We start from the raw sequence: 56,167 nt of genomic DNA on the forward strand, positions 1-56,167 counted from the left end.
CGCTGACCCGTACCGCCGCGTTCCCGGTGGACGGCTGAGGGGGAGAGGAAAGCAATGGCACTGCGCGACCGGCTCGCCGCCGACGAGCGGCACGACGAGGACAACGACCTCGCCAAGGTGTACCGCGAGCGGCTGCTCGAGGAGATCGACGTCGACGAGCTCGCCCGGCTCTCGCCGGCCCAGCGGCGGGTGCGGCTGGAGCGGGTGCTGTCCCGGCTGCTTTCGGTGGACGGGCCCGTGCTGTCCGCGCGCGAGCGCGGCGCCCTGGTGCAGCGGATCACCGACGACGCGCTCGGCCTGGGCGTGCTGGAGCCGCTCCTGGCGGACGAGTCCATCACCGAGATCATGGTCAACGGCCCGGACGACGTGTTCGTGGAGCGCTACGGCAAGGTCGAGCGGGTGCCGGCCCGGTTCGCGTCGGCGGAGCAGCTCTACCAGACCATCGACCGGATCGTGTCGCAGGTGAACCGCCGCGTGGACGAGTCCTCGCCGATGGTCGACGCGCGCCTCCCGAGCGGCGAGCGCGTCAACGTGATCATCCCGCCGCTGGCCCTGGACGGGCCCACGCTGACCATCCGCCGGTTTCCGACGCCGTTCCGGATGGGCGAGCTGGTGGACAAGGGCACCCTGGACGTGACGACGGCGAGCCTGCTCGGCGCGTGCGTGCGGGCCCGGCTGAACATCGTGGTCTCGGGCGGCACCGGCTCCGGCAAGACGACGTTCCTCAACGCGCTGTCCGGCCTGATCCCCGACCACGAGCGCATCGTCACCATCGAGGACGCCGCCGAGCTCTCCCTGCAGCAGGGGCACGTGGTGCGGCTGGAGTCCCGGCCGGCGAACGTGGAGGGGCGCGGCGCCGTCGCCATCCGCGACCTGGTGCGCAACGCGCTGCGCATGCGGCCCGACCGGATCATCGTCGGCGAGGTCCGCGGCGGCGAGACGCTCGACATGCTCCAGGCGATGAACACGGGCCACGACGGCTCGGTGGCCACGGTCCACGCCAACACGGCGCGCGACGCGCTGGGCCGCCTGGAGACGCTGGCCTCGATGAGCGAGCTGGACCTGCCCTCGGCGACCCTGCGGGACCAGATCAACTCCGCGATCGACCTGGTGGTGCACCTGGAGCGCGCGCAGGACGGGTCCCGCCGCGTGCTCGAGGTGCAGGCCGTGACCTCCCAGCGGCGCGAGGAGTACGCGCTGACACCCCTGATGCGGTTCGTCTCCGAGCCGCTCGGCCCCGACCGCACCGTGGCCGGCCGGTTCGTGCCCGAGCCCGTGCCCGCCGACCTGCTGGAGCGGCTGCACCGGGCGGGCGAGACGGTGCTGACCGCGTCGGCTCCCGCCGAGCCGGCCCAGCCCGCCGCCACGGGAGGTGCGTCGTGACCGTCCTGCTGATCGCCGCGGGCCTGCTGCTGACCCTCCTCATGGCCGCCGCCACCGTCGCGACGCTCGTCAGCAACGCCGAGACCGAGCGGCGCATGGTCGAGACCGCCGACCTCGACCAGCTCGCCGGGGTCTCCGTGTTCACGCGGATCGACGAGCGGCTGGCCCGGCGGCGCTGGGGCCAGCGCCTCGTGGCGCTGCTCGCCGGCGCCGGTCTGCCGGCCTGGTCGCCGTCGCTGTTCCTGACGGCCGCCTGCGCCGGGGCCCTCCTGGCTGGCCTGGCCGTGCTGCCCCTGTTCGGCTGGGCCACGGCGGCGCTCGCGGTGCTGCTGGTCGCGATCGGCGCGCAGCGCTGGCTGGATCGGCGGCGCAAGCAGCGCGTGGACCGGTTCGTGGCGCAGCTCCCGGAGCTGGCGCGGCTGCTGGCGAACGGCGCCTCCGCGGGGCTGGCCGTGCGCCGCTCGCTGGAGATGGCGGCCGAGGAGATGTCCGAGCCGGCGGCGTCCGAGGTGGCCCAGGTCAGCGCCGAGATGGCGGTGGGCCGGTCCATGCGGGACGCGCTGTCGGGCCTGAGCGAGCGGCTGCCGTCCCGGGAGCTGTCGGTGCTGGTGCAGACGCTGACCATCCAGGGCCGCTCGGGCGGCGAGCTGGTCACCGCGCTCGGCGGCATCGGGCAGACGCTGGAGGAGCGCCGCCGCCTGCGCCGCGAGGTGGTGACGTCCACGATGGGCGCCCAGTTCTCGGGCTACACGGTGATTTTTCTGGCGTTCGGCGCGGTGGCGCTGATGAACGCGTTCAGCCCCGGCGTGGTGGACGTGATGATCACGAACCTGGCGGGCCAGGTGGTGCTCCTGGTGGCGACCGGCCTGTTCGTCGTCGGCTACCTGGTGGTCCGGCGGCTGTCGCGGGTGGAGGTGTGACGTGGAGGGGCTGATCGTCGCGGCGGGTGCCGCACTGGCGGCGGTGCTGGGGATGGTCGCGCTGCGGCTGCTGACCAGCACCGGCCTGGAGGAGGTCGAGGCCGAGTACGCACCCGAGGCCGAGGAGCGGCCGCGCGGGTTCGTGGCCGTGCTGGACCGGATCGGGGCACCGCTGCTGCCGCTGGCCGTGCGGCTGTACGGGCGGCAGCGCCTGCAGCGCCTCGACACGGTCATCCGGCGGGCGGGCCGGCCCGAGGGCGTGACCCTGACGATGTTCGTGCGGCGCGAGGCGGGCCTCGTGCTGCTCGGCGTCCTGTTCGGGCTGCTGTTCGTGGTCCAGGACCTGTGGACGGTCGGCGTGCCGATCGGCCTGGTGCTGTGCGCCTGGATGCGGATCTGGCTGTACACCGAGGCGGGCCGGCGCCGGCGGCAGATCGACACCGAGCTGCCCGACTTCCTCGACGTGCTGGCCGTGACCGTGACGGCGGGCCTCGGCTTCCGGCAGGCCCTGGAGCGGGTGTGCGAGTTCCACGGCGGCGCGCTGGCGGCCGAGATGCGCACGGCGCTGGAGGAGATGAACGTCGGCGCGTCCCGGCGGCAGACCTTCGTGGCGCTGCGCGAGCGCAGCAAGTCGCCCGCCGTCGGGTCGTTCGTGACAGCGCTGTTGCAGGCCGAGGAGCTGGGCGTGCCGCTGGCGGACGCGCTCACCGGCATCGCCTCGGACGTGCGCCGCGAGCACGCCGAGACCGTGCGGCAGCGCGCGGCCCGGGCGGCGCCGCTGGTGTCCCTGGCCGTGACGATGACGATCCTGCCGGGCGCGCTGATCCTCATCGTGTCGGCCGTGCTGGTCGCGAACGCGGGGGTGCTCGGTGAACTTTTCTGAGCGGCTGAGCCCGAGGCACGCCATGGACGCCCTGACCCAGCGCGCCATCGGCCCGGCGGTGCGCCTGCTGTGCCAGGTGCGGCTCGTGGTCCTGGCGTTCGCCCTGGTGCTCGCGCTGCTCGACGGCGCGGGCTGGCTCGGCGTGTTCCTGGTGGTGCTCGCCGCGCCCTTCTCGTTCGTGCCCGCGCTGAACTGGGACACCCGGGGCCGGTTCTACGCCCGCAACGGGATCCTGCTCGCGGGGGACACGGCCGTGGCCGTCGTGGCGCTGCTGCCGCTGGCGGGCTCGCCGCTCATGGCGGTCTACGCCGCGGCGACCGCCGCCCTGTGGGGCCTGTTCGCCGGGCTGCGGCTCGCGGTCGTGATGGCGGCGCCGCTGTGCCTCTACCAGCTCACCGCGTACGACGGCGGCTGGCGCGGCCTGGTCACGGGCGCCGCCGGCGCGGTCCTGACCATCATCATGACCTGGACCGGGACCCACCTCGGCCGGCGGCTACGGCGGCAGGCGGTACAGGCGGCCGAGCTGGCCGCCGTCCGCGCCGACCAGGCGGCCCTGGCCGAGCGGCTGAGCCTGGCCCGCGACCTGCACGACACGGTGGCCGGCGACCTCGCCGGCCTCGCCCTGGCCGCGCGCGGCCTGGCCGACCGGCTCGACCGCGAGGGCGCGGCGGCGGACACGGTCGGCGTCGCGCGCGAGCTGGGCGCCGCCGTCCGCACGGCGCACGAGCACACCCGGCGCGCGCTCGGCGAGCTGCGTGACGACCCCGACGGCCTCGCGGCGCTGCTCACCGAGACGGTCGGGCGCTGGACCGAGCGCACCGGCACGCCCGCGGCCGCCGACGTCGACCCCGGGGTCGACGCCGCCGCCGGGCCGGGCCGCGCGCGGCACGTCCGGGCCGTGGTGACCGAGCTGCTGGAGAACGTGCGCAAGCACGCGGGCGCGTCCCACGTGGCGGTCACCGTGGCCGTGACGGACGGCGCGGTCCGCGTGGTGGTGTCCGACGACGGCGCCGGGCTGGGCGCCGCGGGACCACCCGGCGGCGGCTCGGCGCTCGACACGGGCGGCTCGCACGGCGGGCACTACGGCATGCGCGGCGTCCGCGAGCGGGCCCAGCTCTGCGGCGGCGACGCGACCTGGGAAGCCGGACCGGAGGGCGGCACCGTGGTCACGGTGGTGCTGCCCGCCGAACCGGCCCGAGCACTGGTGGAGGCAGCCTGATGCGCATACTCGCGGTGGACGACAACCCCATCATCCGGATGGGCCTGCGGACACTCCTGGACGGGACCCCGGGCGTGACGTCCGTGGCCGACACGGGCGACCCCTACGAGGCGATCGCGTACGTCCGGGCCGGCCAGGTCGACGTCGTGCTGCTGGACGTGCGGATGCCCCGGATGAGCGGGCTGGAGCTGCTGCCCCAGCTCACCACCGGGGCGACCGTGGTCATGCTGACCCACACGGACGACCCGGAGACGGTCGCCGAGGCCATCGCCGCGGGCGCCGCCGGGTACCTGGTGCACGGCGCGCTGGAGCCCGAGGCGATGGTCGCCGCCGTGCGGCTCTGCCGGAGCGGGAGCCAGGTGGTCTCCGGGGTGGCCCCGCCGTCCGCCGCGCCGTCCCGCGCGCCCGCGGTGCGCGACCTGCTGTCCCGGCGCGAGGCCGAGGTGATGGACCTGGTCGCCGACGGCCTGGCCAACGGCGAGGTGGCGGCCCGGCTGTTCATCTCCGAGAAGACCGTCAAGAACCACGTGAACAGCCTGTTCGCGAAGCTCGGTGTGACCACGCGCAGCCAGGCGATCGTGCGCTGGCTGCAGCGGGGCCCGGAGCCGGGTAGTGCCGTGGGCCCAGGCAGAACAGGCCCCCGACCAGGCCCGCACACCCTGGGGCCGCGGGCCGCCGCTCCGTAGGTTCTCTGGTGTGGCCGCGGTCCTTGAACCCGCGACCGGACACCGGACACCGAACGTGGAGGACACCATGAACAAGCTGATCGAGAAGGCCACCGCCGCCCGCATCGCGCTCGCGGCCGTCGCCGAGCGTGCGGCCCGCCGGGCCCGCGACGACGAGCGCGGCCAGGGCACCGTCGAGTACGTCGGCGCGGTCCTGCTGGTCGTGGCCGTCGTCGGTATCGTCATCGCCGCGGCGAGCGACGTCGGCGACGCGATCGTCACGCAGCTCACCGACGCCGTGAACGACATCGCGGGCGCGGGCGGCGGCGAGTAAGGCTCCACCGAACACAACGGAGGTACTGGATGCGTCAGGTCCACCGCGCGGCGCTCACCGTCGGACTCGTCGGCCTGCTGACAGGCTGCGGCCTGACCGGCCCCGACGACCGGGCCGACACGGTGACACCGCCACCCGACGCATCGGGAACCCCGACCTCGTCCGGGGGCGCCACCGCGCCTCCGGACGAGGTCGTCTCCGTGGAGCGGGAGCTGCACGAGGCGCGCGTGCGGTTCGACCTGCGCCCCGTCGAGGCCGACGGCGACCTGGCCGTGCTCCGCTACACGTACACCGCAGAGCCCGCCGGCGACGACTCCCTGGGCTCCGGCACCGTCCCGCTGAGCCTGGGCGGGCTGGGCAAGTCCGTCACCGACGGCCGCGGCGTCCGCCTCGTCGACACCGAGGCCCAGGTGGTGCACCCCGTGGCCCAGGCCGCCGACGGGACCCCCGCGGCGGAGCTCGACCAGGAGCGGGGCGACGACGACACGCTGACCGGCTCCGCCGTCGCCGTCTTCGCGGCCCCCGCCGGCGACTCGGTGGACGTGCTGCTGCCCGGGTACGGCGCCGTCACCGTGCCCGTCGTCGCCGCGGGCGACGACCTCGACGCCGCGCTCGAGCAGACCGGCGGCGCCGGGACCGGGGCGACCAAGGAGCTGCGCGCCTTCACCCAGGGCTACGACGCCGGGTCCGCGACCTCCGCCGAGGACGACGACGTCACGGTCACCCTGGCCTCCGACGTCCTGTTCGACTCCGACGAGGACACGCTGTCGCGGTCCGCGCGGGGCGTCGTCGAGCGGGCCGCCGCCTCGATCGTGGAGCAGGCCGACGCCGGGGACGTGCACGTGGTGGGGCACACCGACGACGTCGACACCGACGCCTACAACCAGGCCCTGTCCGAGCGGCGCGCCCGCTCCGTGGCCGAGCGCCTGCGCGCCGACCTGGGCGGCGACTTCACCGTGACCGAGGAGGGCCGCGGCGAGTCCGAGCCGGTCGCCGAGGGCCGGAGCGCCGAGGCGCGCGCCGCCAACCGGCGCGTCGAGATCCACTTCCAGGGCCACCTCGTGGTCGACACGACGGCCGAGAGCGAGGCGCCCGCGACCGACGCCCCGACCGCCCGGGACGCCGCCGTGACCATCGAGACGGGCAAGGGCGAGTACACGGTCGAGGTCGAGTCGGTCCAGCGGCGCCCCGGCGCTCTGGTCGGCACGCTCGTCGCCGAGCGGACCGACGGCACCGGGATCGACCCGGCCTGGTTCCTCCCGGCCCACCTGACGATGCTCGGCGACCGGAAGTTCGGCGCCCTGGCCGAGGTGGCCGGCCCCCACAACCTGTCGCTGCTCGGCGCCCGCGAGCGGGTGCTGCCCTACGACTACGTGGCCGAGGAGCGCACGGGCGGCTTCGTGCTGCGCCGGCTGCTCGGCGACGAGGAGGTCGGGACGCTGGACCAGGGCCAGCGTGCCACGATCGCCGTCTACTGGCCCGACACCGGCCAGGACACCGTGACCGTGGACGCCCCGGAGCGGTTCCGCATCACCGACGTGCCCGTGACCGACCCTGCCCCGTGACCCACCCATACCAGGAGTGACCATGCCCCGACGGACCGACGACCGTGAGCGCGGCTCGATGCACGTGATGACGATCCCCGTCGCCGTCGGGATGCTGACCGCAGCGGTGCTGGTGATCGCGATGTTCGGCTCGGCCACGAACGACCGCCGCGAGGCGGGCACCGCCGCCGACGCCGCGGCGCTCGCCGCCGCCCAGGAGTGGGACGACCGGCTGGGCCACCTGCCCGCGCTGCACCTCCTGGGCGGGGAGCGCTCGGCGTTCTGGGAGCTGCTCGAGGAGGCGCTGCTCGGCCCCGGCACCGAGGAGGAGATGTACGAGGCGGCGCGCCAGTACGCCGAGCGCAACGGCGCCGAGCTGGTCGACCTCGACGTCGACGTCGCGCGCCTGCGGGTCACCGCCGAGGTGCGGCACCACGAGGTGGTGCCCGGCACCGGGATCGCCTCGGAGGCGCGCGCGACGGCGGGGATCCGCCTGAGCGGCGGCCTGTGCCTGGACGGCGGCCTGGGCTGGCTGATCGACGGCGAGTGCGTCACCGAGGCGCCCCCGGAGGAGGACGAGGACGCGGGTGCCGGAGACGGCGGTGGCTCCGGCACCGGCGACGACTCGGGTGACGAGGACTCAGGCGACGCCGACTCCGGTGACGAGGAGGACGACTGGACCCCGCCCGAGGTGACGGCTTACGCGAGCGACGTCGTCCTGGTGGACTGACCAGGACTGGGTCCTGACCGGGGCGGGCACGTTTGCCCCGGGCACTCTCTTGACAGCGCTGTCGGGCGGGTGAAAACTTGCCGCGTCGAGACGGCCCCCAGACGGGCCGCGACGAGCTCCACACCACACCGCCGTGGAAGGGTGCGCAGCCATGACCGTCGTCCTCAGTCGTCCCCGGACGTCCCACCGGCAGCTCCCCGCTGTCGTCGCGGCCGCCGTCGCGCTCACGCTCGGCGCCGCCGGGCTCGCCGCGCCGCAGGCCGCGGGCGCGGTGGCCGGACCACCACCAGAGGCCACAGGAGCGCAGCACGTGCCGACACTCAGCTTCACCGACCCGGACACGCAGGCCCTGCTGGGCCCCGCCTACGCGGGCGCCCTCACCAACCTGCTGGAGACCAACACGGTGCCCTACGACCCGGACGTCTACGACGGCTCGGGCCTGATGGACCCGGAGGTCGGCACGTTCTTCCGCGCGGGCGGCGGGTACGAGCAGCCCTGGACCCGGGACGCCTCGGTGAACTCGTGGAACGCCGGGAGCCTGCTCGCCCCCGACGTCGCGCGCAACACCCTGTGGTCGGTCGTGACGCGGGAGGACGACGGCTCGCTCGTGGTCCAGCAGGACAACCAGTGGTGGGACCAGGTGGTCTGGGTCCCGGCCGCCTGGAACCACTACCTGCTCACGGGCGACCGCGCCTTCCTGCGCGACGCGTTCGACACGGCTGCCCGCACGATGGCGGTCCGCGAGGCACAGCAGTGGGATGCCGGCTACGGGCTGTTCAGGGGCCCGTCCTTCTTCAACGACGGGATCGCCGGGTACCCGGACGGGATGCTGGCGGCGACGGACGACGGCGAGTCGGACAGCAGCTTCGTGCTCGACTACGCGAACACCGCGACCCAGCTCGCCCTGAGCACCAACGCCGTCTACCACCAGGCCTACGTGAGCCTCGCCGCGATGGCCGACGAGCTCGGGCGGCCCGGCGGCGTCGCGCGCGGGTACGCCCGCGACGCCCACCGGCTCGCCGCGTCGATCAACGAGCACTTCTGGCAGCACGACCGCGGCTACTACGGGTACACGACCCCGACCGAGGGCCCCGCCGCCGGCGAGCTGCAGGACTACCAGGAGGGGACCGGCCTGGCCTTCACGATCCTCTTCGGCATCGCGGACCGGGCACAGGCCCGGTCGATCGCCCGGAACACCCACGTCTCGCCGTACGGGATCACCGACGTGTACCCGCGCTTCGACCGCTACGCCGCCGCCGGGTACGCGGGCCGGCACAACGACATCGTCTGGCCCGTCGTGCAGGGCTTCTGGGCCGACGCGATGGCCCGGTCCGGCCACCAGGCGGAATTCGCGGAAGAGGTGACGACCCTGGCCGGGCTGTACGGCCGCCAGGACAGCTTCTTCGAGATCTACGACGCCACCACGGGTGCCGTCGACGGCGGCTACCAGACCGGTCACGTGTGGGACTCCCAGCCGGAGCAGACATGGTCGGCCACCGCGTACCTGCGGATGATCCACGACGGCGTGTTCGGTCTGCGGCCGACGCCGGACGGCCTCGACCTCGCCCCGGTGCTCCCGGCCGGCTGGGGTGACGCGACGCTCAGCGGCCTCCGCTACCGGGACGCCGACCTGACGGTGCGGCTGCACGGGTCGGGCGACAGGGTCCGGTCGTTCGCGCTCGACGGGGTCCCGCAGCGTCTCGCGCACGGTGCGGCGCGCATCCCGGCGGACCTGACCGGTCCGCACACGCTCGACGTGGAGCTGACCGGCGGAGACCAGCCCGACTGACCGTCACGTTCCGTGCGCCCCGTCCGTCACACCGGTGAGGCACCACCCGACGGAAGGACGGACAGCGATGAGCACGCAGGCACTGGACGACGAGGCGGCGATCCGGAGCCGGCTCGACGGGATCGTCGAGGGGCTCCGGGCCAAGGACCTCGACCGGCTGCGGCAGGTCTACGCGGCCGACGTCGTCTCGTTCGACGTCGAGCCGCCGCTCCAGCACGTGGGCGTGGACGCGAAGCTGGCGAACTGGGCGCGGGTGTTCGCGGTCTTCGCCGAGGTCCGCTACGAGCTGCGCGACCTGGACCTCACGGTCGGCGACACCGTCGCGTTCGGGCACGGCTTCGGCCGGCTCAGCGGCACCCTCGCGGACGGCACCGCGACGGCCGGCATGTGGGTGCGGGCCACGTTCTGCCTCCGCAAGGACGGCGGCACCTGGCTGGTCGCCCACGACCAGGTCTCGGTGCCGCTCGACCTGCGCACCGGCAGGGGGCTGACCGACCTGGAGCCGTGACCGGCCGGGCCCCGGCGCCGGACCGCGGCCGCTGCCTCCTGGCGGCGGTCGCGGTTCCTCTCCGGCGTCACGCCATCTCTGGCACGTGGAGGTGCGCGAACGCGATCTCCATCTCCTCGAGACCGTCGACCGTGGCGCCCAGCTCACGGACCACGCGCTCGCGGATGTGGGCGGTGGCCTCCCGCGCGCGCACGACGGCCTCCATGCTGTCGAACGCGGTGGTGCCCACGGCCCGGCCCCGCTCGCGGTCGACCATCAGGCTGCCGCTGCAGAACCCGTCCATCTCCTGCAGCTGCGGCAGGATGACCATCCGGTAGAGGTCGATACAGCGGTCGACCATGTCCTGCCCGCCGCTCAGCCAGGTGAGGCGGGCACAGGCGCCGTCGGGCGTGGCATGGTCGCGGTGCACGACGGCGGCCTCCCACTGGTTGACGTCGCTGCCCCCGGTGCTGCCCAGCGCCTGGACGGCCCGCTCGCGCAGCGGGAGCACGGCGTCGGCGCTCGCCAGCATGGCGTCCATGGACTGCCACGCCGTCGTGGCGATGCACCGGCCGGACTCGCGGTCGACCAGCATGGACATCCCGACGCAGCCGTCCATCGCGGTGACGGCCGGGAACACGTCCTCGCGAACGATCCGCAGCCCGTCGTCGATCCCCCTGGGATCACCCTGGACCTCGGTAGTGCGTACGTACATGTCGGACTCTCCCTGTGTGCTCGGGGCAGCGTCCGGACGGCGCTGCCGTCGCTCTCCACACTCCGCCGCCGGGTGGCACAGGTCAAGGCCGGAGCCGCGGGATCTCAGCGCCGCAGCTCGACGGCGCTCAGCCCCGCGAGGCTCAGGATCACGCGGTCGCCCGTGTCGACGACGGTGGCGAGCACCCGGTCGCAGCTGGCGCACCTGGCCACGAGGCCGGGGGCGTCGGTCCAGACCATGGCCTCGGCGATGGGGGCGGTGCGGCCGCAGCCCCCGCACCGGCCGCGGGCGGCGGTGACGTCGGAGCGGAACACCTCCGAGAGCGCACCGGCGAGGACGTTGCCGTCGAGGTGGTGTGTCATCTAAAGACCTCCGAAGCGCTCGGTGTGGATGTCCGCCGCGGCGTGGCCCAGGTCCTGCAGCCAGCGGGCGACCGTCTCGACGAAGCCCGTCGAGCCGCAGACGTAGACGTGCGGGCGCTGCTCCGCGGCGACGGTGCGCGCGGCGAGGGCGTCCCTGGTGAGCCGCCCGACCGGGTCGGCCCAGCCGTCCGGCGCCGCCCGCGTGTAGACGAGGTCGAGCGCGAGCGTGGGCCCGGCGAGCGCAGCGAGCTCGTCGGCGAAGAAGACGTCGGCGGGCGTGCGGGCCGAGTACAGCAGCCGGAAGGGCACGGTGTCGGCGGCGGCGCCGTGCGCGGCGGCCATGGCGTACAGCGGCACGACGCCGGAGCCGCCCGCGACGAGCTGCACCGGGCGGGTGCTCCGCCCGGGCCGCCAGACGAAGAACGCGCCCAGCGGGCCGTGCAGCTCGACCTGGTCGCCGGGCCGCAGGTCGTGCACCAGGAACGGGGAGACCTCGCCCTCGGGCACCTCGTCGACCGCGAGCACCACCTGTCCGGCCGGCATGGCCGAGGCGACGGAGTAGGAGCGGCTCGCCTGGTAGCCGTCCGGGGCGGTGAGCCGCACGTCGAGGTGCGCGCCCGCCGGGCTCTCCGGCCACGTGGGCACGTCCAGCGTGATCCGGACGGCGGACGGCGTCTCGCGGCGCGTCTCGACCACGGTCCCGGTGTGCCAGGAGACGCGGGGCCGGGGCGGGCTCGCGACGTCCGCGGGCTGCGCGCTCACCAGTACCGCTCCTCCTTCCACGGGTCGCCGTAGAGGTGGTAGCCGTACTGCTCCCAGAAGCCCGGGTCGTTGTCGGGCATCATCGTCAGGCCGCGCAGCCACTTGGCGCTCTTCCAGAAGTACAGGTGCGGCACGAGCAGCCGGGCCGGGCCGCCGTGCTCGGGGTCCAGCGGGCCGCCGTCGGCCTCGGTGGCGATCCAGGCCTTGCCGTCCAGCAGGTCCTCCAGCGGCACGTTGGTCGTGTAGCCGCCGTAGGAGTGCGCCATCACGTACTCGTGCTCCGACTCCACGTTCTCGAAGACCTTGTCCAGGCTCACGCCGCGCCAGGCCATGTCGAGCCTGGACCAGTGGGTCACGCAGTGGATGTCGACCGTGACGTCCTCGACCCCGAGCGCGAGCAGCTCGTCCCAGCTCCACCGGTGGTCGGCGCCGGTCTCGTCGCGGATCGTGAACTCCCAGTCCGCGGTGTCGACCTGCGGGGTGGGTCCGGCGCTGAGCACCGGCCAGTCCTGGACCAGCGTCTGGCCCGGCGGGAGGCGCGGGTCCGCCTCGCGCCTGCGACCGGAGAAACCACGGGTGACGAAGGACATGCGCACTCTCCTCCCGGCGACCGTGCCGCGCACGGTTCGATGGTGGGTTCAGCGTAGGGCCGCGACCGGCCCGCGGCGCGCGAACCGGCCCGTACCGGAGGGTGAGATCGCGCAGTAGGGTCGCGCCATGACTGGTGCGCCTGGTGAGCCGTTGCGGCAGGACGAGCTCGAGGTCTTCGAGGGCCTTCGCGGACGGTTGGAGGCCATCGCGTACCGGCTGCTCGGCTCGGCGTCGGAGGCCGAGGACGCCGCGCAGGAGACGTTCCTGCGCTGGGAGGCGGCCGACCGGGCGCGGATCCAGGTGCCCGAGGCCTGGCTGACCCGGGTGCTGACCAACCTGTGCCTCACCCAGCTCAAGTCCGCGCGGGCCCGCCGCGAGGTCTACGTGGGCGAGTGGCTGCCGGAGCCGGTGCTGGGCGGCGACCCGATGCTCGGCCCGGCCGACACGGCGGAGCAGCGGGACTCCGTGTCCACCGCGGTGCTCGTGCTGATGGAGCGGCTCACGCCCACCGAGCGGGCGGTCTACGTGCTGCGCGAGGCGTTCGCGTTCTCGCACGCCGAGGTCGCGGACATGCTCGACCTCACCGAGGCGGGCAGCCAGCAGATCTTCCACCGGGCCAAGCAGCACCTGGCCGCGGAGCGCACCCGTGCGGCGGTGGACGCCGCGGTGGCCCGGCCGGTCGTGGAGGAGTTCCTGGCGGCGGCCACCAGCGGGCAGCTCGAACCCCTGGTCAAGCTGCTCACCGCCGACGTCGTGGGCGTGGGCGACGGCGGCGGCAAGGTGCCGGCGCGCGCGAAGGCGGTGCTCGGGGCTCAGGCCATGGCCAAGTTCCTGCGCGGCCTCTTCCGGCCGGCCGAGGCCAAGCGCGCCGCCCTGGGCGGCAGCCCGGACATCTACGCGTGGACGGCCAACGGCCTCCCGGCGCTGGTCGTCGTGGTCGGCGACCAGGTGGTCGGCGTGATGACGCTGGAGGCGACCGCCGACGGGATCACCGCGGTGCTCAGCCAGGTCAACCCGGACAAGCTCGGCCGGGCCACGCAGCAGTGGGCCGCCACGGAGCACGGGGAGCCGCTGATCAAGGGCTGGTGATCCGGGGCCTGTGACCGCCGTCACAGGTGCGATCTGTCAGGGTTCGGCGCGCTGTCCGGTTCAGGAGGCACAACCGTCCCGAACGACAGGAGCTGACGGATCATGAAGCACCGCATCGTCATTCTCGGAGCCGGGTATGCCGGAGCCTCCGCCGCCGGCCGCCTGGCCCGCCGGCTGCACCCGGACGACGTCGAGCTCACCCTGGTCAACGCCGAGCCCGACTTCGTCGAGCGGGTCCGCCTGCACCAGCTCGCCGCGGGGCAGGACCTGAAGGCCCGCCCGCTCGCCGACATGTTCGCCGGCACCGGGGTGACCCTGCGGGTCGCCCGCGTGACCGGCGTCGACGTCGACCGCCGGACGGTCGCCCTCGCGGGCGCGGACGGCGCCCCCGGCGCGGACGGACCCGCCGAGCTGGCCTACGACACGCTCGTGTACGCCCTGGGCAGCTCGGCCGACGACCACCAGGTGCCCGGCGTCGCCGAGCACGCCCACGAGCTCGCGGGCCGCGGCGGCGCGCTGCGCCTGCGCGACCGCCTGGCCGCGCTCGGACCCGGTGGGCGCGTCGTGGTGGTCGGCGGCGGGCTGACCGGCATCGAGGCGGTCACCGAGATCGCGGAGACCCGCCCGGACCTGGACGTCGCCCTCGCCGTCCGCGGCGACCTGGGCGCCTGGCTGTCCGACGCCGGGCGGCGGCACCTGCGCGGGGTGCTCGACCGGCTCGGCGTCACCGTCCACGAGCACACCGACGTCGCCCGGGTCACCGCCACCGCCGTCGAGACCGCCGCCGGCGGCACCGTCCCGGCGGACGCCGCCGTGTGGACCACCGGGTTCGCCGCCCACCCGATCGCCGCCGCGACGGCCCTGGAGCTCACCGACCGCGGCCGCATCGCCGTGGACGCGACCATGCGCTCGGTCTCCCACCCGGACGTCTACGCCGTGGGTGACGCGGCGCAGGCCGACGGCCCCCTGGGCAACCCGCTGCGCATGTCGTGCGCCTCGGGCATCCCGATGGCGTGGCTGGCCGCGGACAACGTCGCGGCGCGCCTGACCGGCGGCCGGGTCCCGCACACGCCGCTGGGCTACGTGCACCAGTGCATCAGCCTGGGCCGCGGCGACGCGATCATCCAGTTCGTCACGTCCGACGACCAGGCCCGCGCGGCGGCTCCCGGCGGCCGGCTCGCGGCCCGGTACAAGGAGATGGTCTGCGCCGGGGCCTACTGGACGGTCGCGCACCCGATCCAGTACCCCGTGCGCCGGCGCCGGCTGACGGCGGCGTCGGGTGAGGTTCCGGCGGGGAGCGCGGTAGGGGCGTGATCGGCGGGTCCGGGGCGCGGGACCACCGTCTACGCTGGGCGCCATGGACGACAGGCCAGTCATCCTGCTGGCAGGCGGCGAGCACGCCGACGTCGTCGAGCAGGAGTTCCGCGCCCGGTATGACCGCGACTACCGGATCGAGCTGACCGGCGGCGTGGCCGCGTGCCTCGACCGGGCCCGGGAGCTCGTCGGCGAGGGCGCGCAGGTCGCGATGGTCGCCGCCGAGCACCACCTGCCCGACGGCACGGCGATCGAGCTGCTGCACCAGCTCCCCGCGGTCGTCGCGACCTCCCGGCGGGTCTCGCTCGTCCCGTTCGAGTACTTCAACGACAGCCTGGACGAGCTGCGCGAGGCGATGACGCGCCGGGAGCTGGACACCTACGTCATCCTCCCGCGCGGGCCGCGCGACGAGGAGTTCCACACCGCGCTGATCGAGCTGCTCTCCGAGTGGGGCTGGTCGGTCGGCCGCCCCGTCGTCACGGTGACGGACCTGGTGGCGGGGCCGGGCGACCGGAATGCCGCGGCGATCCGGGACCTCCTGGAGCGCCTCGGCTTCCCCTACCGCTCCCTCGAGCCGGACGACGACGACGCGCAGGCGATCCTCGAGGCCGCCGGCCCGGGGGCCGAGCTGCCCGTGGTCAGCACGTTCCGGGGCCAGGCGCTGTCCGCGGCGACCCCGGCCGCCGTCACCGAGGCGATCTACGGCGGGTTCGACTCGATCCCCGAGGGCGTGATCGCGGACGTCGCGATCGTCGGCGCCGGGCCGGCGGGCCTGGCCACGGCGGTGTACGCGGCGTCCGAGGGGCTGGCCACGGTGGTGCTGGAGCGCGACGCGATCGGCGGCCAGGCCGGGTCGAGCTCGATGATCCGGAACTACCTCGGGTTCCCGCGCGGGATCTCGGGCATGCGGTTGGCGCAGCGGTCCCGCATCCAGGCCAGCCGGTTCGGCGCGCGGTTCTTCACGGGGCGCTCCACGGTCCGGATCGAGCCGGGCCCGCCGCACGAGCCCGAGCACCAGCACGTGCACGTCCGCGGCGCGCAGCTCTGCGCCCGCACCGTGGTGCTCGCGACGGGCGTGACCTACCGGCGGCTCGGTGTGCCGAGCGTCGAGGATCTCGTGGGCGCCGGGGTGTACTACGGCGCGGCCACCTCGATGGCGCGCGAGATGCAGGACCGCGACGTCTTCGTGGTGGGCGGCGGCAACTCCGCGGGGCAGGCCGCCGTGCACCTCGCCAAGTTCGCGGGCGCGGTGACCATCCTGGTGCGCCGCGCGAGCCTCGCCGAGACCATGTCCGACTACCTGGTGCGCGAGATCGAGGCGACGCCCACCATCCAGGTGCGCACCCGGACCGTCGTGGCCGACGGCGGCGGGGAGGGCTGGCTGCAGTGGCTGCGGCTGGAGGACCTGGACACGGGCGAGTCGGCCAAGACCTCCGCCGACGGCCTGTTCTGCCTGCTCGGGGCCGAGCCCGACTGCGCCTGGCTGCCCGAGGGCGTGGCGCTCGACGAGCGCGGCTTCGTGCTGACCGGCCGGGACGTGCCCCGCGAGGCCTGGGTCGACGGCCAGCCGCCGGCGAGCCTCGAGACCACGGTGCCGGGCGTCTTCGCGGTCGGCGACGTGCGCGCGGGGTCGATGAAGCGCGTCGCCTCGGCGAGCGGCGAGGGCGCCTCGGTGCTGCCGCTGGTCCACGCCCACCTGGCGCGCCTGCGGGCCCGCGAGTTCGGCGCCTGAGGCGGGGAGGCCGGCAGTTTGCCTCGCAGACTCGGCACTCGGCATTGAGATCGGTCCATCCCTGGACCGATCTCAATGCCAACTGCCGAGCTCAAGATGTGGCACCTCCTCGCGCGCTGAGACCGCTTGTCTCATAACGTGTCGAGCGTGAAGCGCACTGCAGGGGGCATGAGCGCGCTCGCGACGGCGGTTCTCGTCGCGATCGGCGCTGTCATTCCGGCGATGTCGGCCTCGGCGGAGACCACCGCCGGCTGGGCCGAGTGGGACCCGTTGTCCGGTTCGGCCGGGGACTGGTCCACGAGCGTGCGGCTCCCGGCGAAGGGCTTCCCGGAGGCGACGGTGACCTCCGACTCGCGCGGCGGCGTCGGCGTGATCTCGGGGGCGTCCTCCTGGCTCGCCGCGGCCACCCCGCCCGGCGAGGTCTACGGGTCGAGCCGCGACCAGCAGTACCTCAACCTGCGGCCGCAGGCCGACCGGCCCTCCTCGCCGTCGACCACCACCTACACCTTCGAGCGCGCCACGCCGCCCGGCGGCTGGGCGTTCGTGCTCGGCGACATCGACGCGGACCGCGCGGTGGTGACCGCGCTCGGCGTGGACGGCCGGGAGCTCGCGGGCGCGGAGCTCGGCTTCCAGGGCGGCTTCAACTACTGCTCGGGCGCGGGGTCGCCGTCGTGCACGGGGGACCCGGCGGACGTGCCCGCCTGGGACCCGGCCACCGGCGAGCTGCTCGGCAACCCGGACGCGAACGACACCTCGGGCGCCGCGGGCTGGTTCCAGCCGACGACGCCGATCAAGTCGCTCACCGTCCAGTTCTTCCAGCGCAGCGGGTTCCCCGTCTACCAGACGTGGTTCGCCTCGCTGGCGCGCGACATCTCCGGGACCGTGAACCTCGTCGACGGGGCCGGCGCCCCGCAGGGCGTGCTGCCGGGCGCGAAGCTCACGCTGTTCGGCCCGGACGGCGCCCAGCTCGCCACGACCACGTCGGACGAGAGCGGCCAGTACGCCTTCCCCGGCTACACCGCCGCGGACGGGTACGCCGTGGAGCTGACCACCCTGCCCGAGGCCGACGACGACCACCCGTACGGTCTCGTCCCGTACGGTGAGCGGACGGTCGAGGACGTCGACCTCGGCGACGCCGACGCCACCGGCGTCGACCTCGCGGCGCGCGACGTCGCCCCCGTGGCCGTGAGCGGTACGGTCCTGACCGACGACGGCGAGCCCGTGCGCGGGGCGACCGTGACCCTCACCCCGGTCGGCGGCGGCGTGCCGCTCACGGCCGTGACCAGCTCGACCGGCGAGTACCTGATCGACCACGTGGCCTGGGACGCCGAGAACGACCGCCCGCAGGAGTACACCTTCTCGCTGAGCGACCTGCCCGAGGGCTTCGCCGTCGGCTCGTCGCCGGACCCCGTCACGGTGCGGGTGGGCCAGGAGGAGGCCAGTACCGGCAACGACTTCGTCGTCCGGGCGCCCGCGTCGCTCTCCGGCACGGTGACCGTGGGCGGGGAGCCCGTCGCCGGCGTCGTCGTCACGCGCGAGGGGCCGGGCGGGAGCGTCAGCACCACGACCGACGCCGACGGCACCTACCGGTTCGACGAGGTGCCCGCCGGCGACCACGCGGTCCGGATCACCGTGCCCGACGGCTACCGCGCCGACGGCCCCGCCACGCGGGACGTCACGGTCGGCGCGGACGACGTGACCGACGTCGACTTCGGCCTGTCGCACCCCGGGGCGATCGGCGGCACCGTGGCCGACGACGCGGGGGAGCCCGTGGCCGGCACGACCGTCACGGTGACCGGCCCGGACGGCCCGGTCACGCTCGTCACCGACGACGTGGGCGGGTACTTCGTGGGCGACCTGCCGCCGGGCGACTACACGATCGTCGTCACGCTGCCCGAGGGGTACACGGCCGAGGTCGTCGAGCGGTCCGTCACCGTCACCAGCGCCGGCGAGGACCTGCTGCAGGAGGACTTCGCCCTGGTCAACGGCCCCGTCGAGCCCCAGGGGCAGCCGGCCGGCGGCACGGTCACCCACGCCGGGGGCGCGCCCGTGCCCGGCACCCGGGTGACGGTCACGGATGCCGACGGCACGCCGGTCGCCGCCACGAAGGCGGACGACGACGGCGCCTGGCGCACCCGGCTGCCCGCCGGCACGTACACCGCCGTCGTGCACCCCGGGGAGGGGTACGTCGTGGACGGCGAGGGGCGTATCACCTTCGAGGTGGCCGACGCCGAGGTGACCGGCCTCGACTTCGTGCTCGCCAACGCCGCGCAGGCCCCGAACCCCGGACCGGGCACCGACCCGTCGGCCGGCCCCGAGCCGGACCCGGCGGAGCCCGGCGACCTGGCCGCCACGGGCGCGACCGTCGGCTCGGTGACGCTGGCGGCCGGCGTGCTCGTGGCCGCGGGCGTCGCGATGGTCCGGGGGTCACGCCGCCGGAGCTGAGCCTTGCGGGGACCCGAGAACTCCCTCTAGTGTGCACATGTCATACATGTTCCCTCGCTGAGTCGGTGCTGCCGTCCGGGCGACGGGGAGCACGACACACGACGAGGGAGTCTCTCGATGACGAGAAGGATCCATCCGGTGACAAGGCTGCGCGCGGTGGCCGTCACCCTGGCACTCACGGTGGGCGCGGCGCTCGGTGCGGGCGCTCCCGCGTCGGCGCTGCCGGCGGCCCCGGGGCACGGGCGGCTGGTGGTGTACGTCTCGGCGTCCGACGGCGACGACGCGAACCCGGGCACCCGGGGCGCCCCGTTCAAGACGATCGCCGCGGCCCGCGACGCGCTCGCGGGCCGTACCTCCGCCCAGCACCGGGGCACGGTCTGGGTGCGGGGCGGCGAGTACGTGCTCGACGACACGGTCGCCCTGTCGGGCCCCGAGAACTCGTGGGTCACGTACGCCGCCTTCCGCGACGAGCAGGTGACCATCACGGGCACGCACGAGCTGCCCGCCGGCGGGTGGCAGCGGCTGACCGACCTGGGCGCCGACGAGCTCGCCCAGCCGCAGTACGCGGCGAACAGCCGGCTGGACAGCCCGGAGCTGCGCGACGGCGTCTGGGTCTACGACCTGGGTGCGCAGGGCATCGACCCGGGCACGCTGTACAAGAACGGCTTCAACTGGGTGCAGCAGCCGTTCGCCCCGGAGCTGGTGGTCGACGGCGCCACCCAGACGCTCGCCGAGTACCCGAACGGGAACGCCTGCGAGACCAAGGACACCGCGTGCCACCTGTGGGGCACCGGAGCCAAGTGGGGCGCCGCCGGGCCGCAGGACCTGATGAACGTGGACCTGCTCGGCCGGTTCGGGCCCCAGGGCGCCTGGGAGCGCAGCGGGACCACGCCGCGCGGCCAGTTCGAGGACAAGAAGCAGACGCTGGCCGACCCGGACGAGCGCGGCTCGTGGACGCCCGAGCAGATGCGCACCATGACGCCGTCGATCTTCACGGTGGGCGGGCGCGCGGCCGAGGGCGACCGCTACCAGCGCTGGGCGCCGCAGGCCGAGCCCGTCGTGGACGACCTGGGCGGGCGCGGCCTCGCGGAGTACTCCGACGTGCCGGTGCAGCTCGATCCGCGGTGGATCGAGGACATCGACAGCACGCGGTACGAGACCGAGGCCTGGCTGTCCGGCTACCTCGGCAACAACTACGCCAACGACATGGTGCGGCTGCTGTCGTGGGACGAGGACCGGCTCTACGCCAAGTACCCCTCGATGTACATCCCGCAGGACGAGTGGACCAAGGTCAAGGTCGTCAACGTGCTGTCCGAGATGGACGCGGCCGGCGAGTACTACATCGATCGGTACGACGGCCACGACGTGCTCTACTACCTGCCCGAGGGCGGCTCGGTCGAGGGCAAGGACATCTCGCTGATGGCCTTCGACAAGAACTTCTTCCACCTGGAGGGCACCACCGGCGTCACCCTGCGGGGGCTCGGCATGACCGGCTCGCTCGTCAGCGGCGTGCAGCTCCTCGACGCCGTCGACACCCTGATCGACGACGTCGAGATCTCGAACGTGAGCATGGACGCCGTCCGGATCGGGCGGCCCGCCGACACCATCACGGCGATGCCCGACTACCAGACCTTCCAGGGCGGGCACGGCAACGTGGTGCGGAACTCGTACCTGCACGACCTGGGCGGGGGCGGCGTGCTGCTCGGCGGCGGCGACCGCGCCACGCTGGAGCGCGGCGACAACGTGGCGCGGTACAACGAGATCGCGCGGTTCTCGAAGCTCGCGACGTACACGCCCGCCGGGTACCTGTACGGCGTCGGCAACACGTTCGAGCACAACTACGTGCACGACGCCCCGCACATGGCGGTCCAGATCATGGGCAACGACATGAGGGTGAACCACAACCACTTCTACGACCTGGTGAAGAACGCGGGCGACCAGGGCGTGGTCTACACGGGCCGCGACTACACGTTCCTCGGCAACGAGGTGGCCTACAACCACTTCGAGAAGATCGGCGGCTCGAACGACGCGTTCTACATGGACGACGGCGCCTCGGGCATGCGGTTCCACCACAACGTGGTGCAGGGCGCGCACTCCGGCGTGTTCTTCCAGTCGGGGCACAGCAACACGGCCAACGACAACGTCTTCGTCGACGTCGACCGTACCGGCCACGACATGATGTACCACCAGAAGGGCGAGAAGTCCCTGCCGGTGTCGAACGCCTGGGTGGTGCACAGCCGGTTCAACACGTTCCTCGACGTGCGGCCGGGCGAGAAGTACAGCGCGACGCCGCAGACCGTGGCGACCTGGCACGACCACTACACGAGCGGGGAGCACACCTACTCCGACGGCACCCCGATCGTGTACCCGGAGATCGCCGACTGGTACGTGCCCCGGGTCACCGCGACCGGGCTGGCCTGCACGACCGCGGACTACGCGACCGACGCCACCAACGGGTGCAGCCGGGCCACGGTGTGGAACAGCGCCGACTCGCTGTACGCGCCGTCGCGCATCGAGATCGACCACTCGGTGGTGATCGGCGGCGGGGACTACGCGGCCGGCTCGGCCACGTTCTCGGCCCCGGCCGAGACCTACGGCCTGGCGCGGTGGAGCGACAAGGTGGGCACGAACGTCGTCCGCCCGGCGTCCCTGGCCGAGGCGGGCCTGGACGAGGAGACGCTCCAGTTCTCGACGACCGGGACGGTCGCGGAAGCGTTCGGCCAGGCGTGGGTCGAGGAGTGGAACCGCCTCCAGGCCGCCCCCTGACCCGGTGGGTGCCGGATGTTCGCCCTGCTCGCTCGCGGGACGGGGCGGACGTCCGGCGCTCGGGTCACTCCGCCGGGCGGCGGCGGGCCCAGCTGCCCGTGATGTGGTCGCGCATCGCGGCCGACGCCGCCTCCGCGTCGCCCGCGAGCAGCGCCGCCAGGATGTGGGTGTGCTGCTCGTGCGTCAGCTCGAGGTCCTCGCGCGTGGGGTGCCCGCTGTACTGCGGTGTGTGCAGGGCCTTGCCCTGGATGTTCGAGACGATCGCCCGGCCGAACGCGTCCTGCGAGGCGCGGTGGATCAGCTCGTGGAACTCGACGTCGGCCGCCGCGTAGGCGGTCGGGTCGTCCATCAGCCCGGCGAGCTCCTCGGCCTTGGCCGTCAGCGCCGCGCGCTGCGGCGCGTCCAGCAGGCCGGCCGCGCGCTCCGCCATGGCGCACTCCAGCGTGGCGCGGACCTGGACGAGGTTGTCGAGGTAGACCAGCCGGTCCTCGCGCTGGAACAGCGCGTCCAGCACCAGGGGGTCCAGGAGGCTCCACTGGTCCTGGTCCAGCACCACGGTGCCCCAGCCCTGGCGCGTCGCGACGAGCCCCTTCTCGGCCAGGGTGGTCGTGGCCTCACGGATCACCGTGCGGCTCACCTCGTACTGCTCGCACAGCACGCCGGCCGGCGGCAGTGCCGACCCGGGCGCGTAGTCGCCGACGACGATGGCCGTGACCAGGCTCTTGACGACAGCCGCGGCGAGCGGGGGACGGTGCCGCTGCGGGCGGGGTACTGCGGCACCGGCCGCGGGCGTCGAGTTCATCAGACCGAGGGTAGTCGAGTGTTGTACTATCGTCACTCGTATCATAAGTTATGAATGACATGCTGGCGGAGCGTCGCGAGCGTGCTGTCTCGACGACGATGTGGAGCACGATGCGAATCACCGGGTACCGGAGCCTGACGACGATTCACCGCTGGGGTCGTCCCGTGGGCGATGTGAACGGCGTGGTGGCCGGTGGCGTGACCGAGGTGCCGATCGTCCTGGTCGAGACCGACGGCGGGCTGACCGGCGTCGGCCTCGGGGCCCACGGCGACATCGCGCGGGTGTTCCCCGCCCTGGACGGGCAGGACCCGCGGGCCGTGACCGCGCTGTACGACCGGATGCTCGCGTTCGTGTTCAAGTCCGGGCACAACGGCGCCACGTTCGGCACCATCGGCGCGCTCGACATGGCCCTGTGGGACCTCAAGGCCAAGATGGCCGACGAGCCGCTGTGGCAGACCCTCGGCGCCGACGACCGGTTCGTGCGCGGGTACGCCTCGGGCCTGGAGTACGGGCTCGGCGACGACGAGCTGGTCGGCCTCTACGAGCAGTGGGCCGAGCGCGGCTACACGGGCGCCAAGGTCAAGGGCGGCCTCGACGTGAACCGCGACGCCAAGCGGCTGGCCGCGGTACGCGACGTGCTGCGCGTCAACAGCGACCAGCCCGCCATGATGTACGACGTGAACGAGTCCTGGGGCCGGCACCAGGCGGTCCGGCTCGCGCGCCAGGTCGAGGAACAGGTGGACCTGACCTGGATCGAGGAGCCCGTGCGGCGCTGGGACGTGCCGGGGCACCGTGCGGTCGTGGCGGGCGTGCAGGCCGCCGTCGCCACCGGCGAGAACCTCACCGGCCTGGAGCAGTACCGGCAGCTCCTCGACCAGGACGCCGTGACCGTGGTGCAGGCCGGCAGCGTCTGGGGCATCACCCACTTCCTGCGGGTGTCCGTGCTGGCCCTGGGCAAGGACCTGCCCGTGAGCCCGGTGGCGTACGACGCCAACCCGGTGGCGCACGCGGCCGCTGCCGTGCCGAACCACCTCGTCACCGAGGTCCAGGACCTCGAGGCGCCGGTGGGGCTGATCGTGGACCAGGAGTTCACCGACGGCGGGATACTTCTCGGCAGGTCGCCGGGGCTGGGCATCGAGGTCGACGAGGCGCTCATCGCCGCGCAGCGGGAGTCGGGGGCGTGGTCCGCCCCCGCCGGGCCGCACGTGCGCCCCGCCGACGCCGGCCTGCGGCTCGCCCCGCGCCGTCCCTGACCATTCCTGCCCCCGGTCCAGCCAAGGAGGATGACCACCCCATGACCCAGCGCCCCCGCGCGGTCCTCGCCTTCGGGCCGCCGTCCCTCGTGGGCCAGATCTTCACGCCGGACGCCCTCGCCCGGATCACCGCCGTGCTCGACGTCGACGTCGAGCAGGTGGTCACCGAGACCGGGTCCGAGGCCGCGCGCCGGCTGCTCGCCGACGCCGAGGTGCTGCTCGCGGGCTGGGGCGCGCCCCGGATCGGCGTCGAGGACGCCCCGAACCTGCGCGCCGTCGTCTACGCCGGGGGCGTCGCGAGCACCTGCCTCGACGACCCCGCGGCGCACGCCGCCCGGGGCCTGGTCGCCGCGAACGCGCGCGCCGTCAACGCCGTGCCCGTGGCCGAGTACACGCTCGCGGCGATCCTGCTGGCCAACAAGCGCGCCTGGGCCGCCGAGCGGTCCTACCGCGCGACCCGGCGGCTGCCCGACCGCGCCGACGAGCGGGCCGACCTCGGCAACTACCGCCGCACCGTCGGCATCGTGGGCGCCTCCCAGGTCGGGCGCCGCGTGATCGAGCTGCTGCGCCCGTTCGACCTCGACGTCCTGGTGTACAGCCCGGAGCTGGACGAGACCAGCGCGGCCGCGCTGGGCGCCCGGTACGGCACCCTGGACGAGGTCGCGGCGCGGAGCGACGTGCTGTCGCTGCACCAGCCGGTGCTCCCGGAGACGGTCGGCCAGATCGATGCCCGCGTCCTGGCCCTGCTGCCTGACGGCGCGACGCTGGTCAACACCGCGCGCGGCGCCGTCGTCGACGAGGCCGCGCTGCTGGCCGAGCTGCGCACCGGCCGGATCGACGCGGTGCTCGACGTGACCGAGCCCGAGCCCCCGGCCGCCGACAGCGAGCTCTGGGACCTGCCGAACGTGGTGCTCACGCCGCACATCGCCGGGTCGGCGGGCGGCGAGCTGCACCGCATGGGCGACCACCTCGCGGCCGAGGCCGAGCGGTACGCCGCCGGGCTGCCGTTCGCCCACCCGGAGATCCTGCCGACGGGAGCACCACATGCGTGAGCACACCCTGCGCACCGGCACGCGGCTGACCGAGCTCGGCTTCGGCGCCGCGCAGCTCGGCAACCTCTACCGCGAGACCACCGACCAGGAGGCGCGCGACGCCGTCGACGCCGCCTGGGCCGCCGGCGTCCGCTACTTCGACACCGCCCCGCACTACGGCCTCGGCCTGTCCGAGCGGCGGCTGGGCGCCGCGCTCGCGGGCCGCCCGCGCGACGAGTACGTCGTCTCGACCAAGGTGGGGCGGGCCCTCGTGCCCACGCCGGAGCGTGCGCACCTCACGGACGACGGCGGGTTCGCCGTCCCGGCCGCGTACCGGCGGGAGTGGGACTTCTCGCGCGACGGCGTGCTGCGCTCGCTCGAGGGCAGCCTGGACCGCCTCGGGCTGGACCGGGTCGACGTCGTCTACCTGCACGATCCCGACGACCACTGGGAGCAGGCGTCCACGGGCGGCGTCCAGGCCCTCGTGGAGCTGCGCGACCAGGGCGTGGTCTCCGCGGTCGGCGCGGGCATGAACCAGTCGGCGATGCTCGCGCGGTTCGTCCGCGAGACCGACGTCGACGTCGTCATGTGCGCCGGGCGGTTCACCCTCGTGGACCACACGGCCGTGGCCGACCTGCTGCCCGCCGCCGTCGGGCGCGGGGTGTCCGTGGTCGCGGCCGCCGTCTACAACTCGGGGCTGCTGGCGAACCCGCGCCCGCGGCCCGGCGCGCGGTTCGACTACGCGGAGGCGCCCGGCGACCTCGTCGCCCGGGTGCACCGCATCGCGGACGTCGCCGAACGGTACGGCGTCACGGTCCCCGACCTGGCGGCCCGGTTCGCGCTGCGGCACTCCGCCGTGGCGTCGGTGGTCCTGGGCATGCGTACCGCCGAGCACGTGACGACGTCCGCCGAGCGGATCGCCCGCGACGTGCCGGCCGGGCTCTGGGACGAGCTCGACCGCCTCGGCCTGGTGCCGCACCTCTCATCACCCACAGGACGGAGCACGTCATGACCACCCATCACGCCGCGGGGCCCGCGACGGCACCGAAGGTGACCGCGCTCGCCCGCTGGATGCGCACCTGGGTGGGCGCGGAGGGCCAGATCAGGGGCTTCCACAACCACAGCGTGTGGGGCACCAACCCGGCCACGTTCATCGACTTCACCAGCGGGCACCAGGCGTTCTCGGCACCCGCGACGGCGGCGTTCGCCGAGGCGCTGGCCAGGCACCCCGACGAGCGCGGGCTCGACCTGTGGCGCCGGATGATGCTCTTCCAGGCCCGCACCGTCCAGGACGACGGGCAGTTCAAGCACATCGGCTTCCAGGTGGGGGAGTCGGCCACCGCCGGACTCATCCACAACATGGCGGGCTGCATCGGGCTGCTGGAGGGCCTGCGGCACGCCGGGCACCTGCTGGAGCCCGCCGAGGTCGCGGAGGTGCTGCGCGCCGTGGCGGCCAACCTGGAGGCGTGCCGCGTCTACGGCGGCGGCCGGCCCACGCCCGAGGGCACCGTGAACCAGGAGTACGCCCGGGTCTGGGCCAAGCTCCGGTACACGGAGCTGTCCGGCGACGACCGCTACGCGGACGAGCTCGAGGAGGACCTCGACACCCTGGTGCGGCTCAGCGCCGCGCCCGGCGTGCCCGACGAGGAGAGCTCCGGCGCGTACCGGCAGCCCACCGACCGGGCGGGCGGCGGCATCCTGGAGCCGGCCGAGTACTACGGGCTGATGATGGTGCCGCTCGTGCTCGGGTCGCGGCGGTTCGGCCGCCGCGACCTGCTCGACGAGGCGGTCCGCCTCGGCCTGCACGTGGCGCGGTCGGCGTGGGTGGACGAGCGCGGCTGCACCCGCTACCACCGCTACTGGTACGTCCGCGGGGACACGGTGCTGCGCACCACCACGCCCATGCTGATCGCGGGCATGGGGCTGAGCCTCTACGGGATCGACGAGATCCTCGCCGAGGTGAGCAACCCCGAGCTCGGCCGGTTCGTCGACGCGTGCCTGGCCACCTACGCGCACTACCAGACGCCGGCCGGCTACTTCGCGTCGGCCACGGGCTGGCACAACGAGGCCGACGTCGCGCCGAGCACGGCGTGGCACGCCCACGACCTGATGTTCCTGGTGCGGCACGTGAGCACGCACGACTCGTTCTGGGCCGAGGTGTTCGCCGATCCCGACCGGCGGTCCGTGCTGCTCTCCGACCGGGCCTACTGGGTCGAGGACGGCGCCCACTGGGCGATCCTGAGCCCCGAGACCGCGGGCGACCTCAGCATCTTCGGGCGCAAGGACCGGGACACCTTCGGGCGCTCGTTCTTCGCCTGGACCGACAAGGAGCCGCTCCCGCAGGAGCTGGAGCTGGCCGAGGCGCCGCACTTCTTCGTGGCGGACGACGGCATCTACCGGCTCGACGACTCGACCCGGGAGACCGACGTGTCGGTGCTCGGCGAGCTGCCGTACCGGGGCCACGTGCGCGGCGCGTGAACCCGTCACGTGCACCCTTGCACGTGACTTTGCACATGTAGTATGTATTACAACTAGCCAAGCCCGAGACCGGGTACGGCTCGGACCCCCAAGGTAGGGAGACAAAGATGTCAACTACGTTCCTGCGCCGCGCGCGCGGTGCCGTGGTGCTCGGCATGACCCCGGTCCTCGCGCTCGCGGCCTGCGGCTCGGAGGGCGGCAGCGGCGACGCGGCCGGCGACGGCTCGATCCGCATGCTCGTGAACATCACGGACAACCTCACGCAGGCCAAGTGGGAGGAGCTCGTCAAGCCGTTCGAGGACGAGAGTGGGATCGACGTCAAGATCGAGGGCCCCAGCGGCCAGTCGGTCGCCGAGTCCTTCCCCTCGCTGCTCGCGGCGGGCACCGCCCCCGACGTCATCGAGTCGATCGTGCCCGGTCCCGACACGGCCCCCGAGGTGCTCGACCTGACCGAGTACGACTGGGCCTCCGGCACCCCGATGGCCGACCTGTACTCGACGGACGGCACGATCAACGTGGTCGGCGTCGGCATGCAGGCGCAGTCGCTCATGTACTACAACGCGGACCTCTTCGCGGAGGCCGGCATCACCGAGCCGCCGACCACCTGGGACGAGCTCGACGACGCCCTCGCCGCCCTGGCCGCGAAGGACGTGGCCACCCCCATCGCCTTCGCCTCGGACTGGGCCACCGGCGTCCAGGTCCAGGAGATCTGGCACCCGCAGCAGAACGTCACCACGCCGGGCTGGCAGCAGAGCGTGGCGGACGGCTCGTCCACCCTCGGCGACCAGTTCCAGCCGGTGTTCGAGCACGTCACCGACTGGATCGACGCGGGATACACGACCGCCGACGACGTCGCGACCGACAGCGGCACGCAGGAGGCCAACTTCATCGCGGGCGACGTGGGCATCTACCCGATGGGCTCCTGGTTCAGCACCACGCTCGCGGCCTCCCCGCCCGACTTCGAGGTGGGCGTGTTCGCCCCGCCGGTCGACGACGCCGCTGACGCGCCCGGACCCATGGGCGCCACCCTGGCCTTCCCGTACATGGTGTGGAAGGGCACGGCCAACCCGGACGGCGCCACCGCGCTGGTCGAGTACCTGACCACGGACGAGGCCGCCATCGCCGCCCAGGCCGAGATGGACAGCTTCAGCCGCGAGGGCCTGGAGCCCAGCAGCAACGAGTACGCGGGCATGGTGCAGGAGCTGTCCGACGCCGCGCCGTCGTACGTCGTGCCGGGCAACCAGACCGTCGGTGACTACGCGCTGCCGGTGGCCGGGTTCAACCCCAAGTTCACCGAGCTCGTCCAGGGCCTGTGGCAGGGCCGTTCCCCGGCCGACGTCGCCGGCGACCTGACCGCCTGGTACGAGGCGGAGAAGCTCGGCTGACATGGCTCGCACCACGACCACCCGGCGAGGGCTCCTCAGCGGTCTCGCGAACGGGCTGATGACCCTCCCGGCCGCCGTCGTCTACACCGGGCTGACGGTGGTGCCGGTCGGGTACGCCGTCTACTACTCCTTCACGCAGTACAACGGCATCCCGAGCCAGGCGCCCACCTGGGTGGGCTGGGAGAACTACGCGCGGATCATCGCCGACCCCATCGGCGACCTGCGCCCGGCGGCGTGGGTGACGCTCGTGATCGCCGTGGTCGGCGCCTTCCTCGTGAACGGCGCCGCCCTCGGTATCGCGATGCTGCTGCGCCGCACGACGGCGTTCAACACCTTCGCGCGCGCCGTGATGTTCTACCCGCACGTGCTGTCCGCCCTGATCGTGGGGTTCCTCTGGCAGGCGATCCTGGGCCCGCAGGGCGCCGTGAACAACCTGCTGGAGAACGCCGGGCAGTCCACGCTGCCGTTCCTGGCGGACCCGGACTGGGCGCTGGTGACCCTCGTCGGCGTGATCGTGTGGGCGCAGTTCGGCGTCCAGCTCGTGCTGTACCTGGCGGGCCTGCAGGCCGTCTCCCCGGAGCTCCAGGAGGCCGCGCGGCTCGACGGCGCGAACGGCCCCCAGGTGTTCCGGCACGTCACCTGGCCGGCGCTCGCGCCGACCGTGACGGTCACGATCGTCACGTCGATCCTGTCGCTGCTCAAGGTCTACGACGTGGTGCTGGGCCTGACCAACGGCGGGCCCGGCGACGCCACGCAGACCTGGGCGTACGAGATCCTCGCGGTCTCGTTCGCCAACAACAAGGTGGGCCTCGCGTGCGCGCAGGCCGTCCTGCTGGTCGTCGTGGCCGGAATCCTGTCTTTCACGATCATCGCGCTCCGCAGGCGGGCCGAAGAAGGAGCGGAGGCCGTCGGATGACGCGCACCACACCGATCCGCACGGCGTTCCGCGTCGGCCTCGTCGCCGTGCTCTCGATCGCCATGCTCGTGCCGATGTACATCATGGTGGTCAACGCCTTCAAGCCGCAGCAGGAGATCCTGCTGTCCCCGCTCGGGTTCGACCTGGCCACCCTGACCACCGACCACATCGCGGCCGCGTGGCAGAACACGAGCTTCCCGGTGGTCGAGGGCTATGCCGTCACGCTGTTCCTGGTGCTGGCCTGCAACGTGGTGGCGATCGGGGCGTCCGTCCCGGCCGCGTACACGATCGCCCGCACGCCCACGCCGCTGTTCCGGTTCCTGCTGTTCTTCTTCGTCGCGGGCATGTTCGTGCCGGCGCAGATCATCCTGGTCCCGGCCATCTTCGTGCTCAAGGCCCTCGGGCTGATGGGCACGCTGCCGGGCCTGGTGCTGTTCATGTCGTCCACGATGATCCCGTTCACGCTGTTCATCTTCAGCGGGTACATCCGGATGCTGCCCCGCTCGCTCGACGAGGCCGCCTCGATCGACGGCGCGGGCCGCCAGCGCATCCTGTGGACCATCGTGTTCCCGCTCATGCGGCCCATCGTGGCCACCGCGTTCATCCTCAACGCGCTGAGCGCCTGGAACGACTTCGTGAGCCCGCAGCTCATCCTCGGGCCCGGCTCGCAGTTCCGGACCATCACCACCGGTGTGTACGCCGCGGTGTCCACCTACACGACCAACTACGAGATCGTCTTCCCCACCCTGCTGCTCGCCGTGGTGCCCATCCTGCTGATCTTCGTGCTCATGCAGCGGCACATCATGGGCGGCCTCTCGGCCGGCGCCGTCAAGGGCTGAGCGTCCCGCCCCCGCACACCCGAGCACCCGCGCACCACCCGTACCAAGGAGACCCGAATGACCGTCGACTTCACCGACTCCAAGCAGGTCGCCCAGGCGATCCAGTACACGAACGTCAACCCGGACCTCACCCGGGCCGACCTCGTCAAGCACGTCGAGACCTGCGCCGAGTACGGCTTCGACGCCGCGATGATCGCGCCCTACTGGGTCTCGCTCGCCAAGGACGTGCTGGCCGGCACGGGCGTGCGCGTGGCCTCCACGCTCAACTTCCCGATGGCCAACGACACCCTGAAGATGCGCCTGGCCGCCCTGCGCTCCCTGGTCGCCGAGGGCGTCGACGAGTTCGACTTCCCGCCGCACCCCGGGCTGCTGATCGGCGGCGACGAGGACCTGTACGCCCAGGACATCACGGAGATCGTGGCCGTGGCCCACGCCGAGGGCGTCAAGGTCAAGGCGATGCTGGAGTTCGGCTTCCTGGAGACCGACGAGCTCAAGGTGAAGGCCACCCGGATCGCGTACGAGGCGGGCGTGGACTGGGTCAAGCAGTCGTCGGGCTGGGGCAAGGGCGGCCTGGTGGCCACCGAGCACGACGTGCGCCTGCTCGCCGAGAACATCGAGCCGCCGTGCCGGGTCAAGGTGTCCGGCAAGGTCAACACGCTGGAGAAGATGCGGTCGCTGTTCGAGGCCGGCGCCGAGCTGGTCGGCACCAGCTCGGGCCCGGCGATCGTCGACGGCCTCGTGGGGGACCCGGATGCCTACTGAGGCCCGCGTCGCCGTCGTCGGCAGCTACGCCAAGGCGCTGGTGATGACGGCGGACCGCATCCCGGCGCCCGGCGAGACCCTGATGGGCCGCGACTTCCGCGGGACGTTCGGCGGCAAGGGCTCCGACATGGCGGTCCAGGCCGCCCGGCTGGGCGCCGCGGTGTCCTACCTCGGCGTCGTCGGCGACGACGTCTACGGGGTCGAGTTCCGCGAGCTCCTCGCGCAGGAGGGCGTCGACCCGGTCGGGCTGCGCGTCGCGCCGGGGGAGTCGACCGGCGTCGGCTTCATCGTCAAGGACACGGCGGGCCGCAACGTCATCGTCGTCGACCCGGGGGCGAACGACAGCTTCTCCCCGGCCGACGTCGACGCGGCCGCCGGGGCGCTGGGCGGCGCCCACGTCGCGCTCGCCCAGCTCGAGATCCCGCCGGCCACCGCCCTGCACGCGCTCGCCGTGGCGCGCGCGGCCGGGGTCACCACGATCCTGAACCCCGCACCCGCGGTCGACCTGCGCGGGACCGACCTGACCTGCGTGGACGTGCTGACGCCGAACGAGCACGAGGCCAAGGCGACCCTCGGTCTCGCGCCCGACGACGCCACGCCGCCCGCCGAGCTGGGCCGGCGCCTGCTGGCCCTCGGCCCGCGCGCCGTGGTGGTCACGCTCGGTGAGGCCGGCGCGCTGGTCGTCACCGCCGACGGCACCGTCGAGGTGCCGCCGGTGCGCGTCGACGTCGTCGACTCGAACGGCGCGGGCGACAGCTTCAACGCAGCCCTGGCCGTGGCCCTCGGCGAGGGCCGCGACCTGCCCGCCGCCGCGGGCTTCGCCGGTACGGTCGCCGCACTGTGCTGCGAGCACTGGGAGACCGTCCCGTCCTACCGGGACCGGGCCACGGTCGAGGCATTCCTGACCACTACCGAGACGACCACGGAGGCGCGACGATGAGAGCTGGACGGATCCTGCACCCGGAGCTGGCCCGGGGCCTGGCCACGCTGGGGCACACCGACGTGGTGCTGGTCACCGACGCGGGCTTCCCCATCCCCGCCGGGGCCAACCGGGTCGACCTCGCGCTGACCCGCGGGCAGCTCGACGTGCAGTCGGTGCTGCGGGCGCTGCTGGACTCGACGTTCTTCGAGGAGGCGCACTTCGCCACCGAGCTCAAGACGCACCACCCACGCCTGTACGGCGAGGTGCAGGACATCTTCACCGGCTCCGGGGCCACGTTCCACGGCACCACGCACGAGGCGCTCATCGAGCAGTGGGCCCCGCGCGCCAAGGTCGTGGTGCGCTCGGGCTCGTTCGAGCCCTGGGCCAACTTCGCGCTCGTCGCCTCGACGGCCCCGTTCGAGTGGTTCGACGACGACGAGGTGACGATCCTGCCCGCGTACGTCGAGCGGCGCCGCCTCATCTCCGAGGCCGTCCGCCCCGACCTGGGCTGAGCCATGACGCAGAGGATCGACGCGCACCACCACCTGTGGGTGCGCTCGCGGACGCCGCAGGACTGGATCGACCCGGTGGGCATGGCGGCCATCGACGCCGACTTCACGCCGGACGACCTGGCCGCGGCGCTGGCCGGCCAGGGCGTGACGGGCACCGTCGTGGTCCAGTCGGTGCAGGTCGAGGCCGAGACCGTCGACCTGCTGGCCCTCGCGGCCCGCACCCCGGTGGTGCAGGGCGTCGTGGGCTGGGTGGACCTGACGGCCCCCGACGTCGCCGGAGCCCTGGCCCGGCTGCGGTCCGGGCCGGGCGGCGCGCACCTGGTGGGCGTCCGGTCGATGGTCCAGGCGGAGCACGACCCCGCCTACCTGGACGGCGCCGACCTGCGCCGGGGCATGCGGGCGGTGGCCGCCGCCGGTCTGGCGCTCGACCTGGTGACCCGGCACGACCAGCTCCCCGCCGTCGCGCGGCTGGTCCGCGAGCTGCCCGAGGTGCCGTTCGTGCTGGACCACCTGGGCAAGCCGCCGCTCGCCGGCGACGACCCCACCACCGGCGGCGACCTCGCCGGCTGGGCCGCGGCGATCGACGCCGTCGCGGCCTCGCCGAACGTGACGGCCAAGCTGTCCGGCCTGGTTACCGAGGCGTCCTGGACCGGGTGGTCCGCGGAGGGCCTGCGGCCCGCCGTCGAGCACGCGCTCGCCGCCTTCGGTCCGGACCGGCTCATGTTCGGCTCCGACTGGCCGGTCAGCCTGCTGGCCGCCCGCTACGACACGTGGGTCGAGTCGCTGTCCGGCCTCCTGGCCGGCCTGGCGCCGGCCGAGCAGGAGGCGATCTGGCACGGCACGGCGCGGCGCGCGTACGGCCTGCCCGCCTCCGCCACCGAAGAACCCCGGCAAGAAGAGGAGCAAGGATGAAGTTCGCCCGGATCGGAACCCCCGGCCAGGAGCGTCCCGTGGTGCACGACGGCGACGGCTGGCGGGACCTGAGCCCGCTCACGGCGGACCTCGACGGCGCCTTCCTCGCCGCCGACGGCGTGGCGCGCACCCGCGCTGCCCTGGCGGCCGGGACGCTGGCCGAGGTCGACGTGGACGGCGTGCGGTTCGGCGCCCCCGTGGCCCGGCCGTCCGCCGTCGTCTGCGTGGGCATGAACTACGCGGCGCACGCCGCGGAGTCCGGCTCCGCCCCGCCGGAGCGCCCGGTGATCTTCCTCAAGACGCCGAACACCGTGGCCGGGCCGGACGACGCCGTCACCATCCCGCGGGGCAGCCGCAAGACGGACTGGGAGGTGGAGCTCGCGGTGGTGATCGGCCGCCGCGCGAGCTACCTCGACTCGCCCGAGCAGGCGCGCGACGTGATCGCCGGGTACACCGTGGCCAACGACCTGTCCGAGCGCGCGTGGCAGATCGAGGAGTCCGGCGGCCAGTGGTCCAAGGGCAAGAACGCCCCCGGCTTCACGCCGCTCGGCCCGTGGCTGGTCACGCCCGACGAGGTGGACGGCGCCGGCACCGGGCTGCGGCTGCGCTCCTTCGTCAACGGCGAGCCGCGCCAGGACTCGTCCACGGCCGACCTGATCTTCGGCGTCGACGTGCTGGTGCACACCCTCAGCCAGTACCTGGCCCTGGAGCCCGGCGACGTGCTGCTGACCGGCACGCCCGAGGGCGTCGCGCTGTCGGGCCGGTTCCCGTACCTGAGCCCGGGCGACGTCGTGTCGCTCGAGATCGAGGGCCTGGGCCGCCAGCGCCAGGAGTACGTCGCGTGGGAGCCGGAGGTGCGCGCATGACCGCCTTCGACGGCCTCGTCGCCGTGGTCACGGGCGGGTCCTCCGGCATCGGCGCCGCGATCGTGCGCCGGCTGCGCGCGGGCGGGGCCCGGGTCGCGGTGTTCGACGTCGACCCCGAAGCGGCCGACGCCGACCTCGCCCTGCCGGTCGACGTGACCGACGCCGCCTCCGTCGAGGCCGCGACGGCCGCCGTCGAGAAGGAGTTCGGCCGGCTCGACGTGCTGGTCAACAACGCGGGCATCGGCGCGCAGGGCACCGTGGCCGACAACCCCGACGAGGAGTGGCTGCGGGTGCTCGACCTGAACGTGGTGGGCATCGCGCGCACCACCCGGGCCGCGCTGCCGCTGCTGCGGCGCTCGCCGTCCGCCGCGATCGTCAACACGTGCTCGATCGCCGCGACGGCCGGGCTGCCCCAGCGCGCGCTGTACAGCGCCAGCAAGGGCGCCGTGCTGGCGCTGACCCAGGCCATGGCCGCGGACCACGTGCGCGAGGGCATCCGGGTCAACGCCGTGAACCCCGGCACCGTGGACACCCCCTGGGTGGGGCGCCTCCTGGCGCGCGCCGACGACCCCGCGGCCGAGCGCGCGGCCCTGGAGGCGCGGCAGCCGCACGGCCGCCTCGTCTCCGCGGACGAGGTCGCCGAGGCGGTCGCGTACCTGGCGAGCCCGCAGGCGGCGTCGACCACGGGCACGACGATCGCGGTGGACGGCGGGATGCACTCGCTGCGGGTCCGGCCCGCGTGACGTCTCGCGTGACGTCTCGGCGGCCGGTCCCCGGCGCTGCGCCGGGGACCACGCGGGTTAGCGTGGCCGGATGAGCACCATCACCACTGACGTGGTCGTCGTCGGGCTGGGCGGGTTCGGGAGCGCCGCGCTCTGGCGGCTCGCCGAGCGCGGCGTCTCCGTGGCCGGGATCGACCGCTTCGACATCGGGCACAACCTCGGGTCCTCGCACGGCGCGACGCGGCTGTTCCGGGTCGCCTGCATGGAGCACCCCGGTCTCGCCGCGGTGGCCCGCAAGTCGCTGGACCTGTGGACCGGGCTGGGGGAGCGGTACGGCGAGAGCTACGTGGAGCAGACCGGCTGCCTGAGCGTCGGGAGCCCGGCGTCGCTGCCGGTCCGGGGCACGACGGCGGCGGCCGAGGCGGCCGGCGTCGAGGTGCACCACCTGGCGCACGACGAGCTGGTGCGCCGGTTCCCGCAGTACGCCGGCCTGGACGAGCGGACGGTCGGCGTGTTCGACCCCGAGGGCGGGTTGTGCTTCCCCGAGCGGAACGTCCGAGCCCAGGTCCGGGCCGCGGCCGAGGCGGGCGCCCAGGTGTACCCGGGCACGCGCGTGACGTCGGTGGAGCTCGTGGACGGCGGCGTGCGCGTGACCACGCCGACCGTCGTCTTCGAGGCCGCGCAGGCGGTCGTCACGGCCGGGGCCTGGAACGCCAAGCTGCTGCCCGACCTGCCGCTGCGGCCCCGCCGCACCCCGCTGTACTGGTTCGCGCCCAAGGAAGGCGCCACGCAGCCGTTCGACCTGGCGGCCTTCCCGTCGTTCATCTACGAGCTCGCCGACGGGCGCGGCCTGTGGGGCCACGGGAGCGGTGACGGCTTCCACATCAAGATCGGGCTCAGCGACCACGGGCACGACGACACCGACCCCGACGAGCTGGACCGGTACATCCACCCGCGGCGCGACGTCGACCGCCTGGCCGAGACGGTCGCTGCGGCGTTCCCGCAGGTGGACCCGGTCCCGGTCAAGGCGATCCCGTGCATGATCACCAACTCGCCGGACGAGCTGTTCCTCGTGGGCCGCCCCGGCGGCGACCCGCGCCTGGTCATGGCCGGCGGGGACAGCGGGCACGGGTTCAAGCACGTCGCGGGCGTGGGCGAGCTGCTGGCGCAGATCGCCGTCGGCGAGCAGACCTACGGCGACGTGAGCTTCATGGACCCGGACCGGTTCGCGTGAAGAATGGCACCGAGCACCCCCTGACATGCGGAAAGATGCGCGCATGAGGTTCGAGTATTTTGCGGCCCCCGACGACGAGACGGCGGCCCTGACGATCGACGGCGGAGAGATCGACGGAGCCGTGGGATCCCACGTGGTCGACCCCGCCTCCGTGCTGGGCCAGCTGGAGCGGCTGCTCGGCGGCCCCCGGGGTGACGACGGCCTGCGCAGCGCCCAGCTCGTGGCCGAGAGCCCGGACGGCGCCCGGCTGCTGATCCGGCTTTCCAACCACCTGGTCACCTTGTTCGGCATGGTGCGACCCACCACGCTGGATGACGTCGTCAAGCACTGGTCCCTCTCGCGGCGCTTCCGCCGGGCTGAGCCCGAGGACCTGCACGCCTTCGCCACCGGCCTGCACGAGCTGTGCAAGGGCAGCGGCAAGCGCGTGTACTGCCGCGCGACCGCGGACGAGAGCGAGCTGGCCGCGGCGATGGCCCCGGCCGGGTCGGCCCCTGCGGGAGAAGCCGGGGCGGACGGGGCGGACCCGGCCGAGCCCAAGCCCCTGCCCCGGCGGCGCTGATAGGGGTTTTTACCTACTGACAGGTTAGTAAGTGGCTCGGTAGGGTGAGGCGCCGCCGCGACGACGCGGCGCCAGACCCTGCCGGAGGCTGCCATGTCACGTGTTCGGAAGGTGGTCGGCGCACTGAGCGCCGTCCTGCTCGCCGGTCTGCTGGGGGTGGTCGCGTCACCCGGCGCGACCGCCGCCTCCACCGGAACGATCGTCGGCTCGGCCAGCGGCCGGTGCCTCGACGTGACCGAGGGATCGACCGCCAACGGCAACCGGCCCCAGATCTGGGACTGCACGTCGAACAACGCCAACCAGACCTGGACCTTCGCGGACGACGGCTCCGTGCGCGGGCTCGGCAAGTGCCTCGACGTCGCCGACGGCTCGACGGCGAACGGCGCCGTCGTCCACCTCTGGGACTGCTACTCCTCGCTCGCGAGCCAGAAGTGGTCCTTGACCGCGGCCGGCGACCTGGTCAACCAGGCCGCGAACAAGTGCCTGGACGTCACGGGCGGCGCGACGGCGAACGGGACCAAGGTGCAGCTCTGGACCTGCACCGGAGCCGCCAACCAGAAGTGGACGCACAACGGAGGGTCCGGGCCCGGTCCCGACCCGGACGCCGTGCTCCCGGACCCGGCCAACCCCGACCTCGGCCCGAACGTGGCGGTCTTCGACACCTCCATGTCCGACGCCGCGGTCCAGGCCAAGCTGAACAGCGTCTTCGACGCCCAGGAGACCAACCAGTTCGGCCCGCAGCGCCACGCCATGCTGTTCTACCCGGGCTCCTACGACGTCGACGCCAACGTCGGCTTCTTCACCCAGGTCGCGGGCCTGGGCCTGGTGCCCGACGACGTGAACATCAACGGCCACGTGCACGTCGAGGCCGACTGGTGGCCGGACGGCTCGCAGAACGCCACGCAGAACTTCTGGCGCTCCGCCGAGGGGCTGTCCGTCACGCCCGGCGACGGCAACGACCGGTGGTCCGTGTCCCAGGCCGCGCCCTACCGGCGCATGCACCTGCGCGGCGGTCTCGCCCTGTCCGACGGCGGCTGGTCGTCCGGCGGGTTCATCGCCGACTCGAAGATCGACGGCCAGATCAACTCCGGCACCCAGCAGCAGTTCCTGACCCGCAACTCCGCGATGGGCAGCTGGACCGGGTCCAACTGGAACCAGGTGTTCGTGGGCAGCACGGGGGCGCCGTCGAACAGCTTCCCGAACCCGCCCTACACGACCATCGCCGCGACCCCGAAGGTCGCGGAGAAGCCGTACCTCTACGTCGACGACAACGGCTCCTACCGGGTGTTCGTCCCGGCCGTGCGGTCCGGCTCGGTCGGCACCACCTGGGCCAACGGCGACCCGGCCGGGCGGTCGCTGCCGATCGCCGACTTCCAGGTGGTGCGGCCCGGCGACTCCGCGGCCAGCATGAACGCGGCCCTCGCCGCCGGCAAGAACCTGCTGGTCACCCCCGGCACCTACCCGATCAACCAGACGCTCCAGGTCAACCGCGCCGACACCGTGGTGCTGGGGCTGGGCCTGGCGACCTTCGTGCCGCAGGGCGGCATCGACGCCATGCGGGTGGCCGACGTCGACGGCGTGCGCCTGGCCGGCATCATGTTCGACGCCGGGACCGGCGGCTCGAACGTGCTGCTGCAGGTGGGCCCGGCCGGCTCGTCCGCGGACCACGCGGCCAACCCGACGGTGCTGTCCGACGTGTTCATCCGGGTCGGCGGCTCGGTCGCCGGCAAGGCCGTGGTGAGCATGGAGGTCAACAGCGACGACGTGATCGGCGACCACGCCTGGATCTGGCGCGCCGACCACGGCAACGGTGGCACGGTGGGCTGGAACATCAACACCGGTCGCAACGGCCTGATCGTCAACGGCGACGACGTGACGATGTACGGCCTGTTCGTCGAGCACTACCAGCAGTACCAGACCATCTGGAACGGCGAGCGCGGGCGCACGTACTTCTACCAGAACGAGATGCCGTACGACCCGCCGAACCAGGCCGCGTACATGAACGGCTCCACCGAGGGCTGGGCCGCGTACAAGGTGGGCGACGCCGTGACCGACCACCAGGCCTGGGGGCTCGGCAGCTACGCGTTCTTCAACGTGAACCCGGCGGTGGCGAACGCGCGGGCCTTCGAGGTGCCGGTCCGGTCGGGCGTGCGGTTCCACAACATGGTGACCGTGTCGCTGGGCGGGGTGGGCACCATCCGGCGGGTCATCAACAACACGGGGGAGACGGTGAACTCCGGTCGGCAGGTGACGTACCTGACGACGGGGCCGTGACCCGGACCGGTGCGGGGCCGGGGACCGGGTCCCGCTGACGGCTTCCCCTTTGAGGCCTAAGTTTCTTCGCTTTGAGCCCGCTCAAAGCGAAGAAACTTAGGCCTCAAACGCGTCTGCGGACGGGGCTTCGAGGGCGGCGCGGCCGCGAGGGGCAAGTTTTGGACTTGTGGGTCCAATTTATGAGGTTCACAGTGGACCGCACAGTCCAGTCAAGGAGAGAAGCCCACATGTCCAGCAGCACCGGCACCGCCACCGGCACCACCACCGGAACGGAGCGGGAGGCGCGCAACGGCGCCCTCGTGCGTGATTTCGTCGCCGCCTTCGAGAAGCAGGACGCCGCCCTGCTCGGGTCCTGGTTCGCGGACGACATCGTCTTCGAGAACTACGGCGACCCCGTCGTCCGCGGCCGCGCCGACCTCGTCGCGATGTGGGCGGGGGTGTTCCGCAGCTTCGCCGACGTCCGGTTCGAGACGCTGCACCAGGCGGTCGACGGCGACGTCGTCATCGCCGAGCAGGTGCACGGCCTGGCCCTGGCGGGCGGGCCGCTCGCGCCGATCAAGAACCTCGCGGTCTACGAGATCCGCGACGGGAAGATCGCCGCCTGGCGCGACTACACCAACCCGCTGGAGGCCAAGCGCCTCCTGGGCCTCTGACCGGCGTGCGGAAGGGAAGACCCATGAGAGACCTGGAGACCCTGAACGCGATCGAGGACATCCGCCGCGTCGAGGCGCGCTACGCCCGGTACGCCGACCAGAAGCGCTGGCGGGACCTTGCCGGCCTGTTCGCCGACGACGGCTGGTTCCGCTCCCTCGACGTGGACGGCGACGAGATCGTGCACATGGTGGGTCCCGCCGAGATCGCGGAGCAGCTCGGCGCCCACAACTCCGGCGACGTGCAGCCCCTGCACCAGCTGTTCACGCACGAGATCGACGTCGAGTCCGCCGACACCGCGTCCGCGGTCTGGGCGATGTCCGACCTGATCTTCCGGGGCGACAGCGCGATCCCCACGCCCGCCCCGGGCGACGCCCTGCCGCCGTTCCGCACCATGCGCGGCTGGGGCCACTACCACGTCACCTACCGCAGGGTCGACGGCGAGTGGCGCATCGCCACCCGCACCCAGACCCGCACCCGGCTGGAGTTCGCATGACGAGCTCGCCGGCACCCGACCCCCGAAGGAGCAGCACCGTGTCTGACGCCCAGAAGACCGACACCGTGAAGACCGACCTCGAGCAGCACCGGTTCACCGTCTCGATCCCCCAGGAGACGATCGACGACCTCAAGGACCGCCTGCGCAACACCCGCTGGCCCGCCGACATCGACGAGAACGACGGCTACTACGGCACCAGCCAGGCCTACATGAAGGAGCTCGTCGCCTACTGGCTCGACGAGTTCGACTGGCGCAAGGCCGAGCGCGCGCTGAACGAGGCGAACCAGTACCGCGTCACGGTCGACGGCACGCCGATCCACTTCGTGAAGCAGGACGGCGTGGGGCCGGCCCCGATCCCGCTGGTCATGAGCCACGGCTGGCCCTGGAGCTACCGCGAGTGGTCCAAGGTGATCGGGCCGCTCACCGACCCCGCGGCGCACGGCGGCGACCCGGCCGACGCGTTCGACGTCATCGTGCCCTCGCTGGCGGGCTTCGGGTTCTCGACCCCGGCGGGTCGCCCGGACATGAACTTCTGGAAGATGGCGGAGCTCTGGCACAAGCTGATGACCGAGCACCTCGGCCACGAGAAGTACGCCGCCGCCGGGGCCGACTACGGTGCCCTGGTCACGAGCCAGCTCGGCCACGAGTACGCGAAGGACCTGTACGGCATCTGGCTGGGCCACGCCATCCACCTGGACCTCTTCCAGGGTGAGCGGCCGTGGGACCTGACCGGCGGCGCGACGGTGCCGCCCGGCGCGTCCGACGAGATCAGGGACGGCATCCTCACCTTCCAGGACCGGTACGCGTCGCACGTCGCGGTGCACATCCTCGACAACCAGAACCTCGCCTACGGGCTCGCGGACTCACCGGTGGGGATGCTGTCCTGGATCCTGCGCCGGTGGACCAAGTGGAGCGAGTCGAACGGCGACGTCGAGAGCGTCTTCCCGCGGGAGCACCTGATCACGAACGCGACGATCTGGTGGGTCACGAACTCGATCACCAGCTCGATCCGGTCCTACGTCAACGCGAACCGGTACCCGTGGACGCCGTCGCACGACCGCACCCCGATCATCGAGGCGCCCACCGGGCTCACCTTCCTCGGCAACGAGAACCCGCCCGGGGTGAGCACCGAGCAGCGGGTCCAGGCGTTCCTCGACGACCCCGCCGAGAAGCCCTGGTACAACCCGACCTACCTCAAGGCGCACGAGCACGGCGGGCACTTCACGCCGTGGGAGAACCCCGAGGCGGTCGTCGAGGACATCCGCGCGACGTTCCGCCCGCTCCGGTGAGCACGGACGCCACGGTCCGCCGCCCGGCGGGGCTGGACCGTGGCGTCCAGTCGTCCCTGATCCCACTAGCCTGAGGACATGACCATGCGGACGACGGCGCGGGGCGCCGCCACGAGGCAGCGGCTGGTGTCGGGGGCGGCGCTGCTGATGCGCGAGCAGGGCGCGGCGGAGACCAACCTCGACCAGGTGCTGCGGGCGACGTCGACGAGCAAGAGCCAGCTCTTCCACTACTTCCCGGACGGCCGCGCCGGGCTGCTGGTCGCGGTGACCAGCTACGAGGCGGAACAGGTCATCGACGCGCAGCGCCCCTACCTCGACGACCTGTCGACGGCGGCGAGCTGGAGCGAGTGGCGTGGCGCCGTCCTGCGGCACTACGTCGAGCTCGGCGAGCGGTGTCCCATGGGGTCGCTGACCTCCGAGCTGGGCATGTCCTCCCCGGAGGCCCGCAACATCGTCAACGACCTCTACGACCGCTGGGAGGGGGCGCTGATGGCCGGCGTGCAGGCCATGATCGTGAACGGGGCCGTACGGCCCGACCTGCCGGTGCGCGACACGGCCCGGAGCATCCTCACCGCCGTCCAGGGCGGGGTCGTGCTGCTGCGCGCCACCGGGCGCCTCTCCTACCTGGAGACCACGCTGGACACGACGCTCGAGCCGCTGCTCGGCGCCCCGGCGGACGCCGCGTGAGCGCGCCGCGTCCCGCTCCGGACGGCCGGAGGGTCCTCGTCGTGGGCGCAGGCGTCGCCGGCCTCGCCGTCGCGCGGGCCCTGCGCGGGTCGGGCGCGGAGGTCGAGGTGGTGGAGCGGGCCGCCGCCCCGGCCGTGGGCGGAGCGGGCATCTTCCTACCGGCCAACGCCGTCCGCGGGCTGCGCCTGCTGGGCCTCGAGGACGCCGTCCTGGGCTCGGCCGTGCCGATCGCCCGCCAGGAGGTGGCGGACCACCGCGGCCGGCTGCTCTACCAGGTGGGCACGGACAGCGTGTGGCAGGGCATCGCGCCGACCGTCGCCACCCACCGCGCGGCGCTCCACGCCGCCCTGCTCGACGGCGCCGGGCACATCGGGATCCGCTGGGGCACCGGCCCGGCGTCGATCGTGCCGGACGGGCCGGAGGCCGACGTCACCCTCGACGACGGCACCTCGGGCCGCTACGACCTGGTCGTCGGTGCCGACGGCGCGCACTCGACGGTGCGCCGCCTCGTGTTCGGGGACGCCGGGCTGCGGCCCTCGGGGCTGCACGCGTGGCGGTTCCTCGCCCCGCGCGGGGACACCGAGGCCGTGTGGTCGTGCCGGCTCGGCCGCGGGGTCACGTTCCTGACCTTCCCGATCGGCCCGGACCTGGTCTACCACTACCTGGACGCGAGCGCGGACGACGCCGGCGCGGGCCTGGACGGGCTCGTCGCCCGGTTCGGCGCGCCCGTCGCGGAGCTGGTCGCCGCGGCCACCGTGGCGCACAGCGGGCCGATCGAGGAGGTGTCGCTCGCGCCGTGGAGCAGGGGGCCGGTGCTGCTGGTCGGCGACGCGGCGCACGCCACGACGCCGAGCATGGCGCAGGGCGCGGCGATGGCCTTCGAGGACGCCCTGGTGCTCGCCGACGTCCTGGGCCGCACGGCCTCGGTCCCCGACGCCCTGCGGGAGTACGAGGAGCGCCGGCGGCCGCGCGTCGAGCGGGTCCAGGAGCAGACCCGCCGCCGCGACCGGACGCGCGGCCTGCACCCGGCCGCGCGCAACGGGCTGCTGCGCGTGGCGGGCGAGCGGCTGTTCCGCGCGAACTACCGGGGCCTGCATCCGGCCCCCTGACCCGCGGGCCTAGCGCTGTGCCGCCGGGCGGACGACGATCTCGTTCACGTCGACGTCCGCGGGCTGGGCCATGGCGAACGAGATCGCCCGGGCGATCGTGTCCGCCGGGATGAGGTTGCGGCGGAACGACCGCATGTACGTCTGCGCGTCCGGGTCGGAGATGTGCTCGGCGAGCTCGCTCTCGACCGTCCCGGGCGTGATCGTGGTGGCGCGGATGCTCGGGTCGGACTCCATGCGCAGCCCCTCGGTGATCGCCCAGGCCGCGAACTTCGTGGCCGAGTACACCGCCGAGGTCGGGTACACCTCGTGCGCCCCGATCGACGCGACGGTCACCACGTGCCCGCCGCCCTGCCGCCGGAAGTGCGGGAGCACCGCGGCGATGCCGTGCAGCAGCCCGCGCACGTTGACGTCGATCATGCGGTCCCACTCGTCCAGCAGGAGCGCGTCGAGCCGGGACAGCGGCATGACGCCGGCGTTGTTCACGATGACGTCGATGCGGCCGTGCTCGCGCACCACGGCGTCGACGGCGGTGCGCACGGCGTCGGCGTCGGTCACGTCCAGGGGCAGGGCGCTCGCTCGTCCGCCGTCGGCCCGGATGCGCTCGGTGACCGCCGTCAGGCGGTCCGTGCGGCGGGCGCCGAGCACCACGACGTGGCCCTCCGCGGCGAGCCGGACGGCGGTGGCCTCGCCGATACCGCTGCTCGCGCCGGTCACCAGGACGATCTTGGGGGTGTCTGTGTGTGTCATGGCCCCAGGTTCGTCCGCCGCCCGGCGGCCAGGAAGGCCGCCGTCCACCTGGGTGCGGCACACCCTGGATAGGGGACCGCGTGCGTCGTACGGTCGGGGCATGACCTCCTCCCCGCTCGGTGACTACCTGCGCGGCCGGCGCGACCGGCTCGCACCCGAGGCGCTCGGGCTGCCGGTCCACGGCCGGCGCCGCGTTGCCGGGCTGCGCCGCGAGGAGGTGGCCATGCTGACCGGGGTGAGCGTGGACTACTACGTGCGCCTGGAGCAGGGGCGCGAGACGAGCCCGTCGCCGCAGGTGCTCGACTCCCTGGGCGAGGTGCTCCGCCTCGACGACGACGGCCGGCAGCACCTCTACCGCCTCGCCGGCCTGAGCCCCCGGCCGGTGCCGCCCGCGCCGGTCGAGGAGGCGGACGACGCCCTCCTGGAGGTCATGCTCTCGTGGACCGGCAGCCCCGCGCTCGTGTTCGGGCGCGCCTTCGACGTGCTGGCGGCCAACCCGCTCGCCGAGGCGCTCTTCGGCGGTTTCCCGTTCTCGCGGAACCTGACCCGGGCGACCTTCCTGGACCCCCGCGCGCGGACCTTCTACCCGGACTGGCACCTCGTCGCGGAGAACACCGTGGCCGGGCTCCGGCTCGCCGACGGGCTCACGCCGGGGGACCCGCGGATCCGGGCGGTCGTCGACGAGCTGCGGGTCAAGAGCCCCGACTTCGCGGAGCTGTGGGACCGCAACGACGCGCGCGGCAAGCGGCTGGACAGGAAGCGGTTCGCGCACCCCGAGGTGGGCCACCTGGAGCTGCGGGTGCACGTCTTCGACGTGCGCGGCGCGGCGGGCCAGGAGCTGGTCGTCTACCACGCGACGGCCGGGTCGCCGTCGGCGGAGGGGCTGGCGCTGCTCGGCACCCTGGCCGCGACCCGGGCGATCGGCTGACGCCGTCGGCGTCTTCTATCCTTGACCCGTGGCAGACCGGATCCCTACGGGAGTACCCACCCGACCAGGACCCAGGCCTCGGGTCGACATCCCGTATCCACGTCTCTCCCCAGGGCTGCGCAGCTACTTCGCGACCGAGGGCGGGGGCGCGACGCTGCTGCTCGCGGCGTCGGCGATCGCGCTGGTCTGGGCGAACGTCGCAGGCGGCTCCTACGAGGCCGTGTGGGACACGCCGATCAACCTGACGGTGGGTACCTGGGAGCTGCACCTGTCGCTGCACCACTGGGTCAACGACTTCCTCATGGCCGTGTTCTTCCTGGTGGTCGGCGTGGAGGTCAACCGGGAGCTGACGGTCGGCGAGCTGCGCAGCTTCCGCGCCGCGTCCGTGCCGCTGTTCGGGGCCATCGGCGGGCTGGCCGTGCCGATCGGCATGTACCTGCTGATCAACCCGTCGGGGCCGGACGCCGCGGGCTGGGGCCTGCCGATGTCCACGGACACGGCGTTCGTGATCGGCGTGCTCGCGCTGGTCGGGCCGCGCTGCCCGGACCAGCTGCGCATCTTCCTGCTGACGCTGGCGATCTTCGACGACATCGGCGCCATCGCCCTGCTCGGCATCTTCTACTCCGACGCGCTCATGGTCGGGGCGCTGGTGCTCGCGGCGTTCCTGGCGGTCGTGCTGTTCGCGATGCGCTGGATCGGCATCTGGCAGATCGCGCCCTACCTGCTGGTGGGCGCCGTGCTGTGGGTCGTGGTGCTGGAGTCCGGGCTGCACCCCACCCTGGCGGGCGTGGTGGTGGGTCTCGCGGTGCCGACGGCGCGCCGTGGGCACGACGACGAGGCGCGCTGGTACTTCCGGGTCTACGGACGCGCCCTGATGGAGGAGCTCGACCCGGCCCGTTCCCGGCTCGCGGTCAGCGCCGCGCGGTCGGCGGTCCCGACGAGCGACCGGCTGCTCGACGCGCTGCACCCGCTGAGCTCGTACGTCGTGGTGCCGGTGTTCGGGCTCGCGAACGCGGGTGTGGTGCTGTCCGGGGAGTCGATCAGCGCCGCCGTGTCGAGTCCCGTCACGCTCGGTGTGCTGGTGGGCCTGGTCCTGGGCAAGGGGATCGGCGTCTTCGCCGGAGCGATGATCGCGCTGGTCACCGGGCTGGGCACCCTGCCCGGCCAGGTGCGGTACGGGCACCTGGCCGGGGGTGCGTTCCTGTGCGGCATCGGCTTCACCATCGCGCTCTTCGTCAGCGAGCTCGCGTTCGACGACGAGGCGCTGATCAACGAGGCCAAGGTCGGCATCCTGCTCGGGTCCCTGCTGGCCGGGGTCATCGGCGCGGTGATCCTGCGGTACTTCGGCGACCGGCTGCCCCTGTGCTCGCCGAACGAGGCCACCGGCCCGCCGCCGCTGCCCGAGGGGGCGTGGCGCCCGCCGGCGTGAGGACGGGCGCCGTCGGGTGTCACCCCTGCCCGTGTGCCGGGGTGGAGTCGTCGTCTGCCCTGCCGACCGGTGGTCTCGCCGTAGCGGCCGCCTCCTCGCGGGCCAGGAAGCTGCCGAGCTCGCCGATGGTGCTCATCAGCGGCGCCGGGAACACGACCGTGGTGTTCCGGTCGACGCCGAGCTCGACCAGCGTCTGCAGGTTGCGCAGCTGCAACGCCAGCGGGTGCACCATCATGATGTCGGAGGCGTCGCCCAGCCTCGTGGCTGCGAGCTGCTCGCCCTCGGCGTTGATGATCTTCGCGCGCTTCTCCCGCTCGGCCTCGGCCTGCCGTGCCATGGCGCGCTTCATGGTCTCGGGCAGCTGGATGTCCCGGAGCTCGACCAGCGTGATCCGGAGGCCCCATCCGGTGGTCGTGCGGTCGAGGATCAGGCGGATGGCGTCGTTGATCCGGTCGGTCTCCGCCAGGATCTCGTCCAGCGCGTGCTGCCCGACGACGTTCCGCAGCGTGGTCTGGGCGATCTGGTTGATGGCCGCGGAGACGTTCTCGATCTCGATCACGGACTTCACGGCGTCGACCACCCGGAAGTAGGCGACGGCGGCCACGTCGACGCTCACGTTGTCCTTGGTGATGATGCCCTGCGACTGGATCGGCATCGTGACGATCCGCAGGGAGATCCGGTGCAGCACGTCGACCACCGGGATGATGACCTGGAGGCCCGGCTCACGGGTGCCCTTGAGCCGGCCGAACCGGAAGAGCACGCCTTTCTCGTACTGCTTGACGATCTTGATCGCCATCGCCAGGCCGATCACGACGAGGACGACGACCACGATCAGGATCCAGGCCCAGGTGCTCATCGGGATGCTCCGCAGGGTCCGCGCGAGGAGCAGTCAGCCGGCGGGCCGGCGTTCGACGTCGTCATGACGCCTACCTCTCAGGAAGATTCAGGACCGGGTCCCGGGCAGAGGCGTCCTGGGCCGTCCATTTCTCACGATACTCCGGCGGCGAGGGGGCGCGGCCGGGGGTTTCCGCCGTCGGCCGGGTGGGCTACGGGTGCCTCGGGGGATGCGTTCCGCCGTTGGCTGGTTCCCCTTTGAAGCCTAAGTTTCTCCGCTTTGGCGCTCGGGAAAGCGAAGAAACTTAGGCCTCGAAGGGGAGTGGGGCGGATGGTCGGTAGTTTGGCTGCAGACCGTGGTCGGTCCGTCAGTTGGCGAGGAACGTCTCCAGTGCGTTCAGGTGGTCCCGGACCGGGCCCGCCGTCAGGACGCCGCTGCCCGCCGCGATCTCGGCGGCGGCCGGGGTCAGGGCCGCGCGGGCGCGTTCGGCCATGCGGCGCTCGCCCACCGCGACGGCCGCGCGGCCGGCGAGGATCCAGAGGACCTCGGCCAGGAGGCCTGGCGGAGGGTCCGGGATCCGGCGGACGGCCCTTGCCGCCGCAGTGATCGCCGCCGCGCTCGCCGTGGCATCTGCGGCGGCGCGGGCCAGGAGCAGGTGCGGGCGGGCCCAGGGCTCGTAGGGGCCCCAGTTGGCGTCCTCCAGGGTCGGTGCGGTCCCGGCCTTCCTGGGGGACGCTGGTAGCCCCAGCCACACCCGCAGCCCGAGGATTGCCAGCGGCAGCAGGCCCTCGGTGAGCCCGGGCATGCCCGCGCCGTCGAGCGTCGCGGCGGCCGCCCGGTATCGGCGCTCGGCGTCTGCGACGGAGACGGCGTCGTCCGCGCCGGCCGCCGCCGGCAGCGCCCCGAACCACGCTGTGAACACGCCCACCAGCGGCCGCTCGTGCCGCAGCCCGAGGGCCTCGGCGCTGTCCGCGTGCCGCTGCGCGTCGGACCACCGGCCGAGGGCGGACAGGGCCTGCACCCGCACCAGGTGCCCCAGGATCTCGAACGTCGCCAGCCCGTGCCGGGCGGCGAGCGACACGAGCTCGGCGCCGATCGCGTCGCGCTCCGGGGCCAGGCCCGGGTGCTCGAACCGGGTCAGGTACCGTCCGGCCAGCGCGAACGCGAGGACCGCCGGGTCGCCGGACCGCCGGGCGAGCACCTCCGCCTCGTGCGCCGCCTGCGGCCCGCGGGCCCCGGCCAGGCCCCGTGACTCGACGGCCACCGTCGCCAGGAGCTTGGCTCGGACGGCGTCGGGCGCGTCGTCGGGCAGCGCGGCGAGCGTCCGCTCGGCGGCGGCGACCACCTGGGCGGCCAGCTCGGCGTCGTCGGACCGGGTCCAGGCGCCGGGCACGTCGAACGCGCCGATCACGCGCGCGGTGAGGTCCGGGTCTCCGAGCTGCTCCGCGGCGCCGACGGCGGCCACGCGCTGCGCGCGGGCGGCGGCCAGCCCCTCGCCGCCGGTCATCGCCAGGGTGCGCAGCAGCGTGGTGGTGGACTCCAGCCGGGTGCGCGCGCCGGCGGCGACCACCCGCTCGTAGGCCGACGTCGTGTCGCGCCAGACGTCGTCGGCCCCGGGCGTGCCGCCCGTGGCCGGGTCGTGCCGCAGCACCTGCGCCTCCAGCTCCGCCAGCCGCGGCCCCGGGTCGACGCCGAGCTCGCCGGCCAGCATGGCGCGCGCCCGGCGGAGCACCGCCAGCGCGTCGGCCTGCCGGCCCGACCGGTACAGCGCCAGCGCGAGCAGCCGCCAGCCCTCCTCGCGCCAGGGGTGCTCGGTCACGTGCGCGTCCAGGCCTGGCACGACGTCGGCGGCCTCGCCCAGGTTGGTGCGCGCCTCGGCGACGCGCTCGACCGCGACCAGCCGGAGCTCGGCCAGGCGGCCCCGCTCGGCCACGGCCCAGGGCTGCTCCAGCCCCGCGTACGCCGCGCCGCGCCAGGTGCCCAGTGCCCGGTCGAGCGCGGTGCGGGCCGCGGCGGGCGCCAGGTCCCGCGCGCCCGCCACCGCTGCCTCGAACGCCCGGGCGTCCACGTCGGCCTGGCGCAGCGCGTACCCCGGGCCGTCGGTGACGAGCACCCGCGCCGGGGTGCGGGCCGCGCGCCCGGGCTCGATCGCGCGGCGCAGGGCCGCGACGAAGGTGCGCAGCGCCACGAGCGCGCCCTGTGGCGGCTCGTCCCAGAGGTCCTCGACCAGCCGGCCGGCGGTCACCACCCGCCCCCGGGCGGCCACCAGGCGCGCGAGCACCGCTCGCTGGCGCGGGCCGCCCAGCGCTGCCTCGGCGTCGTCGACCCAGGCCGTGACCGGGCCGAGCACGCCCACCCGCACGGATCCGCTCATTGGTTGCTCATTCGTGTCCTGGAGATTGGCGGGCATGACAACGAAGATCCCTGAGTTCGAGTACCAGCGTGTCGCCGTGGGCGACGTGCACCTCAACGTAGCCGTCGGCGGCGCCGGCAGCCCGGTGGTCCTGCTGCACGGGTTCCCGGAGACCCACCTGATGTGGCGGCACGTCGCGGCGGACCTCGCCCGGGACCACACCGTGATCGTCCCCGACCTGCGCGGTTACGGGGACAGCGACAAGCCGGCCGAGCAGGACCGGGACACCTACTCCAAGCGGACCATGGCGCAGGACGTCGTGGAGCTCGCCCGGGCGCTCGGCCACGAGACGTTCGCGCTCGCCGGGCACGACCGCGGCGCCCTCGTCGCGGTCCGCGCCGGCTTGGACCACCCCGACCGCGTGACCCACCTGGCGATCCTGGACGTGCTCCCGACCCTCGACATGTGGGACGTGCTGCACGGGGCGAACGCGGCCGTCGCGTTCCACCTGTACCTGATGGCCCAGCCGCCCGGCCTCCCCGAGCGGATGATCGAGGGCGCGGCCGACGAGTTCTTCGCGTTCTTCCTCGACGCCTGGGGCACCAGCCAGGAGGCGATCCCGCCCGAGGTCCGGGCGGAGTACCTGCGGGCCTCGCGCGAGGCGGTCCCCTCGATCGTGGCGGACTACCGGGCGTCGGCCGGGATCGACATCGAGCACGACGAGGCCGACCGGGCCGCCGGGCGCCGGATGGCGATGCCTGTCACCGTGCTCCAGCAGGACTGGGGCGCCGCGCTCGGCTACGACGCCGCCGGCCTGTGGTCGGCCTGGGCCGCCGACCTCGACCACCGCACGGTGACCGCCGGCCACTTCATGGCCGAGCAGGCCCCGGACGAGATCGTCGGCCACCTGCGCGCGCTGCTCGCGCGCCAGCAGTCACCTACCGACCCCAGCGGGACGCGCGCTTGCGCGACAGGCCCATCGTGTCCCGCAGGTCGGTGACGGTGACGTCGCCCAGGTAGGGCTCGCCGTTGATGAACAGCGTCGGCGTGCCGTGCACGCCGGCGTCGATCCCGTCCTGGTAGTCCGTGCGGACGGCGTCGGCGAACTTCTGCGCCCCGTCGCCCACCAGTGCGGAGGTGTCCAGGTCGAGCTGCTCGCCGTACCGGACGATCGACGCGTCGTCGAGGCTGTCCTGGTGCTTGAAGAGCAGGCCCGCCATCGGCCAGAACGCGCCCTGGTGGCCCGCGGCCTCGGCCGCCAGGGCCGCGGTGAGCGCGTACGGGTGCGGCTCGAACAGCGGGAAGTGGCGCCAGACCAGGCGGACCTGGCCGTCCGAGCCGTTGATGAGCTCGTGCAGCACCGGCTTGGCGGCCCCGCAGTAGGGGCACTCGAAGTCGCCGAACTCCACGATGGTGAACGGCGCCTCCGGGTTGCCGTAGGCCCAGCGGAACGCGAAGTCGTCGGCGTCGTGCGCGGCCGCCGGCACGGCGCTGGCGGTCGCCTCGCGCGTGCCCTTCTCGGACTCGTCGGTCGTCATGTCGCTCATGATCCCACCACCGCCGCGGGTCGCGCCGGGACGGCGGCGTCGAGCAGGGTCTCGGCGGCGGCCCGCGCGTGGTGCGCGGCGTCCGGCGTACCCGCGATGGCGGCCGTGGTCTGCGCGCCCTCGGCCAGGATGGCGAGCTGGGGCGCCAGGGCGGGCGGGGCCCCGGCGTCGGCCACGAGCTGGGCGACGTACTGCTGGAAGGTGCGCTTCTGCTCGCGGACGGCGTCCGCCACCGCGGTCGACGACGCGCCCAGCTCGCCGTGGGTGTTGATGAACGCGCACCCGCGGAAGTCCGGCTCGCGGAACCAGGCGTCGAGGAAGTCGAAGATCGCCAGGATGCGTTCGCGCGCCGTGGTGGCCCGCTCGGACGCGGACGCGAGCCCGCTGTCCCAGACCCCGGTGCGGTGGTGCAGGACGGCGACGATCAGCTCGTCCTTGGAGGCGAAGAGCGAGTAGATCCGCTTCAGCGAGACGCCCGCCGCCGTCCGCACCGCGTCCATGCCCACGGCCTGCACGCCGCGCGCGTAGAACAGCTCGTCGGCGGCCCGCACCACGGCCTCGCGGGCGGCGTTCTCGTCCATCATCGCGATCTCACCCCGTCTTCCGTCCCGCACGACTTGCGCGGAGAACGTTCGTTCTCTACTGTAACGGATGTGGGCGGAGAACGAACGTTCTCCACCGGGCGAAGGATCGAGAAGGGGACGGATCATGGGTTTCATCACGGTCGGCAACGAGAACAGCACCCCCACGGAGCTGTACTACGAGGACCACGGATCGGGGCAGCCGGTCGTCCTCATCCACGGGTACCCGCTCGACGGCAACAGCTGGGAGCGGCAGTCGCGTGAGCTGATCGCGGCCGGCTACCGCGTGATCACGTACGACCGCCGCGGGTTCGGCAAGTCGAGCAAGGTCGGCGCCGGGTACGACTACGACACGTTCGCCGCCGACCTGGACACGGTGCTGAACACGCTCGACCTGCGCGACGTCATCCTGGTCGGCTTCTCGATGGGGACCGGCGAGCTCGCCCGCTACGTCAAGAACCACGGCCACGAGCGCGTCGCCAAGCTCGCGTTCCTCGCCTCGCTCGAGCCGTTCCTCGTGGCGGCCGACGACAACCCGACCGGTGTGCCGCAGTCCGTCTTCGACGGCATCGAGGCGGCGGCCCGCGCCGACCGCTTCGCCTGGTTCACGAACTTCTACCAGGACTTCTACAACCTGGACGAGAACCTCGGCTCGCGCATCAGCCAGGAGGTCGTCACGGCGAGCTGGAACACCGCGACGGGCAGCGCGCCGGTCGCCGCGTACGCGGTGGTCTCCGCCTGGATCGAGGACTTCCGGGCCGACGTCGAGGCCGTCCGCGCCGCGGGCAAGCCGTCCCTGATCCTGCACGGGACCAAGGACAACATCCTGCCGATCGACGCCACCGGTCGCGCCTTCCACGCGGCGTTCCCCGAGGCCGAGTACGTCGAGGTCGAGGGCGCGCCGCACGGCCTGCTCTGGACCCACGCGGACGAGGTGAACGAGGCGCTGCTGCGGTTCGTGCGGAGCTGAACCCGCTGGGCGCTGAGCGCCTCGCAGGGTGATCGGTAGAAGGTCAGGTGGTCGGCAGCTCGGGTTGCCGACCACCTGACCTTCTGCCGACCGCCCGGCTGGAGCTGGGCTCAGCGGGGGAGCGGGCCCGTGTACGCGGCGCGCGACCGCTCGACGTCGGACATGTGCGCGTCGCCCCACTCGCCCAGCGCGGCGAAGACGCTCTGCAGACTGCCGCCCAGCTCGGTGATCTCGTACTCCACGCGCGGTGGGACCTCGGCGTAGATCCTGCGCTGGACCAGGCCGTCCCGCTCGAGCTGGCGCAGACGCTGGGTCAGCACCTTCGGCGTCACCCCGATGCGCCGCTCCAGCTCGACGAAGCGCTGGGTCCCGTGCGCCTGCAGCACCCACAGGATCGGCGTGGTCCAGCGGCTGAACACGAGGTCGACGACCGGCGAGATGGGGCAGGCGGTGGCGGGGTCGTCGTCGGGCTGCGGGCACCAGGTGCCGGTGCCGGGCTTGGTGGCGGACGTCGCGTTCGGCATGACAGGCTCCAATACTTTCCTGAGGGAACCTACTGTACTGACGCTCGTAACGTCGGCGGCACGGCGGCCGCAGGGGTCGCCCGGCCCTGGTCCAGGGCTGTGTCCTACCGACAAGGAGCACCCATGATCGTCATCACCGGAGCCACGGGAAACATCGGCCGGCCGCTGGTCGCAGAGCTCGCCCGCCGGGGTCACGACGTCACCGCCGTCTCCCGGGCGGGTGCCGCCCCGCTCGACCACCCGCAGGTCCGCGGCGTGAGTGCCGACCTGGCGGAACCGGCGAGCCTGCGCGCTGCCGTCGACGGCGCTGACGCCATGTTCCTGCTGGTTCCGGGCTCGGGCGGGCACCTGGACACCGAGCGGATCATCGGCACCGCCGCCGACGCCGGTGTGTGGCGGCTCGTCCTGCTGTCCTCGCTGGGCGCCGTCACGCGTGCCGGCTCGGCCTCGCACGGTCCGCTCGCCGAGCTGGAGAAGCGGGTACAGGGCTCGGGCCTGGAGTGGACGCTGCTGCGTCCGGCCGACTTCGCCAGCAACGCGTTCGCCTGGGTGCCGACGGTCCGGGCCGGACGCACCGTCAACGCGCCGTTCGGCGACGTCGCGCTCCCCGCCGTCGACCCGCTCGACATCGCGGAGGTCGCGGCCGCGACGCTGGCCGACGACGGTCACGCGGGCCGCGCCTATGTGCTGACGGGTCCCGCGGCCGTCTCGCCGCGCGAGCGGACCGCGGCGCTCGCTGAGGCGCTGGGTGTCCCGCTGGCCTTCGCCGAGCAGACCCGGGAGCAGGCGCGCGCCGAGATGCTCGCGTACATGCCGGGGTCGGTCGTCGACGGCACCCTCGCGATCCTGGGCGAGCCGACGGCGGAGGAGCAGCTGGTCAGTCCCGACATCGAGACCGTGCTGGGCCGGCCTGCGCACTCCTTCGCGGACTGGGCGCGGAGGAACGCCGCGGCGTTCGGGGGCTGAGCCGGGGATCTCACGGGGCGGGGGCGGGGGTGTGTGCCGGGACTGTGGTGAGTGGGAAATATCGGTCGGCCCGGCTGGCGGCGGGTCTGTCGGTCCGGCCGGTGGGCGGCGGGTCTGTCCGTCCGGCCGAATCCTGACCCGGGGCTCGTCAGAAGGGCGGTTCTGACGAGAAGCGGTCGTTCGTGGGCCGGGCCTTGCCGACGGTCGGGTGTTGTCCGAGGAGGTGTCGGACGTCGTCGGTGGGGCTGGTGAGGTCGTTGCTGACCTGCCCCACCTGGGTGGGCGGGCGTTGGTAGGTGTGGCCGGTGGGTGCTGTCCAGGTGGTGGTCCCGGTTTCGGGGTCGCGCTCCACGTCCCACCCGTGGTGGGTCTTGGCGAGGTGGTGGGCACGGCACAGGGGTTGGAGGTTGGTGGCGCGGGTCTGTCCAGGGGTGCTGGTTGGTTGGACGGAAGTGTCGAGCGCGTGGTCGAAGGGCTGGATGTGATCGAGGTCGGCCCAGCGAGCGGGGCGGTCGCACTGGGGGAAGCAGCAGGTCTGGTCGCGTGCGGTGACTGCCTGGCGCAGGACCTTGCCGGGTTGGTAGCTCGTGGTGGAGTAGTCGGTCAGGATCCCGGTGACGGGGTCGGTCAGCAGTCGCTGCCAGGTCGCGTCGGTCGCTATGCGGGCCGCGGTCTGTGCGGGGATCGGTCCGTAGCCGTCGAGGTGTCCGGGGGCGTCGTCCAGGCCGAGGAGCATGGTGGCCGGGACGGTGACCTTGATCCGCGGCTTGACGATGATGATTCGAACGGTGGTGCCGCCGCAGAGGCATCCGCCGCAGGTGCAGCCGGTCGCGGGCACGGTGGTGCGCGGTAGGGCAGGGTCCGTCGGCGCGGGCCTGGGCCAGGGTCCGGGTGTTCCCAGGTGTCCTGCGCAGGGTGTGGGCGGCCTGCTCGACCGCGTCCCAGATGGCGGCCGCGTCGGTGGCGGGCAGGTTGGCGCTGATCCAGGCCATGGCGTTGTCGGCGGGGTCGAGGTAGACCGCGCGGCGGGTCATCGCCTGCTTGGCCACTTCCGTGGAGCCGTGCAGGCGGGTGGCGTACTGGTTCATCTTGTCGCGCAGCCAGCGGCGGGTGCGGTCGGGTGCCTGGGGCAGGTAGCGGGTGATCGCCTGGTCGCGTTCCTCGACCGTCAGGGGGTTGCCGGAGCGCAGCAGGATGTCGGCCTTGGCGGTGTCTATGAGGCCGTCGTGCAGGGCGTCCATGACCTGGGGGTGCTCGGCCAGGCCGCTCCCACGGGCCATGAGCTTGTTCGCGTCGGTCTGCGGGATGCGCAGGCGGGCGCTGACCTCGGCCGCCGCGGCGGTGTGCTCGGCGGTCCAGCCCCGCCGACGGGCGATCTCAGCGGTGGCACGCGACTGCATCGCTGTGGCCCAGGAGATGACGTCCTGCCAGCGGGCCGCGACGTCCACCAGCTTGGCGTCACCGGCATCCGCCATCTCGACATCGGTGAGCGCGCCGACCAGCGCGGAACCCACCGGCAGATCCATGAGCTCCGGCAGCTTCGTCACACCTGCCCGGTCGGCGTGCTCGAGCACCCGGTCGACGAGCGCGCCTGTGGAGCGTCCGGCGCCCCCGTGAGCCTGCCAGGTCATGGTCGCGGTCGGCAGTGCACCCTCTCCGTCGACGGGCTGCGCGGTCCAGCAGAGTGTGGCGGATGCCGTCGTCGTCCCCGCATGGGCGGGCAGCCGACCGGCAAGGGCGGCTTGGACGGTGCGCTCGACGGCGCCAGCAGGAACGACTATTGTCTTCATCATCCCGCCTTTCGTCATGAAACACACTGATAAGGCCTCCTCGTATCGAATATACGTTCGATCCGATC

At 73.4% G+C, this 56,167-nt stretch carries 55 protein-coding genes (1 of these 55 cut by a window edge); 43 read left to right on the forward strand and 12 right to left on the reverse strand.

The window, feature by feature from the left end:
* The 11 genes from H291_RS32725 to H291_RS0117840 form a co-directional block, all read left to right on the forward strand.
* Positions 1-38 carry the final stretch of a TadE/TadG family type IV pilus assembly protein gene (locus H291_RS32725; protein WP_020016361.1) on the forward strand. 319 nt of this gene lie to the left of the window's left edge, so 38 of the gene's 357 nt are visible here — the last part of the coding sequence; the start codon falls outside the window, past its left edge; the stop codon is at positions 36-38.
* Positions 39-54: 16 nt separating this feature from the next.
* Positions 55-1,383, forward strand: a complete 1,329-nt coding sequence (locus H291_RS0117790) for a CpaF family protein (protein WP_020016362.1) — start codon at positions 55-57, stop codon at positions 1,381-1,383.
* Positions 1,380-2,303: a type II secretion system F family protein gene (locus tag H291_RS0117795; RefSeq protein ID WP_020016363.1), complete on the forward strand. Its 924-nt coding sequence runs from the start codon at positions 1,380-1,382 to the stop codon at positions 2,301-2,303. The genes H291_RS0117790 and H291_RS0117795 overlap by 4 nt, the downstream gene beginning before the upstream one ends.
* 1 nt (position 2,304) lies before the next feature.
* Complete coding sequence (locus tag H291_RS0117800; protein ID WP_020016364.1) at positions 2,305-3,186, forward strand: type II secretion system F family protein; 882 nt, start codon at positions 2,305-2,307, stop codon at positions 3,184-3,186.
* Positions 3,187-3,208: 22 nt separating this feature from the next.
* On the forward strand, positions 3,209-4,405 hold the full coding sequence (locus H291_RS0117805) for a sensor histidine kinase (protein ID WP_020016365.1): 1,197 nt from the start codon (positions 3,209-3,211) through the stop codon (positions 4,403-4,405).
* Positions 4,405-5,091 carry a response regulator transcription factor gene (locus H291_RS30645; RefSeq protein ID WP_020016366.1) on the forward strand — a complete coding sequence of 229 codons (687 nt, stop codon included), beginning with the start codon at positions 4,405-4,407 and terminating at the stop codon, positions 5,089-5,091. The genes H291_RS0117805 and H291_RS30645 overlap by 1 nt, the downstream gene beginning before the upstream one ends.
* Before the next feature lie 67 nt (positions 5,092-5,158).
* Positions 5,159-5,404 carry a hypothetical protein gene (locus tag H291_RS30650; protein WP_198012522.1) on the forward strand — a complete coding sequence of 82 codons (246 nt, stop codon included), beginning with the start codon at positions 5,159-5,161 and terminating at the stop codon, positions 5,402-5,404.
* Positions 5,405-5,433: 29 nt separating this feature from the next.
* Positions 5,434-6,969, forward strand: a complete 1,536-nt coding sequence (locus H291_RS0117825) for an OmpA family protein (RefSeq protein ID WP_020016368.1) — start codon at positions 5,434-5,436, stop codon at positions 6,967-6,969.
* A 22-nt stretch (positions 6,970-6,991) separates the two neighbouring features.
* Positions 6,992-7,678: a pilus assembly protein TadG-related protein gene (locus H291_RS30655; RefSeq protein WP_020016369.1), complete on the forward strand. Its 687-nt coding sequence runs from the start codon at positions 6,992-6,994 to the stop codon at positions 7,676-7,678.
* Positions 7,679-7,829: 151 nt separating this feature from the next.
* The gene (locus H291_RS30660; RefSeq protein WP_020016370.1) at positions 7,830-9,467 is read left to right on the forward strand and encodes a hypothetical protein; all 1,638 of its coding nucleotides are present in this window, start codon (positions 7,830-7,832) and stop codon (positions 9,465-9,467) included.
* A 67-nt stretch (positions 9,468-9,534) separates the two neighbouring features.
* The gene (locus H291_RS0117840) at positions 9,535-9,975 is read left to right on the forward strand and encodes a YybH family protein (RefSeq protein WP_020016371.1); all 441 of its coding nucleotides are present in this window, start codon (positions 9,535-9,537) and stop codon (positions 9,973-9,975) included.
* 67 nt (positions 9,976-10,042) lie between these two features.
* On the opposite strand, the gene H291_RS0117845 is transcribed toward H291_RS0117840, so the two are convergent.
* The 4 genes from H291_RS0117845 to H291_RS0117860 all read right to left on the reverse strand — a co-directional run bounded on the left by H291_RS0117845 (position 10,043) and on the right by H291_RS0117860 (position 12,383).
* Positions 10,043-10,669, reverse strand: a complete 627-nt coding sequence (locus tag H291_RS0117845) for a hypothetical protein (protein ID WP_020016372.1) — start codon at positions 10,667-10,669, stop codon at positions 10,043-10,045.
* Positions 10,670-10,773: 104 nt separating this feature from the next.
* The gene (locus H291_RS0117850) at positions 10,774-11,031 is read right to left on the reverse strand and encodes a DUF6510 family protein (RefSeq protein WP_020016373.1); all 258 of its coding nucleotides are present in this window, start codon (positions 11,029-11,031) and stop codon (positions 10,774-10,776) included.
* Entirely contained in the window at positions 11,032-11,793 is a 762-nt protein-coding gene (locus H291_RS0117855) for an FAD-binding oxidoreductase (protein ID WP_020016374.1), read from the reverse strand.
* Complete coding sequence (locus H291_RS0117860; RefSeq protein ID WP_020016375.1) at positions 11,790-12,383, reverse strand: molybdopterin-dependent oxidoreductase; 594 nt, start codon at positions 12,381-12,383, stop codon at positions 11,790-11,792. Before H291_RS0117860 ends, H291_RS0117855 begins: the two co-directional genes overlap by 4 nt.
* Positions 12,384-12,510: 127 nt before the next feature.
* Between H291_RS0117860 and sigJ the strand changes: the two genes are divergently transcribed.
* From sigJ to H291_RS0117885, 5 genes are all read left to right on the forward strand, one after another.
* On the forward strand, positions 12,511-13,473 hold the full coding sequence (gene sigJ / locus H291_RS0117865) for an RNA polymerase sigma factor SigJ (protein ID WP_051109515.1): 963 nt from the start codon (positions 12,511-12,513) through the stop codon (positions 13,471-13,473).
* A 102-nt stretch (positions 13,474-13,575) separates the two neighbouring features.
* Complete coding sequence (locus tag H291_RS30665) at positions 13,576-14,787, forward strand: NAD(P)/FAD-dependent oxidoreductase (protein WP_020016377.1); 1,212 nt, start codon at positions 13,576-13,578, stop codon at positions 14,785-14,787.
* Between the two features lie 43 nt (positions 14,788-14,830).
* Positions 14,831-16,519 carry an FAD-dependent oxidoreductase gene (locus tag H291_RS0117875; RefSeq protein WP_020016378.1) on the forward strand — a complete coding sequence of 563 codons (1,689 nt, stop codon included), beginning with the start codon at positions 14,831-14,833 and terminating at the stop codon, positions 16,517-16,519.
* Positions 16,520-16,666: 147 nt separating this feature from the next.
* A complete protein-coding gene (locus H291_RS0117880) occupies positions 16,667-18,964 on the forward strand; it encodes an MSCRAMM family protein (RefSeq protein ID WP_232216092.1) in 2,298 nt (765 codons plus the stop codon).
* Between the two features lie 138 nt (positions 18,965-19,102).
* The gene (locus H291_RS0117885) at positions 19,103-21,730 is read left to right on the forward strand and encodes a right-handed parallel beta-helix repeat-containing protein (protein ID WP_157237137.1); all 2,628 of its coding nucleotides are present in this window, start codon (positions 19,103-19,105) and stop codon (positions 21,728-21,730) included.
* Positions 21,731-21,794: 64 nt separating this feature from the next.
* On the opposite strand, the gene H291_RS0117890 is transcribed toward H291_RS0117885, so the two are convergent.
* On the reverse strand, positions 21,795-22,532 hold the full coding sequence (locus tag H291_RS0117890; RefSeq protein ID WP_020016381.1) for a FadR/GntR family transcriptional regulator: 738 nt from the start codon (positions 22,530-22,532) through the stop codon (positions 21,795-21,797).
* Positions 22,533-22,696: 164 nt separating this feature from the next.
* Here H291_RS0117890 and H291_RS0117895 point away from each other — a divergent pair, with 164 nt between their 5' ends.
* The 21 genes from H291_RS0117895 to H291_RS0117995 all read left to right on the forward strand — a co-directional run bounded on the left by H291_RS0117895 (position 22,697) and on the right by H291_RS0117995 (position 43,429).
* Positions 22,697-23,785, forward strand: coding sequence for an enolase C-terminal domain-like protein (locus tag H291_RS0117895; protein WP_232216093.1), 1,089 nt, complete (start codon positions 22,697-22,699; stop codon positions 23,783-23,785).
* A 41-nt stretch (positions 23,786-23,826) separates the two neighbouring features.
* Positions 23,827-24,837 carry a hydroxyacid dehydrogenase gene (locus H291_RS0117900; RefSeq protein WP_020016383.1) on the forward strand — a complete coding sequence of 337 codons (1,011 nt, stop codon included), beginning with the start codon at positions 23,827-23,829 and terminating at the stop codon, positions 24,835-24,837.
* Positions 24,830-25,828 carry an aldo/keto reductase gene (locus H291_RS0117905; protein ID WP_020016384.1) on the forward strand — a complete coding sequence of 333 codons (999 nt, stop codon included), beginning with the start codon at positions 24,830-24,832 and terminating at the stop codon, positions 25,826-25,828. Before H291_RS0117900 ends, H291_RS0117905 begins: the two co-directional genes overlap by 8 nt.
* The gene (locus tag H291_RS0117910; protein WP_020016385.1) at positions 25,825-27,294 is read left to right on the forward strand and encodes a hypothetical protein; all 1,470 of its coding nucleotides are present in this window, start codon (positions 25,825-25,827) and stop codon (positions 27,292-27,294) included. Before H291_RS0117905 ends, H291_RS0117910 begins: the two co-directional genes overlap by 4 nt.
* Before the next feature lie 107 nt (positions 27,295-27,401).
* A complete protein-coding gene (locus H291_RS30670) occupies positions 27,402-28,679 on the forward strand; it encodes an ABC transporter substrate-binding protein (RefSeq protein ID WP_051109516.1) in 1,278 nt (425 codons plus the stop codon).
* Between the two features lies 1 nt (position 28,680).
* Entirely contained in the window at positions 28,681-29,595 is a 915-nt protein-coding gene (locus H291_RS0117920) for a carbohydrate ABC transporter permease (RefSeq protein WP_020016387.1), read from the forward strand.
* A complete protein-coding gene (locus H291_RS0117925; RefSeq protein ID WP_020016388.1) occupies positions 29,592-30,434 on the forward strand; it encodes a carbohydrate ABC transporter permease in 843 nt (280 codons plus the stop codon). Before H291_RS0117920 ends, H291_RS0117925 begins: the two co-directional genes overlap by 4 nt.
* Before the next feature lie 57 nt (positions 30,435-30,491).
* Positions 30,492-31,196 (forward strand): deoxyribose-phosphate aldolase, encoded by a 705-nt coding sequence (deoC, locus tag H291_RS0117930; protein ID WP_020016389.1) that lies wholly within the window; start codon positions 30,492-30,494, stop codon positions 31,194-31,196.
* Positions 31,186-32,136, forward strand: coding sequence for a ribokinase (locus H291_RS0117935; protein WP_020016390.1), 951 nt, complete (start codon positions 31,186-31,188; stop codon positions 32,134-32,136). The genes deoC and H291_RS0117935 overlap by 11 nt, the downstream gene beginning before the upstream one ends.
* Entirely contained in the window at positions 32,133-32,630 is a 498-nt protein-coding gene (locus H291_RS0117940; RefSeq protein ID WP_020016391.1) for an RbsD/FucU domain-containing protein, read from the forward strand. The genes H291_RS0117935 and H291_RS0117940 overlap by 4 nt, the downstream gene beginning before the upstream one ends.
* Positions 32,631-32,633: 3 nt before the next feature.
* Positions 32,634-33,542, forward strand: coding sequence for an amidohydrolase family protein (locus H291_RS0117945; RefSeq protein ID WP_020016392.1), 909 nt, complete (start codon positions 32,634-32,636; stop codon positions 33,540-33,542).
* Entirely contained in the window at positions 33,539-34,408 is an 870-nt protein-coding gene (locus tag H291_RS0117950; RefSeq protein ID WP_020016393.1) for a fumarylacetoacetate hydrolase family protein, read from the forward strand. The genes H291_RS0117945 and H291_RS0117950 overlap by 4 nt, the downstream gene beginning before the upstream one ends.
* The gene (locus H291_RS0117955) at positions 34,405-35,151 is read left to right on the forward strand and encodes an SDR family NAD(P)-dependent oxidoreductase (protein ID WP_020016394.1); all 747 of its coding nucleotides are present in this window, start codon (positions 34,405-34,407) and stop codon (positions 35,149-35,151) included. Before H291_RS0117950 ends, H291_RS0117955 begins: the two co-directional genes overlap by 4 nt.
* 70 nt (positions 35,152-35,221) lie before the next feature.
* Positions 35,222-36,364: an N-methyl-L-tryptophan oxidase gene (gene solA, locus H291_RS0117960; RefSeq protein ID WP_020016395.1), complete on the forward strand. Its 1,143-nt coding sequence runs from the start codon at positions 35,222-35,224 to the stop codon at positions 36,362-36,364.
* Between the two features lie 43 nt (positions 36,365-36,407).
* Positions 36,408-36,923, forward strand: coding sequence for a hypothetical protein (locus tag H291_RS0117965; protein WP_020016396.1), 516 nt, complete (start codon positions 36,408-36,410; stop codon positions 36,921-36,923).
* Between the two features lie 93 nt (positions 36,924-37,016).
* The gene (locus H291_RS0117970) at positions 37,017-39,197 is read left to right on the forward strand and encodes an RICIN domain-containing protein (RefSeq protein ID WP_033327000.1); all 2,181 of its coding nucleotides are present in this window, start codon (positions 37,017-37,019) and stop codon (positions 39,195-39,197) included.
* 227 nt (positions 39,198-39,424) lie between these two features.
* Positions 39,425-39,850: a nuclear transport factor 2 family protein gene (locus tag H291_RS0117975; RefSeq protein WP_020016398.1), complete on the forward strand. Its 426-nt coding sequence runs from the start codon at positions 39,425-39,427 to the stop codon at positions 39,848-39,850.
* 23 nt (positions 39,851-39,873) lie between these two features.
* Positions 39,874-40,344: a nuclear transport factor 2 family protein gene (locus H291_RS0117980; RefSeq protein ID WP_020016399.1), complete on the forward strand. Its 471-nt coding sequence runs from the start codon at positions 39,874-39,876 to the stop codon at positions 40,342-40,344.
* A gap of 38 nt (positions 40,345-40,382) precedes the next feature.
* Positions 40,383-41,633, forward strand: coding sequence for an epoxide hydrolase family protein (locus H291_RS0117985; RefSeq protein WP_020016400.1), 1,251 nt, complete (start codon positions 40,383-40,385; stop codon positions 41,631-41,633).
* Positions 41,634-41,711: 78 nt separating this feature from the next.
* Complete coding sequence (locus tag H291_RS0117990) at positions 41,712-42,320, forward strand: TetR/AcrR family transcriptional regulator (RefSeq protein WP_020016401.1); 609 nt, start codon at positions 41,712-41,714, stop codon at positions 42,318-42,320.
* Between the two features lie 41 nt (positions 42,321-42,361).
* Positions 42,362-43,429: an FAD-dependent monooxygenase gene (locus tag H291_RS0117995; RefSeq protein WP_020016402.1), complete on the forward strand. Its 1,068-nt coding sequence runs from the start codon at positions 42,362-42,364 to the stop codon at positions 43,427-43,429.
* Between the two features lie 9 nt (positions 43,430-43,438).
* On the opposite strand, the gene H291_RS0118000 is transcribed toward H291_RS0117995, so the two are convergent.
* Positions 43,439-44,176, reverse strand: coding sequence for an SDR family oxidoreductase (locus H291_RS0118000; RefSeq protein ID WP_020016403.1), 738 nt, complete (start codon positions 44,174-44,176; stop codon positions 43,439-43,441).
* A gap of 100 nt (positions 44,177-44,276) precedes the next feature.
* Here H291_RS0118000 and H291_RS0118005 point away from each other — a divergent pair, with 100 nt between their 5' ends.
* Positions 44,277-45,104, forward strand: coding sequence for a helix-turn-helix transcriptional regulator (locus tag H291_RS0118005; protein WP_020016404.1), 828 nt, complete (start codon positions 44,277-44,279; stop codon positions 45,102-45,104).
* Positions 45,105-45,132: 28 nt separating this feature from the next.
* A complete protein-coding gene (gene nhaA / locus H291_RS30675; RefSeq protein WP_051109517.1) occupies positions 45,133-46,533 on the forward strand; it encodes a Na+/H+ antiporter NhaA in 1,401 nt (466 codons plus the stop codon).
* Positions 46,534-46,552: 19 nt separating this feature from the next.
* Here the strand turns inward: nhaA and H291_RS0118015 are convergent, their stop codons facing one another.
* Together H291_RS0118015 and H291_RS0118020 are read right to left on the reverse strand one after the other, a co-directional pair.
* Complete coding sequence (locus tag H291_RS0118015) at positions 46,553-47,389, reverse strand: slipin family protein (RefSeq protein ID WP_020016406.1); 837 nt, start codon at positions 47,387-47,389, stop codon at positions 46,553-46,555.
* Between the two features lie 346 nt (positions 47,390-47,735).
* Positions 47,736-49,742: an AfsR/SARP family transcriptional regulator gene (locus H291_RS0118020; RefSeq protein ID WP_020016407.1), complete on the reverse strand. Its 2,007-nt coding sequence runs from the start codon at positions 49,740-49,742 to the stop codon at positions 47,736-47,738.
* Between the two features lie 34 nt (positions 49,743-49,776).
* Here H291_RS0118020 and H291_RS30680 point away from each other — a divergent pair, with 34 nt between their 5' ends.
* Entirely contained in the window at positions 49,777-50,721 is a 945-nt protein-coding gene (locus H291_RS30680; protein ID WP_020016408.1) for an alpha/beta fold hydrolase, read from the forward strand.
* Here the strand turns inward: H291_RS30680 and H291_RS30685 are convergent.
* The gene (locus tag H291_RS30685) at positions 50,660-51,259 is read right to left on the reverse strand and encodes a DsbA family protein (protein WP_157237182.1); all 600 of its coding nucleotides are present in this window, start codon (positions 51,257-51,259) and stop codon (positions 50,660-50,662) included. The two genes, H291_RS30680 and H291_RS30685, sit on opposite strands and share 62 nt — an antisense overlap.
* 5 nt (positions 51,260-51,264) lie before the next feature.
* Positions 51,265-51,852, reverse strand: coding sequence for a TetR/AcrR family transcriptional regulator (locus H291_RS0118035; RefSeq protein ID WP_020016410.1), 588 nt, complete (start codon positions 51,850-51,852; stop codon positions 51,265-51,267).
* A 124-nt stretch (positions 51,853-51,976) separates the two neighbouring features.
* Between H291_RS0118035 and H291_RS0118040 the strand changes: the two genes are divergently transcribed.
* On the forward strand, positions 51,977-52,819 hold the full coding sequence (locus H291_RS0118040; RefSeq protein WP_020016411.1) for an alpha/beta fold hydrolase: 843 nt from the start codon (positions 51,977-51,979) through the stop codon (positions 52,817-52,819).
* A 110-nt stretch (positions 52,820-52,929) separates the two neighbouring features.
* Here the strand turns inward: H291_RS0118040 and H291_RS30690 are convergent, their stop codons facing one another.
* Positions 52,930-53,343: a winged helix-turn-helix transcriptional regulator gene (locus H291_RS30690; protein ID WP_020016412.1), complete on the reverse strand. Its 414-nt coding sequence runs from the start codon at positions 53,341-53,343 to the stop codon at positions 52,930-52,932.
* A gap of 123 nt (positions 53,344-53,466) precedes the next feature.
* On the opposite strand from H291_RS30690, the gene H291_RS0118050 reads away from it, so the two are divergent.
* Positions 53,467-54,309, forward strand: a complete 843-nt coding sequence (locus tag H291_RS0118050; protein WP_020016413.1) for an SDR family oxidoreductase — start codon at positions 53,467-53,469, stop codon at positions 54,307-54,309.
* Between the two features lie 148 nt (positions 54,310-54,457).
* Here H291_RS0118050 and H291_RS30695 read toward each other — a convergent pair whose 3' ends face one another.
* The gene (locus H291_RS30695; protein ID WP_020016414.1) at positions 54,458-55,147 is read right to left on the reverse strand and encodes an HNH endonuclease; all 690 of its coding nucleotides are present in this window, start codon (positions 55,145-55,147) and stop codon (positions 54,458-54,460) included.
* Positions 55,148-55,226: 79 nt separating this feature from the next.
* On the opposite strand from H291_RS30695, the gene H291_RS33840 reads away from it, so the two are divergent.
* Positions 55,227-56,129 (forward strand): hypothetical protein, encoded by a 903-nt coding sequence (locus H291_RS33840; RefSeq protein WP_157237139.1) that lies wholly within the window; start codon positions 55,227-55,229, stop codon positions 56,127-56,129.
* Positions 56,130-56,167: the final 38 nt, after the last annotated feature.

The organism is Promicromonospora sukumoe 327MFSha3.1 (genome assembly GCF_000385135.1).
GTDB lineage: Bacteria > Actinomycetota > Actinomycetes > Actinomycetales > Cellulomonadaceae > Promicromonospora > Promicromonospora sukumoe_B.

Bases quoted from the DNA above. Each gene is read 5' to 3' on its own strand.
- H291_RS0117790 (WP_020016362.1), top strand. From the start codon at position 55: ATGGCACTGCGCGACCGGCTCGCCGCCGACGAGCGGCACGACGAGGAC.
- H291_RS0117805 (WP_020016365.1), top strand. From the start codon at position 3,209: ATGGACGCCCTGACCCAGCGCGCCATCGGCCCGGCGGTGCGCCTGCTG.
- H291_RS30645 (WP_020016366.1), top strand. From the start codon at position 4,405: ATGCGCATACTCGCGGTGGACGACAACCCCATCATCCGGATGGGCCTG.
- H291_RS30650 (WP_198012522.1), top strand. From the start codon at position 5,159: ATGAACAAGCTGATCGAGAAGGCCACCGCCGCCCGCATCGCGCTCGCG.
- H291_RS0117825 (WP_020016368.1), top strand. From the start codon at position 5,434: ATGCGTCAGGTCCACCGCGCGGCGCTCACCGTCGGACTCGTCGGCCTG.
- H291_RS30655 (WP_020016369.1), top strand. From the start codon at position 6,992: ATGCCCCGACGGACCGACGACCGTGAGCGCGGCTCGATGCACGTGATG.
- H291_RS30660 (WP_020016370.1), top strand. From the start codon at position 7,830: ATGACCGTCGTCCTCAGTCGTCCCCGGACGTCCCACCGGCAGCTCCCC.
- H291_RS0117840 (WP_020016371.1), top strand. From the start codon at position 9,535: ATGAGCACGCAGGCACTGGACGACGAGGCGGCGATCCGGAGCCGGCTC.
- H291_RS0117845 (WP_020016372.1), bottom strand. From the start codon at position 10,669: ATGTACGTACGCACTACCGAGGTCCAGGGTGATCCCAGGGGGATCGAC.
- H291_RS0117850 (WP_020016373.1), bottom strand. From the start codon at position 11,031: ATGACACACCACCTCGACGGCAACGTCCTCGCCGGTGCGCTCTCGGAG.
- H291_RS0117860 (WP_020016375.1), bottom strand. From the start codon at position 12,383: ATGTCCTTCGTCACCCGTGGTTTCTCCGGTCGCAGGCGCGAGGCGGAC.
- sigJ (WP_051109515.1), top strand. From the start codon at position 12,511: ATGACTGGTGCGCCTGGTGAGCCGTTGCGGCAGGACGAGCTCGAGGTC.
- H291_RS30665 (WP_020016377.1), top strand. From the start codon at position 13,576: ATGAAGCACCGCATCGTCATTCTCGGAGCCGGGTATGCCGGAGCCTCC.
- H291_RS0117875 (WP_020016378.1), top strand. From the start codon at position 14,831: ATGGACGACAGGCCAGTCATCCTGCTGGCAGGCGGCGAGCACGCCGAC.
- H291_RS0117890 (WP_020016381.1), bottom strand. From the start codon at position 22,532: ATGAACTCGACGCCCGCGGCCGGTGCCGCAGTACCCCGCCCGCAGCGG.
- H291_RS0117900 (WP_020016383.1), top strand. From the start codon at position 23,827: ATGACCCAGCGCCCCCGCGCGGTCCTCGCCTTCGGGCCGCCGTCCCTC.
- H291_RS0117905 (WP_020016384.1), top strand. From the start codon at position 24,830: ATGCGTGAGCACACCCTGCGCACCGGCACGCGGCTGACCGAGCTCGGC.
- H291_RS0117910 (WP_020016385.1), top strand. From the start codon at position 25,825: ATGACCACCCATCACGCCGCGGGGCCCGCGACGGCACCGAAGGTGACC.
- H291_RS30670 (WP_051109516.1), top strand. From the start codon at position 27,402: ATGTCAACTACGTTCCTGCGCCGCGCGCGCGGTGCCGTGGTGCTCGGC.
- H291_RS0117920 (WP_020016387.1), top strand. From the start codon at position 28,681: ATGGCTCGCACCACGACCACCCGGCGAGGGCTCCTCAGCGGTCTCGCG.
- H291_RS0117925 (WP_020016388.1), top strand. From the start codon at position 29,592: ATGACGCGCACCACACCGATCCGCACGGCGTTCCGCGTCGGCCTCGTC.
- deoC (WP_020016389.1), top strand. From the start codon at position 30,492: ATGACCGTCGACTTCACCGACTCCAAGCAGGTCGCCCAGGCGATCCAG.
- H291_RS0117935 (WP_020016390.1), top strand. From the start codon at position 31,186: ATGCCTACTGAGGCCCGCGTCGCCGTCGTCGGCAGCTACGCCAAGGCG.
- H291_RS0117940 (WP_020016391.1), top strand. From the start codon at position 32,133: ATGAGAGCTGGACGGATCCTGCACCCGGAGCTGGCCCGGGGCCTGGCC.
- H291_RS0117945 (WP_020016392.1), top strand. From the start codon at position 32,634: ATGACGCAGAGGATCGACGCGCACCACCACCTGTGGGTGCGCTCGCGG.
- H291_RS0117950 (WP_020016393.1), top strand. From the start codon at position 33,539: ATGAAGTTCGCCCGGATCGGAACCCCCGGCCAGGAGCGTCCCGTGGTG.
- H291_RS0117955 (WP_020016394.1), top strand. From the start codon at position 34,405: ATGACCGCCTTCGACGGCCTCGTCGCCGTGGTCACGGGCGGGTCCTCC.
- solA (WP_020016395.1), top strand. From the start codon at position 35,222: ATGAGCACCATCACCACTGACGTGGTCGTCGTCGGGCTGGGCGGGTTC.
- H291_RS0117965 (WP_020016396.1), top strand. From the start codon at position 36,408: ATGAGGTTCGAGTATTTTGCGGCCCCCGACGACGAGACGGCGGCCCTG.
- H291_RS0117970 (WP_033327000.1), top strand. From the start codon at position 37,017: ATGTCACGTGTTCGGAAGGTGGTCGGCGCACTGAGCGCCGTCCTGCTC.
- H291_RS0117975 (WP_020016398.1), top strand. From the start codon at position 39,425: ATGTCCAGCAGCACCGGCACCGCCACCGGCACCACCACCGGAACGGAG.
- H291_RS0117980 (WP_020016399.1), top strand. From the start codon at position 39,874: ATGAGAGACCTGGAGACCCTGAACGCGATCGAGGACATCCGCCGCGTC.
- H291_RS0117990 (WP_020016401.1), top strand. From the start codon at position 41,712: ATGACCATGCGGACGACGGCGCGGGGCGCCGCCACGAGGCAGCGGCTG.
- H291_RS0118000 (WP_020016403.1), bottom strand. From the start codon at position 44,176: ATGACACACACAGACACCCCCAAGATCGTCCTGGTGACCGGCGCGAGC.
- H291_RS0118005 (WP_020016404.1), top strand. From the start codon at position 44,277: ATGACCTCCTCCCCGCTCGGTGACTACCTGCGCGGCCGGCGCGACCGG.
- H291_RS0118015 (WP_020016406.1), bottom strand. From the start codon at position 47,389: ATGAGCACCTGGGCCTGGATCCTGATCGTGGTCGTCGTCCTCGTCGTG.
- H291_RS0118020 (WP_020016407.1), bottom strand. From the start codon at position 49,742: ATGAGCGGATCCGTGCGGGTGGGCGTGCTCGGCCCGGTCACGGCCTGG.
- H291_RS30680 (WP_020016408.1), top strand. From the start codon at position 49,777: ATGACAACGAAGATCCCTGAGTTCGAGTACCAGCGTGTCGCCGTGGGC.
- H291_RS30685 (WP_157237182.1), bottom strand. From the start codon at position 51,259: ATGACGACCGACGAGTCCGAGAAGGGCACGCGCGAGGCGACCGCCAGC.
- H291_RS0118035 (WP_020016410.1), bottom strand. From the start codon at position 51,852: ATGATGGACGAGAACGCCGCCCGCGAGGCCGTGGTGCGGGCCGCCGAC.
- H291_RS0118040 (WP_020016411.1), top strand. From the start codon at position 51,977: ATGGGTTTCATCACGGTCGGCAACGAGAACAGCACCCCCACGGAGCTG.
- H291_RS30690 (WP_020016412.1), bottom strand. From the start codon at position 53,343: ATGCCGAACGCGACGTCCGCCACCAAGCCCGGCACCGGCACCTGGTGC.
- H291_RS0118050 (WP_020016413.1), top strand. From the start codon at position 53,467: ATGATCGTCATCACCGGAGCCACGGGAAACATCGGCCGGCCGCTGGTC.